General features: G+C 44.7%; 57 protein-coding genes (1 of these 57 running past the window's edge). 26 read left to right on the forward strand and 31 right to left on the reverse strand.

From position 1 onward, the window contains the following. From ACFI6J_RS07925 to ACFI6J_RS07965, 9 genes are all read right to left on the reverse strand, one after another. A protein-coding gene (locus ACFI6J_RS07925; protein ID WP_014977259.1) for a sensor histidine kinase crosses the window boundary here: on the reverse strand, window positions 1–166 show its 5' portion. It extends 1025 nt beyond the left edge of the window; the window shows 166 of its 1191 coding nt (coding positions 1–166); its start codon is at window positions 164–166; its stop codon lies off the left edge, out of view. Between the two features lie 16 nt (window positions 167–182). Continuing rightward, on the reverse strand, window positions 183–512 hold the full coding sequence (locus ACFI6J_RS07930; protein ID WP_014950526.1) for a DMT family transporter: 330 nt from the start codon (window positions 510–512) through the stop codon (window positions 183–185). 28 nt (window positions 513–540) lie between these two features. After that, window positions 541–1137: a DUF7010 family protein gene (locus ACFI6J_RS07935; RefSeq protein WP_014977258.1), complete on the reverse strand. Its 597-nt coding sequence runs from the start codon at window positions 1135–1137 to the stop codon at window positions 541–543. 125 nt (window positions 1138–1262) lie between these two features. Continuing rightward, window positions 1263–2645 (reverse strand): MFS transporter, encoded by a 1383-nt coding sequence (locus ACFI6J_RS07940; protein WP_332306399.1) that lies wholly within the window; start codon window positions 2643–2645, stop codon window positions 1263–1265. 19 nt (window positions 2646–2664) lie between these two features. Then, complete coding sequence (locus ACFI6J_RS07945) at window positions 2665–3240, reverse strand: BON domain-containing protein (RefSeq protein ID WP_014950523.1); 576 nt, start codon at window positions 3238–3240, stop codon at window positions 2665–2667. 14 nt (window positions 3241–3254) lie between these two features. Continuing rightward, complete coding sequence (locus tag ACFI6J_RS07950) at window positions 3255–3851, reverse strand: phosphoheptose isomerase (protein ID WP_014950522.1); 597 nt, start codon at window positions 3849–3851, stop codon at window positions 3255–3257. Window positions 3852–4029: 178 nt separating this feature from the next. After that, entirely contained in the window at window positions 4030–5118 is a 1089-nt protein-coding gene (locus ACFI6J_RS07955; protein ID WP_014977256.1) for a glycosyltransferase family 4 protein, read from the reverse strand. A gap of 181 nt (window positions 5119–5299) precedes the next feature. Then, window positions 5300–5641 (reverse strand): YraN family protein, encoded by a 342-nt coding sequence (locus ACFI6J_RS07960; protein ID WP_014977255.1) that lies wholly within the window; start codon window positions 5639–5641, stop codon window positions 5300–5302. Between the two features lie 4 nt (window positions 5642–5645). Then, the gene (locus ACFI6J_RS07965; RefSeq protein WP_014977254.1) at window positions 5646–7646 is read right to left on the reverse strand and encodes a penicillin-binding protein activator; all 2001 of its coding nucleotides are present in this window, start codon (window positions 7644–7646) and stop codon (window positions 5646–5648) included. Between the two features lie 141 nt (window positions 7647–7787). Here ACFI6J_RS07965 and rsmI point away from each other — a divergent pair, with 141 nt between their 5' ends. From rsmI to ACFI6J_RS07980, 3 genes are all read left to right on the forward strand, one after another. Then, on the forward strand, window positions 7788–8624 hold the full coding sequence (rsmI, locus tag ACFI6J_RS07970) for a 16S rRNA (cytidine(1402)-2'-O)-methyltransferase (protein WP_014950518.1): 837 nt from the start codon (window positions 7788–7790) through the stop codon (window positions 8622–8624). A 98-nt stretch (window positions 8625–8722) separates the two neighbouring features. After that, the gene (locus ACFI6J_RS07975; protein WP_014950517.1) at window positions 8723–8986 is read left to right on the forward strand and encodes a hypothetical protein; all 264 of its coding nucleotides are present in this window, start codon (window positions 8723–8725) and stop codon (window positions 8984–8986) included. Between the two features lie 83 nt (window positions 8987–9069). Next, the gene (locus ACFI6J_RS07980) at window positions 9070–9837 is read left to right on the forward strand and encodes a glycosyltransferase family 2 protein (protein WP_014977253.1); all 768 of its coding nucleotides are present in this window, start codon (window positions 9070–9072) and stop codon (window positions 9835–9837) included. Window positions 9838–9928: 91 nt separating this feature from the next. Here the strand turns inward: ACFI6J_RS07980 and nspC are convergent, their stop codons facing one another. The 4 genes from nspC to ACFI6J_RS08000 form a co-directional block, all read right to left on the reverse strand. Continuing rightward, window positions 9929–11059: a carboxynorspermidine decarboxylase gene (gene nspC / locus ACFI6J_RS07985; RefSeq protein WP_338852169.1), complete on the reverse strand. Its 1131-nt coding sequence runs from the start codon at window positions 11057–11059 to the stop codon at window positions 9929–9931. Between the two features lie 176 nt (window positions 11060–11235). After that, complete coding sequence (locus tag ACFI6J_RS07990; protein ID WP_338852167.1) at window positions 11236–12438, reverse strand: saccharopine dehydrogenase family protein; 1203 nt, start codon at window positions 12436–12438, stop codon at window positions 11236–11238. Between the two features lie 299 nt (window positions 12439–12737). Beyond that, on the reverse strand, window positions 12738–13148 hold the full coding sequence (locus ACFI6J_RS07995; protein WP_039226244.1) for a hypothetical protein: 411 nt from the start codon (window positions 13146–13148) through the stop codon (window positions 12738–12740). A gap of 473 nt (window positions 13149–13621) precedes the next feature. Further along, on the reverse strand, window positions 13622–14656 hold the full coding sequence (locus ACFI6J_RS08000; RefSeq protein WP_321824778.1) for an AraC family transcriptional regulator: 1035 nt from the start codon (window positions 14654–14656) through the stop codon (window positions 13622–13624). Between the two features lie 99 nt (window positions 14657–14755). Here ACFI6J_RS08000 and ACFI6J_RS08005 point away from each other — a divergent pair, with 99 nt between their 5' ends. Then, window positions 14756–15184, forward strand: coding sequence for an SRPBCC family protein (locus ACFI6J_RS08005; RefSeq protein ID WP_321824777.1), 429 nt, complete (start codon window positions 14756–14758; stop codon window positions 15182–15184). Continuing rightward, entirely contained in the window at window positions 15171–15983 is an 813-nt protein-coding gene (locus ACFI6J_RS08010; RefSeq protein ID WP_321824776.1) for a sterol desaturase family protein, read from the forward strand. Before ACFI6J_RS08005 ends, ACFI6J_RS08010 begins: the two co-directional genes overlap by 14 nt. 54 nt (window positions 15984–16037) lie before the next feature. Here ACFI6J_RS08010 and ACFI6J_RS08015 read toward each other — a convergent pair whose 3' ends face one another. Both ACFI6J_RS08015 and ACFI6J_RS08020 read right to left on the reverse strand, forming a co-directional pair. Continuing rightward, window positions 16038–16283 (reverse strand): DUF4282 domain-containing protein, encoded by a 246-nt coding sequence (locus ACFI6J_RS08015; RefSeq protein ID WP_039232003.1) that lies wholly within the window; start codon window positions 16281–16283, stop codon window positions 16038–16040. Window positions 16284–16454: 171 nt separating this feature from the next. Beyond that, window positions 16455–17384: a 1-aminocyclopropane-1-carboxylate deaminase/D-cysteine desulfhydrase gene (locus ACFI6J_RS08020; protein WP_462557323.1), complete on the reverse strand. Its 930-nt coding sequence runs from the start codon at window positions 17382–17384 to the stop codon at window positions 16455–16457. Between the two features lie 107 nt (window positions 17385–17491). Here ACFI6J_RS08020 and ACFI6J_RS08025 point away from each other — a divergent pair, with 107 nt between their 5' ends. The 3 genes from ACFI6J_RS08025 (at window position 17492) to ACFI6J_RS08035 (ending at window position 19621) form a co-directional block, all read left to right on the forward strand. Beyond that, on the forward strand, window positions 17492–18148 hold the full coding sequence (locus tag ACFI6J_RS08025) for a chalcone isomerase family protein (protein ID WP_462557321.1): 657 nt from the start codon (window positions 17492–17494) through the stop codon (window positions 18146–18148). Between the two features lie 60 nt (window positions 18149–18208). Next, complete coding sequence (locus tag ACFI6J_RS08030) at window positions 18209–18769, forward strand: DUF3833 domain-containing protein (protein ID WP_462557319.1); 561 nt, start codon at window positions 18209–18211, stop codon at window positions 18767–18769. Between the two features lie 213 nt (window positions 18770–18982). Further along, window positions 18983–19621, forward strand: a complete 639-nt coding sequence (locus ACFI6J_RS08035; RefSeq protein WP_462557317.1) for an RpiB/LacA/LacB family sugar-phosphate isomerase — start codon at window positions 18983–18985, stop codon at window positions 19619–19621. 109 nt (window positions 19622–19730) lie between these two features. Here the strand turns inward: ACFI6J_RS08035 and ACFI6J_RS08040 are convergent, their stop codons facing one another. From ACFI6J_RS08040 to aceK, 3 genes are all read right to left on the reverse strand, one after another. Continuing rightward, a complete protein-coding gene (locus ACFI6J_RS08040) occupies window positions 19731–21131 on the reverse strand; it encodes a HAMP domain-containing sensor histidine kinase (RefSeq protein ID WP_462557315.1) in 1401 nt (466 codons plus the stop codon). Then, complete coding sequence (locus tag ACFI6J_RS08045; RefSeq protein WP_462557313.1) at window positions 21128–21808, reverse strand: response regulator transcription factor; 681 nt, start codon at window positions 21806–21808, stop codon at window positions 21128–21130. Before ACFI6J_RS08045 ends, ACFI6J_RS08040 begins: the two co-directional genes overlap by 4 nt. Window positions 21809–22107: 299 nt before the next feature. Next, window positions 22108–23838 (reverse strand): bifunctional isocitrate dehydrogenase kinase/phosphatase, encoded by a 1731-nt coding sequence (gene aceK, locus ACFI6J_RS08050; protein ID WP_014950501.1) that lies wholly within the window; start codon window positions 23836–23838, stop codon window positions 22108–22110. Between the two features lie 179 nt (window positions 23839–24017). Here aceK and ACFI6J_RS08055 point away from each other — a divergent pair, with 179 nt between their 5' ends. Beyond that, on the forward strand, window positions 24018–24416 hold the full coding sequence (locus tag ACFI6J_RS08055; protein ID WP_075176866.1) for a response regulator: 399 nt from the start codon (window positions 24018–24020) through the stop codon (window positions 24414–24416). A gap of 104 nt (window positions 24417–24520) precedes the next feature. Here ACFI6J_RS08055 and arsB read toward each other — a convergent pair whose 3' ends face one another. The 6 genes from arsB to ACFI6J_RS08085 all read right to left on the reverse strand — a co-directional run bounded on the left by arsB (window position 24521) and on the right by ACFI6J_RS08085 (window position 29092). Further along, complete coding sequence (gene arsB / locus ACFI6J_RS08060) at window positions 24521–25549, reverse strand: ACR3 family arsenite efflux transporter (RefSeq protein WP_239245232.1); 1029 nt, start codon at window positions 25547–25549, stop codon at window positions 24521–24523. A 22-nt stretch (window positions 25550–25571) separates the two neighbouring features. Next, on the reverse strand, window positions 25572–26339 hold the full coding sequence (arsH, locus tag ACFI6J_RS08065; protein WP_014950498.1) for an arsenical resistance protein ArsH: 768 nt from the start codon (window positions 26337–26339) through the stop codon (window positions 25572–25574). Beyond that, window positions 26339–26806, reverse strand: a complete 468-nt coding sequence (locus ACFI6J_RS08070) for an arsenate reductase ArsC (RefSeq protein ID WP_014980113.1) — start codon at window positions 26804–26806, stop codon at window positions 26339–26341. The genes arsH and ACFI6J_RS08070 overlap by 1 nt, the downstream gene beginning before the upstream one ends. A 171-nt stretch (window positions 26807–26977) precedes the next feature. After that, window positions 26978–27322, reverse strand: coding sequence for a metalloregulator ArsR/SmtB family transcription factor (locus ACFI6J_RS08075; protein WP_041693540.1), 345 nt, complete (start codon window positions 27320–27322; stop codon window positions 26978–26980). A 142-nt stretch (window positions 27323–27464) separates the two neighbouring features. Further along, a complete protein-coding gene (locus ACFI6J_RS08080; RefSeq protein ID WP_252118973.1) occupies window positions 27465–28154 on the reverse strand; it encodes a protein-tyrosine phosphatase family protein in 690 nt (229 codons plus the stop codon). 170 nt (window positions 28155–28324) lie between these two features. Then, on the reverse strand, window positions 28325–29092 hold the full coding sequence (locus ACFI6J_RS08085) for a hypothetical protein (RefSeq protein WP_371343062.1): 768 nt from the start codon (window positions 29090–29092) through the stop codon (window positions 28325–28327). Between the two features lie 173 nt (window positions 29093–29265). On the opposite strand from ACFI6J_RS08085, the gene ACFI6J_RS08090 reads away from it, so the two are divergent. The 3 genes from ACFI6J_RS08090 (at window position 29266) to ACFI6J_RS08100 (ending at window position 31934) form a co-directional block, all read left to right on the forward strand. After that, window positions 29266–30564 carry a sensor histidine kinase gene (locus tag ACFI6J_RS08090; RefSeq protein WP_462585996.1) on the forward strand — a complete coding sequence of 433 codons (1299 nt, stop codon included), beginning with the start codon at window positions 29266–29268 and terminating at the stop codon, window positions 30562–30564. Then, a complete protein-coding gene (locus ACFI6J_RS08095; RefSeq protein WP_371343060.1) occupies window positions 30561–31205 on the forward strand; it encodes a response regulator in 645 nt (214 codons plus the stop codon). The genes ACFI6J_RS08090 and ACFI6J_RS08095 overlap by 4 nt, the downstream gene beginning before the upstream one ends. Before the next feature lie 96 nt (window positions 31206–31301). Further along, complete coding sequence (locus ACFI6J_RS08100; protein WP_039226283.1) at window positions 31302–31934, forward strand: carbohydrate binding domain-containing protein; 633 nt, start codon at window positions 31302–31304, stop codon at window positions 31932–31934. 88 nt (window positions 31935–32022) lie between these two features. On the opposite strand, the gene ACFI6J_RS08105 is transcribed toward ACFI6J_RS08100, so the two are convergent. Next, on the reverse strand, window positions 32023–33180 hold the full coding sequence (locus ACFI6J_RS08105; protein ID WP_462585999.1) for an S-(hydroxymethyl)glutathione dehydrogenase/class III alcohol dehydrogenase: 1158 nt from the start codon (window positions 33178–33180) through the stop codon (window positions 32023–32025). A gap of 189 nt (window positions 33181–33369) precedes the next feature. On the opposite strand from ACFI6J_RS08105, the gene ACFI6J_RS08110 reads away from it, so the two are divergent. The 6 genes from ACFI6J_RS08110 to ung all read left to right on the forward strand — a co-directional run bounded on the left by ACFI6J_RS08110 (window position 33370) and on the right by ung (window position 42913). Then, window positions 33370–34248 carry a LysR substrate-binding domain-containing protein gene (locus tag ACFI6J_RS08110; protein ID WP_283628585.1) on the forward strand — a complete coding sequence of 293 codons (879 nt, stop codon included), beginning with the start codon at window positions 33370–33372 and terminating at the stop codon, window positions 34246–34248. A gap of 81 nt (window positions 34249–34329) precedes the next feature. Continuing rightward, a complete protein-coding gene (locus ACFI6J_RS08115; protein WP_462586001.1) occupies window positions 34330–36879 on the forward strand; it encodes an excinuclease ABC subunit UvrA in 2550 nt (849 codons plus the stop codon). A 380-nt stretch (window positions 36880–37259) separates the two neighbouring features. Further along, window positions 37260–39725 carry a bifunctional aspartate kinase/homoserine dehydrogenase I gene (gene thrA / locus ACFI6J_RS08120; protein WP_462586002.1) on the forward strand — a complete coding sequence of 822 codons (2466 nt, stop codon included), beginning with the start codon at window positions 37260–37262 and terminating at the stop codon, window positions 39723–39725. Between the two features lie 170 nt (window positions 39726–39895). Next, the gene (thrB, locus tag ACFI6J_RS08125; RefSeq protein WP_069944805.1) at window positions 39896–40840 is read left to right on the forward strand and encodes a homoserine kinase; all 945 of its coding nucleotides are present in this window, start codon (window positions 39896–39898) and stop codon (window positions 40838–40840) included. A gap of 118 nt (window positions 40841–40958) precedes the next feature. Continuing rightward, complete coding sequence (gene thrC / locus ACFI6J_RS08130) at window positions 40959–42242, forward strand: threonine synthase (protein ID WP_039232045.1); 1284 nt, start codon at window positions 40959–40961, stop codon at window positions 42240–42242. Beyond that, window positions 42242–42913, forward strand: coding sequence for a uracil-DNA glycosylase (gene ung / locus ACFI6J_RS08135; RefSeq protein WP_239218523.1), 672 nt, complete (start codon window positions 42242–42244; stop codon window positions 42911–42913). Before thrC ends, ung begins: the two co-directional genes overlap by 1 nt. 258 nt (window positions 42914–43171) lie before the next feature. Here ung and ACFI6J_RS08140 read toward each other — a convergent pair whose 3' ends face one another. The 3 genes from ACFI6J_RS08140 to tal all read right to left on the reverse strand — a co-directional run bounded on the left by ACFI6J_RS08140 (window position 43172) and on the right by tal (window position 46334). Then, window positions 43172–43348: a DUF3545 family protein gene (locus ACFI6J_RS08140; RefSeq protein WP_012519516.1), complete on the reverse strand. Its 177-nt coding sequence runs from the start codon at window positions 43346–43348 to the stop codon at window positions 43172–43174. Window positions 43349–43710: 362 nt separating this feature from the next. After that, window positions 43711–45360 (reverse strand): glucose-6-phosphate isomerase, encoded by a 1650-nt coding sequence (gene pgi, locus ACFI6J_RS08145; protein WP_049586025.1) that lies wholly within the window; start codon window positions 45358–45360, stop codon window positions 43711–43713. A 14-nt stretch (window positions 45361–45374) separates the two neighbouring features. Further along, window positions 45375–46334: a transaldolase gene (tal, locus tag ACFI6J_RS08150; RefSeq protein ID WP_039226298.1), complete on the reverse strand. Its 960-nt coding sequence runs from the start codon at window positions 46332–46334 to the stop codon at window positions 45375–45377. Between the two features lie 375 nt (window positions 46335–46709). Here tal and yaaA point away from each other — a divergent pair, with 375 nt between their 5' ends. Together yaaA and ACFI6J_RS08160 are read left to right on the forward strand one after the other, a co-directional pair. Next, window positions 46710–47486 (forward strand): peroxide stress protein YaaA, encoded by a 777-nt coding sequence (gene yaaA / locus ACFI6J_RS08155; RefSeq protein ID WP_049586026.1) that lies wholly within the window; start codon window positions 46710–46712, stop codon window positions 47484–47486. Window positions 47487–47530: 44 nt separating this feature from the next. Continuing rightward, a complete protein-coding gene (locus ACFI6J_RS08160) occupies window positions 47531–47884 on the forward strand; it encodes an RNA recognition motif domain-containing protein (protein WP_338852134.1) in 354 nt (117 codons plus the stop codon). 60 nt (window positions 47885–47944) lie between these two features. Here the strand turns inward: ACFI6J_RS08160 and ACFI6J_RS08165 are convergent, their stop codons facing one another. Next, window positions 47945–49204 carry an MFS transporter gene (locus ACFI6J_RS08165; RefSeq protein ID WP_462557294.1) on the reverse strand — a complete coding sequence of 420 codons (1260 nt, stop codon included), beginning with the start codon at window positions 49202–49204 and terminating at the stop codon, window positions 47945–47947. 667 nt (window positions 49205–49871) lie between these two features. On the opposite strand from ACFI6J_RS08165, the gene ACFI6J_RS08170 reads away from it, so the two are divergent. From ACFI6J_RS08170 to ACFI6J_RS08180, 3 genes are read left to right on the forward strand one after another with little or no spacing between them, the layout of a single operon-like run. Continuing rightward, the gene (locus ACFI6J_RS08170; RefSeq protein ID WP_080589203.1) at window positions 49872–50363 is read left to right on the forward strand and encodes a helix-turn-helix domain-containing protein; all 492 of its coding nucleotides are present in this window, start codon (window positions 49872–49874) and stop codon (window positions 50361–50363) included. After that, a complete protein-coding gene (locus ACFI6J_RS08175; protein ID WP_239239572.1) occupies window positions 50360–51082 on the forward strand; it encodes an AzlC family ABC transporter permease in 723 nt (240 codons plus the stop codon). The genes ACFI6J_RS08170 and ACFI6J_RS08175 overlap by 4 nt, the downstream gene beginning before the upstream one ends. After that, complete coding sequence (locus ACFI6J_RS08180; RefSeq protein WP_014950476.1) at window positions 51072–51413, forward strand: AzlD domain-containing protein; 342 nt, start codon at window positions 51072–51074, stop codon at window positions 51411–51413. Before ACFI6J_RS08175 ends, ACFI6J_RS08180 begins: the two co-directional genes overlap by 11 nt. A 28-nt stretch (window positions 51414–51441) precedes the next feature. On the opposite strand, the gene msrA is transcribed toward ACFI6J_RS08180, so the two are convergent. Next, the gene (msrA, locus tag ACFI6J_RS08185) at window positions 51442–52053 is read right to left on the reverse strand and encodes a peptide-methionine (S)-S-oxide reductase (RefSeq protein ID WP_462557290.1); all 612 of its coding nucleotides are present in this window, start codon (window positions 52051–52053) and stop codon (window positions 51442–51444) included. 430 nt (window positions 52054–52483) lie between these two features. Here msrA and ACFI6J_RS08190 point away from each other — a divergent pair, with 430 nt between their 5' ends. Continuing rightward, on the forward strand, window positions 52484–52918 hold the full coding sequence (locus ACFI6J_RS08190; protein ID WP_462557288.1) for an OsmC family protein: 435 nt from the start codon (window positions 52484–52486) through the stop codon (window positions 52916–52918). A gap of 172 nt (window positions 52919–53090) precedes the next feature. On the opposite strand, the gene sodC is transcribed toward ACFI6J_RS08190, so the two are convergent. Further along, complete coding sequence (gene sodC, locus ACFI6J_RS08195; protein WP_321824759.1) at window positions 53091–53636, reverse strand: superoxide dismutase [Cu-Zn] SodC; 546 nt, start codon at window positions 53634–53636, stop codon at window positions 53091–53093. Window positions 53637–54055: 419 nt separating this feature from the next. Here sodC and ACFI6J_RS08200 point away from each other — a divergent pair, with 419 nt between their 5' ends. Further along, window positions 54056–54697 carry a glutathione S-transferase family protein gene (locus ACFI6J_RS08200; protein ID WP_321824758.1) on the forward strand — a complete coding sequence of 214 codons (642 nt, stop codon included), beginning with the start codon at window positions 54056–54058 and terminating at the stop codon, window positions 54695–54697. A gap of 235 nt (window positions 54698–54932) precedes the next feature. Then, entirely contained in the window at window positions 54933–56777 is a 1845-nt protein-coding gene (locus ACFI6J_RS08205; protein WP_131138298.1) for a DUF885 domain-containing protein, read from the forward strand. Window positions 56778–56881 lie beyond the last annotated feature (104 nt).

Raw genomic sequence — 56881 nt, forward strand, 5'->3', positions numbered from 1 at the left:
GGGAAATAATGAGTGGAACAAAAAAGAACAGTGAAAAAAACAAGCTTCCGTGAGACCAGCGCTTTTTCCGTCCACTTGCCAAAAGGGGCATGTCAGGCGCGGTGCTCTCGTTTTTGACGGCAGGCACCGCGCTGTAACTATCTTGTATGCTTTTATTGCTGAGCATTGTGAGTACTTCGTCCCTACTGAAATACAACGGCAGACTTGCTAGTAATTAGCAGCGTACCAGAGATAATCAACATAATACCCAGCACGGCATAAATGTCGAAAGTTTGTTTCCAAAATACCACCGAAGCAGCAGTGATAAGTGCGATTCCCATACCCGACCAAATGGCGTAGGCGACCCCAATTCCCATATTCTTTAAGACCATGGCAAACAGCATCCCAGATATCGCGTAGAAAAAGATAGCGCCGTACCCAAAAGCCCATTTCTCCCATCCGTTCGACATTTTAAGCAGCATGGTAGCGGTAACTTCGGTGATAACTGCAACTGCTAAAAGTAAATAAGTCATAGTGCATTCCTTCTTAATTAAAGTGAAATTAGTTAGATTTGATTGATTGAAAACGGCGTTCAAGGGTGATTAATGACACAATGTAGACAGCGACAATCACAGCCGATATTGCCTCTACCCTTGCATCGGGAAACAAGTACCAGGCGGCGACGATGCCGAAGGTTCTGGTTAGCGTGTGAAAGTAGCCTATCCAGTGTTCGATAGCCCATGATAAAGGCATCCACATCAGGCCTGCGAGAATGCCAATACTCAAAGGGACGGTGGTGTGGTCGATGGCTGCAACGGGAAGCGCAATGGCAAATACCATTAGGCTCATGATCATGCCAACGAAGAAAAGACGATCAAAACTGTTCTTTGCCGGCTTTTTGGCAAAAAATCGCTCACCGGTGAGGTAGGAGAGACCTGCACCGAGGTAGAAGATGGCACCTGTGCCGATATACAGCAACCAGGTAATGGTTAATTCAGATACAAAGGGAGCGCTGATACCAAGTAGAGCCCAAACAACAGTGCCTGCCAGCGGCATGGCAATGAATCGGTTCTTTTTAAAATCTTCCCGCTGCTGTTCCAATGGGATGGAAGCATTTTGCACGGGAGTTATTGATGAAGCGTGAGATACTTGTTCCATGAGCTTTACCTGATGTTGTAATGTCTATAGGTAAAGTATGCCGAGGTACCTCAGATTGCGTTAGTCACAAACGTCACCAATCGCGTATGACAATTGTCATCAGTTCACTTAATGAAGCCTATGAACTAAGTCTGTCGTGCTTTTTTCGCTTTTCGTTTGTTTAACACTGAATCGCCATCTTCCTTCGACAGCATTAAGCTATCGTAAATGCTGACAAGTGCTACTGCGGCCATAAACATCATAGATAGCGTAAACGTTTGTAGGTTTGGCATATTGGCACTTTGTCCAAGAATGAATGCTGCAGCAGCGATAGCAAGCGCAGAAAGGGTAATGCCAAGACCGCGGTTCATTTGCATTAAAATGGCGCCTAGCGTGTTTGCGTCTCGCATTTTATTGGGGGGGACGTCGGCAAAAGCAATGGTGTTTATTAGCGTTAAGTGCATTGAGCGAGTAATACCGTTAACAAATAAAATAACGGCAATAGTAAATGACGATGTGGAGTGATTTATCATCGCGAGCGCCACAAAACCAAGGGCTATGAGCACGCCGTTTATTACAAGCACGCGTTTGAAGCCGAAGGTATTCATGATCCACGTTGTCGCTGGCTTTATCGCTAAGTTTCCAGCAAACAGCCACAGCAACAGTGAGCCGGCTTCTACAGGTGAGTAACCTAATCCAAGCTGGAGCATGAGTGGCACAAGAAACGGTGCACTGCCAAGTGCGACACGCATAACAGAGCCTCCAAACACAGTAAGCCGGAAGGTTTTGTGTTGCATCGCATCGAAAGAAAATAGTGGATTCTTGGCCGTTTTTACGTGTTTGACTGCCAATACCATGAGTACTAAGCCAATAGCGATGATGCCAAGTGGTCGAATAAGCTTGTCGCTGGTACTTGCTAAAAACTCGATCCCCGCCATAAATAGCGCAAAGCCGATACCGGTGAGCAAAAAGCCTTTAATATCGAATTTACCTACATTGCCTTTAATGTTTTTAAGGAGATACAGTGACGCGATGATAGCGATTATGCCCAGTGGAATATTCATATAAAAAATCCACTGCCAGCTGAAATGAGTGGCGATGTAACCGCCTAGCACAGGACCTAGTAGCGGTGCGCTTAACGCAGGCCAGGTTATAATGGCCACGGTTTTTACCAGCTTTTCCTTTGGCAAGTCCCGCAGAACCACTAATCTTCCCACGGGAACCATCATTGCCCCGCCTAAACCTTGAAGAATTCGAGATAAGGTAAATTCGAATAAGCTGGTACTCAGACCACAAAGCACCGAGGCAAAAGTAAATACGGCAATCGCTGCTACAAATATAGTGCGAGCGCCAAATTTATCGGCGGCGTAACCACTTAATGGAATAAAAAGTGTTACGGCTACTAAGTATGCCGATACACCAATAGATAGGTGGGCTGCCGGCACATTGAAGTCGGCAGCAATGACAGGTAACGCCGTGGTGATAACCGTGGCGTCTAAAATTTCCATAAAGAGTGCCCCTGCAACCAAAAGGGCAGTGGCGAACTCTCTATTGAACAATTTCAAAGGCTCTAACTACGCGCGCGACACCCGTAATATTACGAGCAATATCTACAGCGGCTGTGGCTTCTAAATTGGTTAACCGACCCATCAGGAATACTTCTGAATCTTGAACCACTACCTTAACTTGTAGAGCAGGCACTCGTTCGTCTGCCACAATTTTAGTACGCACTTTTGACGCTAACCACAGGTCGTTGGCTTGTGTGCCTGCACCTATCGCCTCGCCAATTCTAATTTGGTTGTGAATTTTTTTGATATAGCTTACTTCTTGGGCGCGGCGCACAGCTTCGTCAACTAAGCCTTGGTTTGGCGCTTGCCCGGTTAGCAACGCTACACCGTTATAAACATCCACTTGCAGGTTTGCCTGCTCTTTAAGCGCATCGCTTTTCGACCATTGATACGACACCGCAGCATCGGCATTTTGGTCATCAAGCTGCGTGCCCACAGTACGTCTGTCATTAGCCACTTTTGCAGCCATAGCGCCTGCAGCTCCAACGGCCACTACACACCCTTGCAATGTAAGAATTAGGGCTAATAAAGAACCCAGTAGTCCCAAATTTTTCACTTGTGTCCTCTTTACTACTCGTCGCCGTGATCGGCAGGGAATAAGCTGTCGTCAATGCATTCACATAAATTGTGAATTACCAGTAAATGAACTTCTTGAATACGCGAAGTGCGGTTTGACGGTACGCGAATTTCTACATCATGTTCACTTAAAAAGCCCGCCATTTCACCGCCGTCTTTGCCAGTAAGCGCGACAATGGTCATATCGCGAGATAATGCCGCTTCCATCGCTGCTATGACGTTACGAGAGTTACCACTGGTTGAAATAGCCAACAGTATATCTCCGGGTTGGCCGAGAGCTCGTACTTGCTTCGCAAATATTTCTTCGAAGTTATAGTCATTCGCAATAGACGTCAGGGTTGAGGTGTCTGTGCTTAATGCGATTGCCGGTAAGCTGGGACGGTCGCGCTCGTAGCGATTGAGCATGTTGGAAGCAAAATGTTGCGCATCACCTGCAGACCCGCCATTACCACAGCTCAGTACTTTATTACCTCTAATTAAGGCTTCAACGATCATGTACGCCGCTTTCTCAATATGCTCTGGCAATATTTCCGATGCCGCTATTTTGGTTTGTATGCTCTCGGTAAAATTCGCTTTTATCTGTTCAATCATGTGTCATCTCTTTGTTTTCACCACACGGCAGACCATTTAGTGAAATTTTTTGCGCTGCATTACAGCGCCTTGATTTTTGTAATGGCCAGTATCTGAAAGTCAGAGGTTTAAACTGTGGCCTCAGCGCGAGAGAAAAACGGCCTAACGTTTATCGCTCGCGATAATCAACTCGCATTTACTATTGAAGCGTGCGAAAAAACTCAACCAGGTTTCTAGCTTCATCTTCAACCTTAAAATTTTTCACAACGTGTTCGCGTCCGGCTTTGCCCATTTCTGCAAGTTTGTCCATATCCGAAAGCAGCAAATCCATCTTTTCTGTGACAGCTTGCTGATCTTTGGTAGGTACAATATACCCATCAACGCCTGGCCTAATGATGTCTTCCCATGCGCCCGCCTGAGTAGCTAATACCGCAGCTCCAGCACTCATGGCTTCAGGTACAGTTAATCCAAACCCTTCGTTATAGCTAAGTGCACTTACTAATGACAGTGCACTGAAGATTCTAGGAATTTGCTCAAACGGCAATTCACCGGTGAAAACAATTCGGTCAGTTAACCCGGCTTTAGAAATTTTTTCTTTAAGCTCGTTTACAAATTCTTGGTTACTCGAGGATATGGCACCTACAACTACTGCGTTCACGTCAGGGTATTTGGGCAATACTTTGATGCACGCTTCAACAAATAGATGAACGCCTTTTTGCTCTCTAACTCTGCCCAGAATACCAATGCCGTACTTGCCGCCGTAGCCTAATGCTTGCCAAGCTTCTTGCTTGTTTTCTGCTGGCGTGTAGTTGTCTATTTGCACACCGTGGAGATTTATCTTGGCGGGGGGCTTATTTAGATATTTTGCAGAGCGATTACTCATTGCAATAACCGCATCCATTTTATTGCTTAACCACACCGTAGAAGCCGAACGCTTTCGTTGAGCGGCAGAGCTAAATACAAGCTTTATCTTGGCGCGAAACACGTATTTGAGGATCACACCCTGAATCATCTCGTCAACGCGACGCGCATGAAAAATTCGCCACTTACCATTACTAAGCGGGCGTCGACACATTTTTGCGACCTCCCAAAAAGTAATAGTCATTGATGGGTCTGGAACAAAATGCTTGCCCATTATCCGCAAATTAATCATATGCTTCTGTAGCGATGTTACTTGCAGCATCGTAGACGTTACGCCAGAAAAATTAGAGCTGGAGTTGCCGACTATTAGCTCTATTTCTTGGTTATCAACGCTGCTGGACGAAACCTTGTTGTTGGGATGACTCATTATTTGTGGGAACCTAAGAAACTTTCATCAAACCGATGAAGGGTTGCAAATCATAAGATAAAACAAACGGAATACGTCTGACATAAAGACATTTTCATCAATATCGGCCGCGCTCATCGTTGGCGTACGCTTCCAGTCCTCTTTGGGGAACATCAGTTTAAAAGCTGGATATTGTCAGTCTTTAGCCCACGTTCTTCAACCACTGAAGGTTGTCTCCGTCTATGGCAACAACGTCTATTCGCAGAGAAGTAGACGCTGGATTTAAGCCATTATCTAACAAATAGAAATCAAACGCAGCCTGAATTCGCTGGAGCTTTTTGGCAGTCACAAACTCTAGAGCACTGCCAAACTGATTTCGTCTTCGGTATTTAACTTCAACGCACACTATGGTGCTGCCGTCTTGCATTACAATGTCGAGCTCGCCACGCCGAGTGTGGTAATTTCGACATCGAAGAGTAAGGCCTTGTTCCATCAGATATTTACAGGCCTTGTCTTCTGCTGCACTCCCTTGCAGTGTTGACATAATTTCACTCCGAAAGCATTTGAACTTTTTCGTTACGAATAATTGCCTGAGGCTGTTTGCGTATTACTTCACCTTGTTGATTAAGGGAAAGTGTACCCGTTAACCCTTCGTGTGAAAGATATTTTAGCGTGTTCAGCATGCCTAGCTGAGGCAACAACTGATAGGCATCAAAACCGAACGCAAATAAACGTTTTTGCATAGTATTTTGATTTTGCCAAGCCTGTTCAACCTCCTGCTGAAGAGGTTGCCAACTATGTGAAGGCATTAACCAAGGCATGTCGATAAAGTGCACATTCTGCAGGTCACGCCATTGGTTTTTCCCGCTGTCGTAATCCATTGAACGAGAGGTGGCATACACGGGGACTTGTTTGCCATCGTATGGGTTTAAGCTCGCTTCGATAATGGGGTTAAGCAGTTCTGTGTCTTGAGGTGAGGCAAATGCAACAATGGCATCAATATCACGCCTACTGCGAGGCATGTTGTACACTTCATCATTTGTCATGTACTCAATTTGATTGATACGCTCGTTGCTTTGCGCCACATCTAGCGCCTGTGTAATTCCCTCTCGAAGTGAATTACTGTCGTTAAACGATACCGACGTTATGTTGGCTCGCTGCTTGTTTTCCTGATTGTTGAGTATTCGCCAGTGCTTTTTAAAGGTGTCGTCCATTCGCTGGTACAGACTGCTTTGTGCGGCAATAACGATAGGCGCACGATATCCTTTATTAAAGATAAATTCAGCAAGCTGCTTTGCTTCATCTTCTGGTGCTAGCCCGTAATAATTCAGCGAGGTAGGCAAGCCTAATGAGTGGAGTTCATTTTGTGTGTCATCACCTGCGAGACCTGTACCAGAGGCAAGAGCATCATCGGCTATCGCCGGATTTGACGATCCTGTTGCCAACCCTTTAGCAGACGCATTGTCTGGCAATTCGTCAGGCCTGTTTAATGCAAGTACGTTCACACCAAGCGGCAAACTGGGAATTAAACGTTCAACAGTGTCTTTTAAAAGAGGGCCAATGATGAACTTGGTATCGCCAATTTCGCTGAGTAAATGCTGTGTATCTACTTCGTTGGTGTCGATAAAACGAAGACGAGGTAGAAGGTGTTCATCTTGGCGCTTTTCAACATCGGTGTAATAAGCCGCCATGATGCCATTTTTAACGACTTGTCCTGTGCGAGCTAACCTGCCAGAAAGTGGTAGTAAAACCGCAATATCGTTGGCGCCAGCATCGGTAAGCTGGGTTGCTTCAATTACGTTTTCAGGCAAAGCGTTTTCTAATACATGACCGCGATAAACCTGCTTAAATTGCTGCAGGCTTTTGGCTAATTTTTCCGGTGACGACGCGTTTTCTACGGTTAGTTCGCGAAGAGTAATGAAAGGAGACAGATCGGGATAAGCACTGCCCACTGAATCAAGTGACGATGCAGGAATGGAGGTAATCCACTGCCAAACTTGTTGCACTTTTTCATCGTCAGTAAGATTGGTTTTTAATACGCTATTCGCTGCCGCAGCCAGGTTGCCTTGCTGCGTGAAGAGCTGGGTTTGAAGCTCCGCTTTTTGGAATGCGGTTTCGCCTGTACCGGTTACGCCATCCAACATAGCCAGCAATTCTTCTGCCGAGGCATCAGGCATTCCCGCATAGGCTTTGGTTACCAGAAGGGAGTAATAAGATTGATTTACACCTGAAATACCGTCTTCTTTTACCTCATATAGCACTTGCTGAGCCAAAACGGGCTGTTGATTTTGAAGGTACAGGTCAGCCGCTTGCAGCAACAGCGTATCGCGCTGTTCTTTGTTGCGGGTGCGCTCCCATACTTTTTTTGCTTCAAGGAGTTTGTGCTCAGGCGTGACGTTATCTTCAACCTGTGTGGTTTCAATTGGGGTAGGTTGTACTACCACAGGCTTTGACTGGGTTTTAGGTGTACTTCCACAGCCCGTTAGCACCAATACAGAAGCGACGGCTGATAGCGTAAAGATTTTTCCAGCTTGTCCAATATGACGCACAGTTTCATTCCTTTTACATCGTTATAGGCCAAGTTTATCTTAACCAGTGTGAAAATCTACGCTTGCCAGCATAATCTGGACTAATGGCGTGATACACTTATCGCATATTCTTTAAAAATAACGTAAGACTTAACCACTGTTATGACAGACACCGCCACCTTATATATTGTTCCAACACCTATTGGTAATTTAGACGACATAAGTGCCAGAGCAATACGCGTATTAAGTGAAGTAAGCTGGATCGCTGCCGAGGACACCCGTCACAGCGCTCGACTCTTACAGCACTTTAGCATTGGAACGAAAACTCTTTCTCTGCATGAGCATAACGAAGATAAGCGCACAGCAATGCTTTGTGAGCGTTTAAAGGGCGGCGAGTCGGTAGCATTAATAAGTGATGCTGGAACACCGTTAATCAGCGACCCGGGCTTTGTTTTGGTACGCAAGTGCCGTGAGCAAGGTATTCCGGTTAGCGCTCTGCCGGGCCCATGCGCTGCAATTACAGCATTAAGTGCTTCGGGACTGCCAACAGACAAGTTTATATTTGAAGGATTCCTACCGGTTAAAGTGCAGGCACGTGAAAGCGTGTTGTCAGCGCTAATAGATAGAACGTTCACCACCGTTTACTATGAAGCCCCACGACGAATTTTAGACACCGTTACTGATATACAGCGCGTTTTAGGCGAACGCCAGATTGTTGTAGCGAAAGAGCTATCCAAAACCTTCGAAACCTACGTGAGTGGCAGCGCGCAAGATGTAATTGATTATCTCAATGCGGATGTTGCGCACCAGAAAGGCGAATTCGTCGTCATGATTGGCCCCGCGAAGGTAAGTGACCAGGCGATACCTAGTGAGGCAATGTCGTTGCTAAGTGTTTTGTGTGAGCACATGCCGCTTAAAAAAGCCGCGGCGGTGGTCGCCACTCACTATGACTTGAAAAAGAATGCGCTTTATCAAGCTGGGCTAGACGCAAAAGCGTAAACACGTTGTTGATCTTAAGGGCCTTGGAATAAATACAAAGGAGTGTAATTCACGTCAACTGCCCAGTTCAAAAAGGACTGAGGTTTATGGAGGCTCATATGACAAAAACACTCAAAATCACCATGTCAGAAGGAAAATGGTTAGTTGATATATTTTCTCAAGCTAACGACTCAGGTGTTTACGACTTAATCCACCCTAATACCTTTGCGGAAGTTTCTCTAAATGAAGGCGAAATGTACGGCTTTCGTTATAGCCTGCATGGAAAAGCGGGAACGTCATTTAAAATTGAGTTAGATGACGAAGTGTTGGCTGAAGGTGAGATAGACAAATCTGAGGCGGCGTCGGGAAGTGGAGTTGTATAGTCTCTAGAACAGTGTTTAGCGATTATTCTGCACGCTTTTATTGTATACTCGCCTGTTTTAGAAGCTCTCTTTAGGATTGAAGTATGCGCCAAACCCTTTCTGTTATTGTTATTACCAAAAACGAAGAAGACCGCATAGCCCGTTGTTTGAAGTCTATCGAAAAAATAGCAGATGAGATTGTTGTTCTTGATAGTGGTAGCACAGATAAAACGGTAGAAATTGTTCACGAATTTACAGACAAAGTGTTTGTTACTGATTGGCAGGGTTTTGGTGTTCAAAAGCAACGTGCTCTGGATAAAGCAACGTGCGATTGGGTGTTATCTCTCGACGCAGATGAAGAAGTGGACGAGCAGCTAGCGTCCACTATCTCAAAACTACTCATGTCCGAGCCCACTCATAACGCTTACAAATTGCGTTGGCGCAATATTTTCCTTGGAAAAGTTACCAGATTTGGAAGGACTGGCAGGGCACCTACAAGGCTTTTTAAAAGAGATGCGTCACATTTCACCAAAGATATTGTCCATGAAAAAGTAGTACATCAAGGTGAGGCAATTTGTTTGAAAGGTGGCTATCTAAAACATTACTCAGTGCGCGATTTTGAACACTTGCTACATAAAAATCGCGATTACACATGCCTAATGGCGACTAAAAAATTTAAGGCAGGTAAAAAGAGCCATGGGCTTGCGATGGCACTATTAAGGTCAATGCTAACCTTTATCCAAATCTATATTTTCCGCTTAGGGATCTTGGATGGCAGCAGAGGATTCCTGTTCGCTGTTTTGTTCGCACAATATCAGTTTAATAAATATGCAGGCCTGTGGGCGTTAGAGCAATCGAACTCTAGTAAATAATTAGCATTTACTAACCTAAAGAAAAAGCCCGTGACGTCAATGTCACGGGCTTTTTTCATAGTGAATCGCTAATAAATTTCGCGTCTCAGATTTAAGACAAACGACCTTTGAAGTCTTCGTAGCTGAATTCGCGAACCAGTTCAAAGTCGCCGTTAGAGCGCAAAATACCGATAGCAGGATGTTCTACACCGTTGAAGAACGTGGTTTTTACCATGGTGTAATGCATCATGTCTTCAAACTGTAAACGATCGCCTGCTTTAAGTGGCGCATCGAATGAGTAGGTATCAATGACATCGCCAGCAAGGCACGAATTGCCACCTAGCTTCACATTATATGCTTTTTCATTAGGCATGCCCGCGCCCAAAATTGTAGGGCGATAAGGCATTTCCAGTACATCTGGCATATGTGCAGTAGCTGAAATGTCTAGAATAGCGATATCACCGTCATTTTCTACCATATCAACCACTTCGCAAATTAATGGCCCTGTCTGCCATGCGACGGCAGAGCCTGGCTCAAGAATTACGTCCAGATGTGGGTAACGGGCTTTAAAGTCTTTTAGTGTTTTGATGAGGTGCTCAACATCATACCCTTCACGGGTCATCAGGTGCCCACCACCTAGGTTTAACCACTTTAACTGACCAAGCCATTTGCCAAAGCGCTGTTCGATAGCTTCAAGGGTGCGTGCAGTAGCAAAAGAATCACACTCACAGAGGTTGTGGCAGTGGAAGCCTTCAATACCAGATAAGTCTACACCTTCTAGCTCACTAGCGCGTATGCCCAAGCGCGAACCTGGCGCAGCTGGGTCGTACAGTGGCGTATCTGCTTCTTGATGCTCAGGGTTTATACGAAGGCCTAACGACACGCCTGCTAGCACGTCTTTATGCGCGTTCCACTGGGTCAAACTATTAAAAGACAGGTGATTAACAAGACTCGCCAATTCCTTTGCGTCATTAACCTTGTACGCAGGAGAATATGCGTGCACTTCTTTACCCATCTCTGCAGCAAGTTTCGCTTCCCAAACCGAACTGGCCGTTGCTCCGTGTAAATACTGTTTGATGATGTCGAAGCAAGACCACATAGAAAAGCCTTTAAGCGCCAAGATAATACGCGCGCCAGATTCGTCTTGAACCCGTTTCATCAGCTCAAGGTTTTTAATTAATTTTGCTTCTTCCAGCACGTAGCAAGGAGAGGGAATATCAGTACGTTGAGTTAAATCGGTCAATGGGATAAAGCTCCAAAAAATAAAACGGCTTTCAACATTTATCAAACGCCTAATGTATTACATTACAGGTCGTAGCTCAAAACTACTCTGTATCCTACATTCCAGTAATCTGATCTAGATTTAAATAGTGGCGTTAATAAAAAAGGGCGCTTGAATTAAGCGCCCCGATACTTCAATTATTTAGTGAAAGGGCTACCTTCACATTCGAGTACTTGCCATGGCAGACCATGCTCGTTAAGCATATCCATGAATGGGTCTGGATCGAATTGTTCCATGTTCCATACACCTGCTTCTTTCCATGTGCCGTTAAGCATAAGCGCTGCGCCAATCATCGCAGGAACACCTGTGGTGTAAGATACTGCTTGCGCGCCTACCTCTTCGTTACATTTCGCGTGGTCACAGTTGTTATAGATAAAGATAGTTTTTTCTTTGCCATCTTTAATACCTGTGATGTAAGTGCCAATGCATGTCATACCGCTATAACCTTCAGCAAGTGAGCCTGGGTTAGGAAGCACGGCTTTCAAGAACTCTAGTGGTACAATCTTCTGGCCTTGGAATTCAACTGGCTCAATGCTAGTCATACCAATACCTTCAAGTACACGCAGGTGGTTAAGGTAAGCATCGCCAAATGTCATCCAGAAGCGTGCACGCTTAAGGGTAGGGAAGTGCTTAACGATAGACTCTAGCTCTTCGTGGAACATCAGGTAAGACGCGCGAACACCAATATTTTGATAGTCTAGGTCTTCGCGTACGCTAAGCGGATCGGTTTCTTTCCACTCGCCGTTTTCCCAATAACGACCGCGTTGGGTAATCTCACGAATGTTGATTTCAGGGTTGAAGTTAGTCGCGAAAGCCTGGCCGTGATCGCCGCCATTACAGTCTACGATATCAAGATAGTGGATTTCGTCGAAGTAATGCTTAGCTGCATATGCTGTGTAAACGTTAGTTACACCTGGATCAAAGCCACTGCCAAGAAGGGCCATAATGCCCGCGTCTTTAAACTTGTCTTGGTAAGCCCACTGCCACGAGTATTCAAACTTCGCTTCGTCTTTAGGCTCGTAATTGGCGGTGTCTAGGTAATCAGTATTAGTTGCAAGACATGCATCCATGATTGGAAGGTCTTGATATGGCAACGCAAGGTTGATTACTAGGTCTGGCTTTACTTCGTTGATAAGTGCTTCCACTTCTTTTGCGTTGTCGGCATCAACAGCGAAAACACCCTTAACGCGATCTGCACCTACTTCTTGCTGTAGCGCTTCACACTTAGATACCGTGCGGCTTGCTAAGTAAATTTCGTCGAAATGTTGCGGTAAACGTGCACATTTTTTCACAGTTACCGACGCAACACCGCCAGCACCAATAATTAAAACGCGAGACATAATAACTAATCCCTAATTTTGCTAATGAATTTTGGGCTGAATGCTAGCAGACCAATGGGATTTGGCAAGCAAAGACAGCCCATGACAGTACAAAAAATTTTAATCGTAACAACGAATGTAAAAGGTATTGCACACCTACTAGCGGCCTACCTTTCAAAGCCCTCATTATTGACCGTTTATGGTTCACGCCGAGATACGTCGTTCAATAAAAGTTTGAGCTGATACGAAAGCAGACACGTTTTAAAGTTAATAACGTGTCTGCAATTCTGCTCGGTTTAAAATATAAAGTCGCTCGAATTTCAGCGGGTAACCGTATCAATTGGTGGCGATATGACTACCTTATCATCAACTTTGTAATAAGGGTAAAGAATCAAACGCTCTTCATGATTTGGTGTAGCAGTGGCTATGGCAATGGCGTCGAGGGTTTTACTGTCTTGGGTATTAACCGCCGCAGCATAAACCAATACGCTGTAGCTGTTTGTGTCGGTGGTGGTATCGATAATTCGCCACTGAAGCTGCTCGATAAGCTGTGACTCTCGCTTTTGACCTTGTGTTTCGTCGTTGAAAATACAACCTACTCGGCCGTTTTCATAGATGGCAGCAAAGGGGTAAAACACATCGCATACGGGTAACATAAGCTCACATAAGCTTAGTGACTTCGACACGAGTACGTTTAATGGCGTTGGCAATGTAACTGGACGGTCGATCATAGCGCATCTCCTGTGAGTTAGCGTTGCTGGACACTTGCTAATACCTACGCTTACTACGTCACATTAGTTTAATATTCACCATTGCGATAGCTAAACATTACCATTTCATACTAAAAGATTAAGAGACTAAACCTAGGGCCTGTTGACCTTTGTTGTACATTTTTGCAGCGGTCTGTGTGCCATCTAGACAAGGCGAATGTTTGACGGTTTAGTGGTTCTAAATCGAGAACATTCAACGCAGTATAGATGGCACAAAGGCGCTGCCCGAAGGGGTCGTTATGGAAGCCTTTTACTCTTTGTCACAGTCCTTTGACTTAGCCCGCTAGGCTTGCAGGACTGTTTCGCGATTAAAAGGCTTCCATTTAGACCAAAATTCGTACACCAAAGGTCAACAGGCCCTAGGGCGATTGCTTTTTATCGATTGTTTTTCAACGCGACTTAATAGTTCGGCGATGAGGAAGTGGACATTAGCTTCAAGGCGCTAAAAGTTGTTTTTGGTATTTCAGTGGTGTTGTTGAGTACCACTTTTTAAAGGCGTGGGTAAATGATGATTGCTCCTGAAACCCCAATAAATCTGCGGTATCAGCGATGGAGTGATGTTTCAGCAAATCATCTAAGCGGGCTTTGCGTTCGCTATTGAGAATTTGTTGAAAACTAGTGCCACTTTGCTTCAATTTTCGCTGTAAGGTGCGCGGACTGATAAAAAGTGCATTGGCTACGCGTTGCTGATCGCAGCCTTTTAAGGTTGGATTGGCTTTTAAAAGCGCAACGACTCTATGACTTATGTCTTCATGCTGATTGGCGTAGAACTGGCTATTGGCAAATTGAACACGGTCGCCGCCTTTGCTCGCCATTAGTTCTTCTTCGGATACTTTGACAAGCGCACTAAACATCGCTTTGTTCTCGCTGGTAAATGGAATATGTAAAAGGTGCTGAGGAAAAATAATGGCGTTGGTGTTGGCGTTATCAACCACCTCACAATTGAACCACATCGCTAGCATGGCTTTTTCCGAATCGCTCAAAGGAAACGTAAAGGTGACGGCATTCAGTTTACAGGCAGAACCTAATATCTTGTAGACGGTTGCTACCCAGGCTGTGGTGTTGCGCAATACCATCTGCTTGCAATCTGCGCCTTTGGGTACCCACTCTACGCGGGTATTGTCTTGTTCGAAAAACACGCTAGTGGTGCCGATGTCAGCAACTAAAGCGTCAAAGCGGGTGAGCGCATTTATGGCTTGAGCTAAGTTTTCGCAACTTTCAACAAGGTAACCCAGCACCCCGTAATCTTTCGCCTGAATATGTTTACCTAATTCAAAACCAAATAACGAATTGTTGGTTAATGCGACCCCTTGGTTTAACAGCTCAACGTATACATCCATATCAACACGTGAAGAGCCAGACAGTGAGTCATGCTTTTGGGTAGTTAACGAAACATTGTCGGCATTAACGCCTAAGCTAACTAAATAGCTCACCGTACTTTGGATATAGGCTGAGGAAACTGATGGCATATGCTTGTCGCAAAATAACAAAAACACTGTCGCATTAACGCAAGATAAAATAGAAATGTCAATTTATGCTAGGAGCCGTCAAAAAAGGAAATAACGTAGATGGTTGACGTTTACTACCAAAAAAATATTGCTGCAACGCCCAAAGAACTGCGCGATACGCTGCTTGAACACCAGAATTTAAGCGATTTTTTCAACGCATCGTTTAAGGTATTAAAAGCAGAAAATGATAATGAGATTAGCGGCGGAAAGGGCTGCGTAAGAGAAGTCACTATTCTGGGTGTACGCTTTAAGGAAGAAATCGTTCACGCAGATACCAGCGGAATTGAATATAGAGTGGTTGATGACTTTCCTGTCAAAGCTCACAGGGGCGTTATTGCGTTCACGCAGCAGGAAAATTCAACAAACGTTTCTTATCGCATTACCTGTCGGGCGCCCTGGTATATACCAAACTGGTTACTGACGCGCCTGTTGCAAAACGATATTGAGCAATGTCTAGATAAGTTAGGAGCACGCTTTGATCCCCGTTGAACTTATTTTGCTAGGGTTAAGCCCCGTATTTCTACTGTGTGTTTTTGTTGAATTTAAGAAAGCGCGACAGTTTTACAATGTAAAAGACAGTGTGAACAATGCCTTACTTGCACTACTGCATCAGGGCTCTGATGCATTGGTCTTGCTTCTATTAATGCCTTTTTTTATTTGGTTACACCAATTTTCACTATTTAAAATAGAGCTTAGTGCACTGTCACTTTTTGCAGGTTTTATCCTTCAAGACTTTTTGTACTACTGGTTTCATCGTGCTTCACACAACATACACTGGTTTTGGCTAGCGCATGTGGTACATCACAGCTCGACAAAAATGAATTTCACAACGGCCTTCAGGCAAAGCGTTTTGTACCCTTTTGTCGGCATGTGGCTGTTCTGGGTACCAATGATTCTTATTGGTTTTTCGCCAAGTCTGGTCTTTGCCATTGTCGCTATAAATCTGGCTTATCAGTTTTTTGTACACACTCAAACGATTGGAAACCTAGGCTGGGTAGAGCGTATCTTCAACACGCCTACGCATCACCGAATCCATCACGCTACGAGTAAACCATATATCGATAAGAACTACGGTGGCGTGCTTATTATATGGGATAAGTTATTCGGCACTTTCGCTAAAGAAGACAAAACGATAACGATAAAGTACGGCATTATAGGAAAAATGCCGAAGGACAATCCTCTTAGCGCCAACTTCAGTCAAATAGGTGTGCTTCGTGAACAGCTTCAGCAGGCAAAAGGGATTAAAGCAAAGTTAAAGAGGTTGTTTGGCTATCCTGTCGCAAATTGATGAAATGGCCTTACACACGCAAGGCCCTAGAGAAGCGCTAGCCTTGGTATAGCACTATTCTTTATTGGCAATTTTCTGAAGGTTGCTGTGAATTTTGAAAAGTACGATAAGCAGTTCGCACCAAATTCTTGCGCCAATACAGCCTGACACGATAATAAATAAACCGTATACAAAACTCGCATCGTACCCTACAAACATCGTTGTTACGCCACTTACCACAGACCCTAGAAGCAATAGCCAGTACACGAAAGTGATAATCTTAGGGGTTAACATTGAGTCGAAGAAGAAAATATCTTTCATAATCATTCCTTGATGAAGTTTGCAGGTAGCAAGCGCTAATGTTATGCCGCATCCTGCGACAAACTTCTTGTTGTTATCGTTGTTTAGTGTTTAAAAGAATTGTGAGCAAGCTCACAGGGATAGTTGTAACACCGAAAGGTAGTGAGCGCAACACTCTGTTATAAAAGGGTTTTATCTTGCGCCTTGCAAACCGCCTGTGTGCAGTACAACAATGCGTGACCCGTCTTCAAACATACCTTTGGCCAGCATATCTTTAACTGCCCAAAAGGCTTTGCCGGAATAAACAGGCTCGATATCAAAATCGAAAGTATTATTAAAATCGTTGCAGAAGGTTTGAAGCTCATTTGGCGCTTTGGCGTAACCACCGAAGTGGTAGTTGTGTTCAATATGCCAATTTGATCGCCCAAGCGAGGCTGGAAGAAATTGTTCGACTAATCCTTCTAAGTAGTCTTCACCCTTCAGCACGCCAACACCGACAGCGTTGCAACCAGTGCGATGGAGAGTGTCTTTCGCATTATTTTCATTACGTTTATTTAATGCACTGACTATTCCCGCCAAAGTGGCTCCACTGGCGACAGGAGCGACAATAAAATCAAAATCTATGTTGATTTCATCAACCATGTCCTTTATCCCTTGAAGCGCTTGTGCTTGGCTTCCGCCCTCAGGAATGATCATCGCGTCAGGTTGCTGCTGCTTAAGATGAAGTAGATATGCGCTATCGTTTCGCTTTTTGTAAGTGACTCGGTCTACATAGTCGATACGGGTGCCCCAACTTTTCAAATCCTCAATCATGGGTGTAGGTGCAGCGCTGTAGTCACCGCGAATAACGGCGTTAAAAGGAATGCCCAATTTATAACAAACAAAGCCTAGTGCATGCAGGTGGTTAGAAAAACCGCCGCCGAAACTCACTATCGTTTTTGGCAACGGGCTGGTGAGCGCATGACTTAGCTTTCGCCATTTATTACCTGACATTACAGGGTGAATAGCATCATCACGTTTAACAAATAGCGATACCTTGCTGGCACCTTCCCAATTTGGCTTAAATGGGATTAGCGGTGAGGGCAGGGTTAATGACGATTTAAATGCATCAAGGGGAAGCACAACGAGAGCCTAGTGTCAGTTGATCAAATGTGTGAAGGCAAGAGTATAACCAGATAGAAATTCAATAAAAGACCTGTAATGTTTATTACGCTAATAAGAGCATAGTTATGGTTATCAAAATGTATGGCCTATTTCGCCAGTTGAGAGCTAAATCCTTACCAATGCGCCCAGAAAGTGCCAGTGGTGTGTGGGGACATTCGATGTATAGCGCTAGCATGGCTGCGAAGATATTTTCCATCATGCTTTTTGTTTCGATATCAACAAGCGGGCTAATCATGTCAAAGAATGCGGTTGCGCAAGAGCCAGATGTTAAGCACATCAGTAATTATGTTCCCAATGCAAAGCTTGTTGGAAAAGGCATGTTCTCTTACTACTTCTGGGATGTGTATACCGGTGAGCTTTATGCGCCTGAAGGTGAATACGCCAACCAGCCCCCCTTTGCACTAAAGTTAACGTACCAGCGAGACTTGGAAGGCAAGAAAATTGCCCAGCGTTCTATTGATGAAATGAAAAAGCAAGGAGACCTATCGGCTGATGATTCAGACAAGTGGCTTTCCCTGATGAATAGTATCTTTCCTGACGTCAGCGAGGGCGACGTCATTACCGGTATCGCTACGAAAGATGGCACGAGTGTGTTTTACGTGAACGGTGAAAAGGCTGATGAAATTGAAGACAAAGCATTTACACAGCGTTTTTTTGATATCTGGCTAAGCGATAAAACGTCTGAGCCAAAATTTAGAAAGAAGTTATTGGGAAACGGATAAGGGCAACGCTTTATTAGCACTACGCCATGTCTATCTCGTCAATTGATTAAGGTTACGAAAGTGATAAAGAATACGGTGAAGTTTGTTTTAGGAATCGGAATTGCCGCTTTAACGGTAGCAGGGCTATCCGGATGCTCTGTTTCAGTGGATGGTGAAGACTACAGGTCTGTATCGCCTGTTTTCGATATTGAGCAATTTTTTGATGGGAACGTTAAAGCCTGGGGCATTGTTCAGAACCGCTCGGGCGAGGTGGTGCAAAGGTTCATAGTAGACATCGATGGTTCAGTAGATGGCGATACGTTAACCCTTGATGAATCCTTTAATTACGGTGTGGGCGACGGTCCAACGTCCCGTACTTGGACCATCGTAAAGCAGAGTGATAATAGCTATGTGGGTCGCGCGAGTGACATTGATGGTCCAGCCACAGGCACAAGCTTTGGCAACGCATTTAACTTTCATTACGAGATGGATTTGCCGGTGGATGACACTACCTATTCAGTGACGTTTGACGATTGGTTTTGGGCATTTGACGACAGTACTATGATGAACCGTTCGTATATTCGTAAGTTTGGCATTGTGATGGCAGAAGTCACCATATTTATGCAAAAACAAACAGACTAATACGCCATTCAGCTCGTTTTTTGAAAAATGCTGGCCAGTAGATTTACTGGTCAGTGACTTGTTACTCGTCGACCCTCCATCTTCATATATTTCCGTTTTCGTTTCACATTTGAAACTAATCGACATTTACTTTGGCATTACCCGTGAGGTGGCATTTCGTTCCATGCTAATGTAAGCGTTTAATTCGTTATTTTTCTTTGCTTAGGAGCGTTCATGAAAGTTGCATTGATGATGGAAAACAGTCAGGCGGCTAAGAATCCGGTAATATTAAATGAGCTCACAAGCGTGGCGGACTCACTGGGACACGCTGTATTCAATGTGGGTATGAACAGCGAAGCTGATCACCATCTTACCTATGTGCACTTAGGCATAATGGGAGCTATTCTACTCAACTCGAAAGCTGTCGATTTTGTGATTTCAGGCTGTGGTACGGGTCAAGGGGCTATGATGTCGTTGAATGCTCATCCAGGCGTATTTTGCGGTTATTGTATCGACCCTTCAGATGCATTTTTGTTTAACCAAGTTAACAATGGAAATGCGTTAGCGTTACCTTTTGCAAAAGGCTTTGGATGGGGCGCTGAACTTAATGCGCGTTATATCTTTGAGAAAGCGTTAACAGGCGAGCGTGGCGCGGGCTATCCCGTTGAACGTAAAGAACCTCAAGTACGAAACGCTGGTATTCTCGCAGATTTGAAACGTGCGTTGGCTCCAGAGAGCTACGTCGATTCACTGAAAAAAATGGACGTTGAACTGGTTAAAACAGCCGTATCTGGCGAGCGTTTCCAGCAGTGTCTATTTGACCACGGTCAAGATGAAGAGATTAAAGCGTACGTGAAGTCGCTGTTAGCGTAAGCGACTGGCACAAATCACAACGTTGAAAATGTAGGATAAAAACGCTGATGCTAAGAAAAAAGCGTCAGCGTTTTTTTATTTTTTGTCGACAAAAGCGATAGTCCAAAGTTTAACGCTTAAACGTAAATACCACACCTAACCCGTGCCCTTTAACTAGCGGGTCGTGAATAAACCAAATGTGGCCGTCGTGTAACTTCACAATGGCAGACACGAGCGATAAGCCCAACCCATTCCCTTTACTGGTTCTACTGCCGTCTGCCCGATAAAAGCGGCGTTCTAGATTAACAATTTCATGTTCACCCACGCCAATTCCCGCATCGTTCACAGCAATCACGATATGACTTGCCGTGGTAGAGAGCTGTACAGTGACCACACTGTTTTCGTTAGAGTACTTTATGGCGTTGTCTAACACGTTAGCTACAGCTTGAAATAGCAGGTTAGGATCGGCAAGCATAGTAACTGCATCGAGCTCGCTCGATAGGGTAATGTCGCGTTCTTCTGCAAGGGGGTGATACAGGTCAACTACGTCTTCTACAATAGCGCGTACGTCAGTGGTACAAAAGCCTTCTTTTTTATTGGTGGTTTCAAGCCCACTTATGCGTAACAAGCTGTTAAACATATTAAGCAGGTTATCGGCTTCTTGTGTTGTATCTTCCCTTAGTTGAGTGTCTTCGATTTTTTCTAGCGTGTTGCGAAGTCGAGATAACGGAGTGCGAAGGTCATGGGCGATGCTATCGGTCACTGACTTTATATTGTTGACTGAACTCTCGATAGTATCGAGCATTTGATTAAACACAAATGACAAACTGCTCAGGTCGTCCCAATTACTGTCAATTTCTAAACGCTCTTGCAAGTTTCCCGTTTTGATAATTTTATCCGCCGTTTGCGACATGCGGTTAATTCGATTAACCACGTAAACAGCAATAGCGAAGCTCAGCACACTCAAGGTACAAAGCAACACCACAATGATCCAGCTGAACGTTTTACCAAACCACTGTGCGCTGTATAAATCGTCAATGCCACGACCAACGTAAAGCACGTGATCGCCAAGGGTTACTTCTCTCATAAGTGCTTGGCGCAGCGTTTTTCTCGTTGTGCTATTGGGGCGGGTAATAACTATTTCTGCGGTAGCAAAACTGGCGCCTTTGTGGCGCTCAAGAACAAGGGGAATTGACGACAAATTGCCAGCCACAACTTGTTCATCTTTACTCAGTGCAACAAATGAACGTAGGTGGTCGGAGGCTGAGGTGATTGTTGAGCCATTTGGCGAATGTTGGCCATTGTCTTTGGCTATCGCTAACTTAACCGCGTCAATACCGAGGTTTTCATAGAGAGTAATAAGCGCGTTTGTTTTGGCATTAACGGCAGCATTCGATTCCGAAATAAACAAGTCGCTGCTCGTTAATCGCCAAAAATAAACAATTAAAACAATGGCAATACAAGCTAGAGTGGTGAGCAATACGCCTACGCGAAAACTTGAACTACGCGTAAAGTCGCGTATTGCTATCATGCAAGCCCATCCGCTATTCGATACCCTGTGCCTCTTACGGTTTCGATAAGCGGGACATTAAACGCCTTATCCACTTTTTGACGCAAGCGGCTAATGTGAACATCTATCACATTCGTTTGCGGGTCGAAATGATAGTTCCAAACCTGCTCAAGCAGCATGCTTCGCGTCACGACTTTACCCTTGTGACGGAGCAGGCATTCAAGCAATTGAAATTCTTTAGACTGCAGGTCGATCTCTTTATCGCCACGCAATACTTTGCGGTTAACCAGGTCTAGAGTGAGGTCGCCTACTTTTATCAGCGTTTTGTCTTCACCTTCTTTGTTACGACCTGCAAGGCCCTCAACGCGAGCAAGTAACTCTTCAAAGGCAAAAGGCTTAGTTAAATAATCATTAGCGCCTGTGCGAAGGCCTTTGACCTTGTCTTCAACCTGACTTTTTGCACTCAGTAATAAAACGGGCGTTGTGTTGCCTTCTTCGCGAAGTTTTTCTAAAACAGAAAAACCGTCGAGTTCGGGCAGCATCACATCCAGAATTACGGCGTCTAATTCGTTACTCGACGCCTGTTGGTAGCCTGATGTTCCATCACCTACAGTAATACATTCATGCCCTTCACCCAATAGTCCATTTGCAATGTGCGAGGCAACCTTTGGATCATCTTCTACAAGTAGCACTTTCATTATTACGCTTCTTTTGTTTATCAACATTCACACACTTGTTTGGCGTTGCTGTCGCCATTATGTGGCGATTAATCGTCAGCAAGCAAAATCAAGCAGTCGCAAAGCAGTATCGCTTTCACATGCTTTTACGAGTGTTAAGTAACGAAACGATCACTTTTAAGCTTTTTCGCATGTAGCGACAATTTGTTCAGGTGTCTAGTGCCCTAGAGGGCGTATGCACAGTGCTTTGGCTTGCTCTACACTATTGAACTACACTGGGGCCCCGGTCAACGTGCATCTTGATCAAACACTTAACTTAGTTAGCCTCTGTCAAAACGCATGCTGGCGTTGTAAGGCGTGAAGTGTTGAACATCGCCTCGTGCACATTTTTCCTGAACTTCGTGCCAATATTCAGGGGTCATCAAATCACCGTGCAACGATTTAAGTATATCTTTGAACTTGCGTTTACCTACAATGAAATGCTCAAACTGCTCGGGGAATACGTCGTTAGGCGCTACCGAGAGCGTATCAATAGCATAAGGGTCGTCAGATTTCGGCAGGGACCTAAAATTGCGCTCATTCATTAAACAAATTTCATCATAGTCGTAGAAAATAACGCGGCCATGACGGGTAATACCGAAGTTTTTATGTAGCATGTCGCCAGGAAATATGTTGGCCATGGCAATTTGCTTAATGCACAGTCCAAGCTCATCTAGTGCACGGGTAATTTTCTCTTCATCTGTTTCTTCTTGTAGATACAGATTAAGCGGCGTCATTTTCCGTTCAATGTACATGTGTTTAATGATGAGTTCAGATTCAGTGAATTCTAAGCTCGATGCACACGTCTCTTTGAGTTCATCAATTAACTCAGGCTCAATTCTGTCTAGCGGAAACCTGAAGTTTACGTACTCGTGGGTATCTGCCATTCGACCCACACGGTCAGACATTTTCACGAGTTTATAGCACTCTTTAACGTGTTCACGCGTGATTTTTTTACTCTCTGCAAACTCGTCTTTAATAATCTTAAACACCACGCCATAAGACGGAAGATGGAAAACCATCATGACCAGGCCTCGAATGCCAGGAGCCGCCTCAAATTTGTCGTCTGACTCGTCCATGTGCTGCAAGAAGTTGCGATAAAACACTGTTTTACCGTGCTTGTAGTGTCCCATTGCCATGTACAGCTCGAAGTGCTTTTTATTGGGGAGAAGCTCTTGAAGAAAGGCGGCAACTTCCGCAGGGTTTTGAGTGTCAGCCATAAAGTAGCTGCGAGCAAAACCGAAAATAACGCTTAAGTCTTTGCGATCAGTTAGCAGCGCATCCACAAACATATGGGGTTCGTTATAGCGTCTCATGGCGATAACAAACGGCAGCGTTTCGTCGGGCATGCAAATTCGCCCAATCAGGTAAGCGGCTTTTCCTCTAAAAAACGTAGGCTTAAGGATTTCCACAGCTTGAACGCTGGCTAGCTGTTCCTTATTCAACCGAGCGCGAAGCGCGCTTTCAAGGTTCTGTAGGTCTCGCTCGAAGTTTTCAAATGGAATGTTGTATCGATATATCTTAAAAATTGACTCGTACATTTCACGCACCGTGGTGGTGGTGTCGAAGCTGTTAATCACTTTGTCTCTGTCTTGCCCGGGTAAGAAACAGCGGCTGGGCAAGACAAACATCATATCGTTATCGATTTTTCTATGTTTAAACAAGCGGCCAATTACAGAGTTGTAAAAGGTTTCGGCTAGCTCAAACTGCGGGTGGCCTTCTAGCTGTAATGCAAATACTTTCTTAAGCTCTTGCCAGAAAGCGTCGTCTTTTTGATGTACTTGAGTTAGCTGATAAATTTCGGCGACAGCGTCTGACAGGCTTTGCTCGTAAATGGTTATTCGCTCTTTAGAGGCAAGCTGAGTTTCTTTCCAATTTCCCTTTTCGAACCTTTCTTGAGCGCCACGAGTGATGCGGGTGAACCATCGATAACTCTTATCGAAATGAGACAAAATTTGATAGGCAACTTTTCTTACCAAACTCTTATCTTGGCTAGTAGCTAACTCTTGCATGGTCGTGTGTTCCTTATTTTGTTACTCGCTATATCTACCACAAAATAGATAGCTTGAAGAGTGAAGTTTGGCGCAGATAGCGATTAAGTTACCAATTATCAGACACTTTTTTGTTTTATTATACTTTCGTTTAATGTATTCTGTTGGCGGATTAATAACCAATTATAAGTTTGTATTTGATGGGTTTTAATATTCTTATTTGTGATGACTCGGCGCTGGCGCGAAAAATGGCGAGAAGCAATTTGCCAGATGGCTTTGCTGAAACTATTTACGAAGTGTCAAATGGTATGGACGCGTTGGAAGTATTGGCTCATCACACAATAGATTTGGTTTTACTGGACCTGACCATGCCTGTTCTTGGTGGTATCAGTGTGTTGAGTGAAATAAAACGCCGTCAGCTAGAAACGTTTGTTATCGTCGTGTCTGGCGATATTCAGCCAATGATGAAAGAAAAAGTGATGTCTTTAGGTGCACTGGGCTTTATAGAAAAGCCGATAAAACGGGACGTACTAACGTCAGTTTTGCAGCGCTTTGGCTTTATTCTTCCCGATACTTACAAACCAGCGATTGCGGTTTAAGATTTTAACGACTTATAAAGAGCGTTGTAAAAAGCGTTGATAAAGGTTGATGAGAAAAATTGATGAAAAGGGGCGAACTGCGGTTCGCCCTTTTTCATATGCGCTTAGTCAAACCAGTGGCGCGTTTTGTTCGCAAACCACACTAGCGAAAGCATAACTGGTACCTCAACCAGTACGCCCACCACTGTGGCAAGTGCCGCGCCGCTGTGTAAGCCAAATAGTGAAATGGCTACGGCGACCGCCAATTCAAAAAAGTTTGACGTACCAATCATACATGCCGGCGCTGCAACATTATGCGGCAGTTTCATACGTTTTGCCGCAAAGTAAGCAATGGCAAAAATACCGTAAGTTTGTATTAGTAGCGGTATTGCGATAAGCACGATGTCTTGCGGCTGCGATAAAATAGTTTCGGCCTGAAGACCAAACAAAATAACAATAGTGAGTAGCAGGCCGATAACTGAAAAGGGTTTGAACTTGCTAACCAATGCGTCAACAGCGCCATTTCCTTGCGTGTTATTGCCTTTATTTTCCAAGCGACGGCGCGTGATATAACCCGCTACCAATGGCAATACAACATACAGTGCAACAGAAAGCAGCAGGGTATCCCATGGTACGGTTATATCTGTTACGCCCAGCAGCATGGCGGTAAGCGGTGCAAAGGCAACGACCATAATCAAGTCGTTAATTGATACCTGGACTAACGTGTAGTTAGCATCCCCTTTGGTAAGGTGACTCCACACAAATACCATCGCTGTACATGGAGCGACGCCCAGTAGGATCATGCCTGCAATGTACTCAGTGGCAGTTTGCGGATCTACCCAGTCGGCAAAAATGCCCTTAAAAAATAGCCAACCCAATAGTGCCATAGTGAAGGGCTTTATCAGCCAGTTAATCACCAAGGTCAGTACAAGGCCTTTCGGCTTTTTACCAACGTCTTTAATTGAGCCAAAGTCTATTTGTACCATCATTGGGTAAATCATTAGCCAAATAAGTACTGCCACTATCAGGTTTACGTGCGCATATTCAAGCGCCGCAATAGACGCAAAGACACCCGGCATGGCATAGCCTAGGCCCACCCCTGCAACAATGCAAAGGCCAACCCACACTGATAAATAACGTTCAAAGAAACCCATTCTGATTCACCTTTGTCTTACTTTACAACGATTTTTGATTAACACGCTTACTCACTTCTTCTGCGCTTTCAACGCGCTCAGAATAGCGGTCAACGAGAAAGTCTTTGTTGTCGCGGGTCAGCAAAGTAAATTTCACCAACTCTTCAACTACGTCCACAATGCGGTTGTAGTAAGGTGACGGCTTCATGCGACCATCGTCTTCAAATTCTAGAAAGGCTTTTGCCACAGAAGACTGATTAGGGATGGTTAGCATGCGCATCCAGCGACCTAAAATGCGCATTTGGTTTACCGCATTGAACGATTGTGAACCGCCGGAAACCTGCATAATCGCCAACGTTTTACCTTGGGTTGGTCGAACGCCGCCAAGGCTAAGCGGTACCCAGTCAATCATGCTTTTCATAATGCCAGTCATGCTGCCGTGGCGCTCTGGTGAACACCAAATTTGCCCTTCAGACCACATCATAAGCTCACGCAGTTCTTTCACTTTTGGGTGTGAGTCATCTTCAGTATCTGGCTGCGGCAATCCACGAGGGTCAAAGATTTTGGCTTCAGCGCCAAAGTATTCGAGCAACCGCGCCGACTCTTCAATTACTAGGCGGCTGTACGAGCGTTCTCTGAGCGAGCCGTAAAGTAGCAAAATACGCGGCTTGTGATCTGAGAACCTTGATGCAAAGTTAGCCATAATTGGCTTGTGCATTTGCGCCATTACCGCGTTATCAGATGGGCTTTGTGCCGTTGAGCTTTCTTGGTTGCTTGATATATCTTGGCTCATTGATTTACTGTTACCCATTACTGGGCTCCTAATTTTGAGAGTGCCTCTTTAAGCGCTGCTTTATCTAAGTTTTTCTCAGCAAGTTCTGCTAATGCCGCTACACGCTTTTCAATAATATCGATGGTGTTGTTGAATGCCTCTGCTTTCTCTTGTTCGCTACCTTCTAACTTAGACGGGTCTTCTAAGCCCCAGTGCACCTTAAGAGATTTACCGAAATAAACAGGGCATGACTCGCCCGCCGCTGAATCACAAACCGTGACAACAAGATCAGCATCGTAATCTTCAAATTCATCCCACGACTGGCTTTGAAGGCCGTCTGTACTAAACCCGCGCTCTGCAAGGTACTTAAGAGAAAGAGGGTGTACTTCCCCTACAGGCTGGCTGCCAGCACTACGAGCTTCAACATTGCCGTTCGAGGCGTTAGTGATGGCCTCGCAAAGAATGCTGCGGCAACGGTTGTGCGTACAAATATATAAAATCTTCATATAAAACCTTGTTTAATGGTCGAGGCTACTGTGGGTAGCTGTAATAAATAGAATAAGACTTCGAAAAAACAGATACTTGGCGACGTATTAAGCTGCAATTAACACCAGGGCCTGTTGACCTCTGATGTGCATTTTTGCAGCGGTCTTTGTGCCATTCAGAAAGTTTGGAATCTAGCAATTCTCGCAGGACAAATTCGCTAACGCCTCGCTAATATATTCATTGTTATGAATAGCGGTGTTCTTAATGACCTCCAGTGCCCAAGCGGGTAGGTCAGGATGGAGCTGGTAATACACCCATTTACCCTTACGAGTATCGAGAACTAAACCGCACTTTCGTAAGTCAGCGAGATGGCGTGAAATTTTGGGCTGGCTTAATTGAAGCGCATCAGTAAGGTCGCACACGCATAGCTCACCTTTTACACTGAGCATAAGTAGCGTCTTTAAGCGGGTGTCTTCCGACAAGCATTTGAAAAATGTTAAAGGCTGTAGCTGCGAAGAATCAGAACAAGTCGACATAAATCACATCACATATGAAATTTCGTATGTGATGTATCGTATATGAAATTCCGTATGTGTCAATGATAAATCTGAAATTTCATATGTGTTTGGTAAGGACGAGAGGGTCTTAGACCGCCATTATTCTCGGTAAGACAGAAATTTAGTGGTTTTCAGGAGCGGCAGCCTCGAACGACATCGCTACTTCTTTACCGTTTACCTCATTGTAGTGGGCAATTACCTCGTTCATGAAGGCGAACCATGTTGGATTCGGATGCCAAATAGCCATAAGGTCTTTTTGGGCGGCTTGTTCATTTTCACCAAGTACGTTAATTCTGTATAGATACGTAAAAGCAGCGCCTCGCCAATTCAGTTTACAGTGCGTAAGTACCTTGTCTTCTTTGATATCGACGGTTTGCATAAACGCAGCGTAATTTAAAAAGTTGGCTAATGTGGGGCCTTCCCAATCCACGGGCACATTAAAGTAATCGAGTCCTAATTTTGAGGTAGTTAAGATTTCACTGGTTCTATCCCCTGGGATCAAATCTACAACGTGCGTCACTCCTTTTTCTTTCAGTAAAGAAAGGTGAGAGGCATCGGGTAAGCCCGAAGAGAACATATATGGCGCGTTTTCTTGGTAGTTGGTGAGCGTTGTAAGTGTCGGTTTGGTATTCATTTGCGCTTGGTCACTGGTTTGCGGTGTTGAATTGTCTTCATGATATGCGTTCGCATGTGCACTTAAACCTAGCCCTAAACCAATACAGGCCGCACTGACAGCGAGACTACGCTTATACGTTTGAAATGATAGTGTATCTTTCAATATTTTAAGTGCTGCTGATTGGTGCTTTTTCATAATTTAGCGCTCGATATTCACACTGGTTACTGGTGGCGTTATTGCCATTTCTTACGTTACACATTTGATGGCTTGTTGTCCAAGTGGCAATGCCACCGTTGTGTAAACAGGCCTTAACCGGGGCATTGATAACAACTGCTGAATTGAATGTTTATATATCACTTTTAAGTTTAACTTTTCACTACCTTAGGTTTTAAAGAAGGCGTATTACGACCAGATGATTTTGGTTTGTATTTACAGCTAAGCCAGATTGAAAAAGGAACGCCTATAAGGGCAGGTAGAACCCAACTGACAAGTTGCAGCGACGGCGAGCCTTCGAATAATGCGCGACCTCCAAAGGCAAAAAATGCGGTATATGCACCAATGCCAGAGCCAATGATATGCCCAATGTGCTCAGTTACCCACGAACCTGCAACGATGTCTTTTTGATAAACATAGCGCACAATACCAATGGCATTTAACAGTGCAATAGGGGCAAAGATACAAGTTAGCGTGATGCCGTACGTAATACCCTGATACAACGCAATGGAAGCGACGACAAAAAGCAGTACGGGTAGCCATAAATATTCAATTGTGCGCAGCTGCTCAAGATTTTGCTTCACTTTAAGCACCGCTACAGAATGTCTTACGTTGTTCCACACCAACAGGCTTAACATCAGCAAAAAGGTATATTGACCTCTAAGGTATGCAGTGAAATAAGCAACAGACTCAAAGTGCTCGGGCATTGTCGGGTAGATGGCTAGCGGAATAAACAACACTATTGTAGAGCTGATAACGCCACTAATAGACGTAAATAGCATCGCTTTTATGTAGTAACCACCAAATTGCTTGTGGGCTTTTCCGCCCTTTCTCGTAAAACTAGGCACCCAAAATAGTAAAAGTGACAATGCACCCGTTAAAACGTGAAGTGCTACTATAAAGCCATGAATTGTTTGCATCTTGCTTTCCTTTGGCAATGAACAAAATTGTAGGCTTATAGTGATAACTTCACGAGATTGACAACAGTGCCAGAAGTCACGAAATAAAAAGTGACTTATGGCCTATGCATTGAACCGTGTTTTTTGTCAAAGTAGCGCTATAAGAACGAAAAGATATAGGTAATCAGAAACGAATGAAAATCTCAATCCCTGCTCATTGGCGGGAGAGCATCGATATTGAGCGCGCGTCTGCATGCATTACGTGGTTGTTTGTAAGCGGCTCTGCACTTTACTTCTTGTATCATCAATACTCATTCATGCATTGGCGAACCCTCTCCGCCATTGCTATTTTTTGTATGCTAGCTGTGACTTTTGTGATTGTCAGTAGGCATGACCACAGTATGCCTTCGTTAAGGCTGCCAACGTTATGGGCGATGTTTCTATTAGCGGTACTTTGCCAGTTTTTGCTTCCCTATGCCTACCTTGCCATCTTCATTGTTATTTGGTCCGCCATTCTTCCTTACTATGTTAATTGGAAAAAGTGCGTCGTACTTTCAATACCGTTGGCTCTGCCCACAATCCTCATCCAAGGGTGGGTGTGGCAAGAGCAGCAAGCTGTCTTAACTGGCGCGCTGTTTTGGACATTCAATTTATTTGCCATGATCATGTCGAACACGGCCATTAAAGAATCGAAAGCGCGTGAAGAAGCTGATGCGCTCAATAGACAATTATTAAGTACTCAGCAACTAATGAAGCAGGCCCTTACTCAAGATGAACGCCTGCGTATAGCGCGAAACATTCACGATGTTTTAGGGCATCATTTGACGGCGCTTACCATCAACCTTCAAGTCGCGTCGAGAAAGGCGGATTTATTAGAGAGCACTGAATCGCAAGCTATAAAGCGACACGTTGAGCAGTCCCACAGTATCGCAAAGCTTTTACTCTCTGATGTTAGAGAAGCGATTTCTGATATTCGGGAAAATGCGGCTATCGATTTTTCATTAGCGGTAAACGCACTGATTAAAGACTTGCCTAGGCCGATGGTAAATCTGCACATTGACGATGATTTAATGTTAACCAACGTGCGAAGTGCCGACTGCCTGTTGCGAAGTATGCAAGAGGCGCTAACAAACGTGATTCGCCATACACAGGCGCATTATTTTTCCATATCACTGACGCAACACAACGGCGCTTATAACCTACTAATGCAAGACAGTATGGTGCCGCATGCTGCTGATAAGACACTAAGTGGCGAACAGCCAAGTAGCATACCGCTTTTCGACAAAGCACCATGTAGCTATTCAGAAGATGCTTATTCAGAAGGCGTTCAAAAGAAAGCAGGGCCAAGGGAATCTGACACTTCAAGTCGTGTGGTGGCTGGGAATGGCCTTAAAGGAATGCAGGAACGGGTTCATGAGCTAAATGGAACTATCAGATGGCAGCAAACCGAACAGGGTTTTTGCATCGCAATTCACATTCCGGAGGGCGAATGAAAACACGCCTTATTTTAGTTGAAGATCAAATGCTGGTGAGGGAAGGCATCAAATCGCTTTTAGGGCTTGATGATAGCGTTGAGGTTGTTGGCGAATACGAAAATGGTCAGCAGCTCATTGCCAGTGAAAACGCTTTAAACTGTGATGTGATATTAATGGATATTCGCATGCCCAAATTATCAGGTATCGATACTTTACTTGCGCTGAGAGATAAGGGGATTAAAACTCCGGTGCTAATGCTTACTACGTTTGACGATCACGAGCTGGTAAACGGTGCTATGCGCGCCGGTGCAAAAGGGTATCTGCTTAAAGATGTGTCGCTAGAAACCCTGGTAGACACTATTACACAAATAACAAATGGCAAAACGCTGATTCAGCCCGCGGTGACCGAAAAAGTGTTACAAGGCTTGAAAGGACTGAACGTAGAATTTGAGTCGTTTGAAAATCCTGAGCCCCTTACTGAGAAAGAAGTCGAAATTCTCCGTTTGATCGCTGCGGGTTACAGTAATAAAGAAATTGCAGATGCGATGTTCAAATCAACAGGCACCATTAAGAACCAAGTTTCTTCGGTCATGGCTAAGCTTGGTGTACGAGATAGAACGAGGGCAGTGCTCAAGGCGTTAGAGCAGGGGGTTATTTAGTTATACTTTTATACAACATGCTAAAGAATAAGATACACAGGTTGGACCACTTGGTAAAATACAATCATAGGATCACATGTGATTTCGGAGAAGTACATGAGCAAGTGGTTAGTAGTTTTATCTTTAGTTTTCGGTGTGAGCACGACAGCTCACGCCAATTTGATTTTAAACGGTAGCTTTGAGAACAACGATATTAAGAGTAATAGCTGGAAAGCCTTCACTGCTGGAACAGTTGATGGGTGGAGCGGCACAAATATGGAGCTATGGGATAACTTCCAAGGGTTAAATGCATTTGATGGTAGCCAATATGCTGAGCTTAATGCCAATGGCAATAATGGCCGATACTTTATTTTTCAAAGCTTCTCTACTGAAGCAGATGCTACCTATGATGTGTCATTTGCTTATGCAGCACGAGGTAAAGGTGAAAGTTTTCAGCTAGACATATTCAGCGATACGGACAACATTTTGTTCAGTCAAGTGTTTGACGATCACGCCATTAAAACTTGGTCTGAATTCTACGGTGATTTTGTTGCGCAAACTGCGCTGACAACCATCCGTTTTTCTACCATCAATACAGGAACCTATGGCAATTTTGTTGATGATATCGTGGTAACTGAAGCGCCTAGATTAGCGAGTGTATCCAGTGTTTCAGTTAGTGAGCCAGCGAGCTTGGCTATTTTGCTACCTCTTTCAGCTTTTGCGTTTATAAGACGCAAGAGAGCCAAATAGATTTACACATATGGTAACTACAAAAAGGCCCGCATTTATGCGGGCCTTTGTTTTTTATTCTAAAATATCTGCGCTTTGGTTCTAATGCTTATTTATCCATATGCACAACAGAGCGGATACTTTCACCTTTATGCATTAAATCAAAGGCATTGTTAATGTCACCAAGACCCATGGTGTGAGTGATAAACTCTTGAAGACCAAAGTCACCATTTAAGTATTGCTCTACAATACCTGGCAGCTCTGAACGACCTTTAACACCGCCAAATGCAGAGCCGCGCCATACACGACCTGTCACTAACTGGAATGGGCGCGTTGAAATTTCTTGTCCTGCACCAGCTACACCAATGATCACAGATTCGCCCCAACCCTTGTGACAGCACTCAAGTGCAGAACGCATCACGTTGACGTTGCCGATACATTCAAACGAGTAGTCAACACCGCCGTCAGTCATTTCAACAATCACTTCCTGAATAGGCTTATCGAAATTCTGAGGGTTTACCACGTCAGTTGCACCAAGCTGTTTTGCTAGGTCAAACTTACTTTCATTAATATCAATACCAATAATGCGGCCGGCGCCTGCCATGCGTGCACCAATAATGGCAGATAGACCGATACCACCTAACCCAAAGATAGCAACCGTGTCGCCTTCTTGTACTTTCGCCGTTTTAAGCACGGCGCCCATACCGGTTGTCACACCACAGCCAAGTAAGCATACTTCTTCTAACGGGGCCGTTTTGTTTACTTTTGCTAGCGATATTTCTGGTAAAACCGTGTACTCAGAAAACGTTGAGCAGCCCATGTAATGATAAATTGGCTCACCATTTTTAGAGAAGCGGCTTGTGCCGTCTGGCATTAAGCCTTTACCTTGTGTTTCGCGCACCGCTTGGCAAAGATTAGTTTTGCCTGATTTACAGAACTTACATTCGCCACATTCTGCGGTGTAAAGAGGAATAACGTGATCACCAACTTCTACGCTGGTTACACCTTCGCCCACCATTTCAACAATACCACCACCTTCGTGGCCTAGAATTGAAGGGAATACGCCTTCAGGATCATCACCGGACAGCGTAAATGCATCAGTGTGGCATACGCCAGTTGCAACGATGCGTACAAGTACCTCGCCTTTCTTAGGAAGCTCTACGTCAACTTCTTCCATCTTTAACGGCTCACCCGGGCCCCAAGCCACCGCAGCTTTTGACTTGATATGAGTTTGACCTTCTTGCAATGAATCTTTAAACGATGTCATGTGATGACTCCTTAATCATAAATATACGATGATGTTTTATAGGCCAAAGTATAGGAGATGGATTACTAATGATAAATACAGTTTTAGTAAATCACTATTTCATATTTGTAATAATTGATTTGGACAAATAAAATGTACTTAAATAAATCAGCGCTGTGATGAACAACGCTAAACCAACGAGTGGCGATAATGAAATATCTAGAAGGTATAGCCGAATTTTGTGCCGTAGCTGACGTTGGTAATTTTACCGGGGCTGCCAATAAGCTAGATACGTCAGTGGCGCAGATAAGCCGTAAAGTCGCATCACTTGAAAAGCAGCTAGGCGTTAAATTATTACAGCGAACAACGCGCAGCGTATCGCTCACTGAAGCAGGTACGCAGTATTTTCAGCAGGCAATGCCAGCGTTAAAAGCGCTTGAAGATGCCCAGCTAGCTGTGAGCGCACTGCAAGCATCGCCGCAAGGGCTAATTAAACTTACCGCTCCCGTAGCGTTTGGCGAAGCCTTCATCGCGCCTTTGCTCAATACCTTCATGCAAAAGTATTCCGGCATTAGCGTGCAATGCACGTTCTCAAACGAAAAGCTCGATATTGTCGAGCAAGGCCTCGACCTTGCCATACGCATTGGCAAACTGGAAGACTCGACGCTGGTTGCAAAAAAGCTGGCTACACGTCATTTGTTTGTATGCGGAAGTAGGGATTATTTTAAAGAGCAAGGTCAACCCAAAAGTATTGAAGAGTTAAAAGAGCACTCGTTGCTGGTGGGGTCACAACCCTATTGGCGTTTACTTATCGATAATAAAATTCAATCAATTCCTGTACAGGGAAGAGTACGGTATAACAGCGGGAATGCCCTATGCAGCGCCGCGGTTGCTGGTTTGGGTATTGCACAGCTACCCGGTTTTTACGTGCGTAAAGCGCTAGCCTCTGGTCAGCTAATAGAGCTGTTTCCCGAGTACAAAGACAAGCAAGAGGCTATTTGGGCCGTATTTCCTTCAAACCGAAATGTTGCACCTAAAATTAGATTGCTGGTGGATTTTTTAGCTCAACATCTCATCTCAGACAGCTGATGTGTTTGTTTAAAAATAGTGATCGAAATACAGCGCCTGTATCTAAATATTCTTTAATAAAGGTGACATGCAGGTGATGAAGTGCACAATGATGAGGGAAAAATTAACGTACGCGGCGCTCGTGTACACAACTTAAAAAATATCAGTATTGATATACCGCGAAATGAAGTGGTGGTGTTTACCGGTGTATCTGGCTCAGGAAAATCTTCTTTGGCTTTCGGTACGCTTTACGCAGAAGCTCAGCACCGCTATTTAGATTCAATATCACCTTATGCCAGACGACTAATTGAGCAGGTGGAGAAACCTGACGTAGACGTGATTGACGGCTTACCGCCTGCTGTGGGCCTGCACCAGCGCCGGGGCGCACCTTCAGTTCGTTCTTCCGTTGGTAGTATCACCACGCTTTCTAATAGTCTGCGAATGCTTTATTCCCGGGCCGGGGATTATCCCAAAGGGCAGAGCATTGTCTACGCAGACGGGTTTTCTCCTAATACGCCCGAAGGTGCATGTGAACATTGTGACGGTATTGGAAAAGTTTTTGACACACAAGCTCATCGCCTTGTACCCGACGACAGCCTCACCATACGTGAGGGCGCTGTGGCAGCTTGGCCTGGTGCATGGCAGGGCAAAAACCTAGTAAGGGTATTGTTGTCGCTAGATATCGATGTTGATATTCCATGGCGTGAACTGCCTCAAAAAACGCGTGACTGGATCTTATTTACCGACGAAATGCCTCAGTTACCTGTATACCGAAACTATAACCTAGCGCAAACCCGTAAAGCACAACAAGAGGGCGAGCCTGCCAGCTACAATGGCAAGTTTATCAGCGCGCGACGTCATGTGCTCGATACGTTTAAAACCTCTCAAAAAGAGAAAATGAAGCAGCGAATTGCTCCCTTTATATCTGTTGAAGCATGTCCGGTTTGCCGTGGAAAAAAGCTTAAGCAAAATGCGCTGGCAGTGAAAGTTGATGGCTTAGATATTATTGAGTTTTCAAGGCTGCCACTACAGCAAGTTCACGAAAAGCTTCAGGCATTAAGAAAGTCAGTCAACGGTGATACTTCAGAGCGTGGTCAGGTGATACGCAATATTACGGGCGACCTTATTGAAAGAGTGAAGCCTATAATAGCACTTGGGCTTCATTACCTTTCGTTAGATAGAAGTACAACAAGTATATCAGTAGGCGAACTACAGCGATTGCGTCTGGCGACCCAGCTTAAATCGAATTTATTTGGCGTTGTCTTTGTTATGGATGAGCCTTCATCCGGTCTTCACCCTCGTGACGTAGAAGGGCTTATTCGCGCGCTTCACAATATTACCGAAACGGGAAATTCACTGCTCGTTGTCGAGCACAACCCTTACGTCATCAAAGGCGCTAACTGGGTTGTAGATGTAGGACCTAGAGCGGGAGTGAACGGAGGTGAGCTTGTCTATAGTGGGCCGGTTAAAGAATTAGCAAGCACAAAAAACTCTTTAACGGCAGACTATGTCTTTAACAATAAAGCCCTAAACCAGCGTATCAAGTGTAAATCGTCAGGGGTATTGCGTTTAAAAGACGTGTCCAGAAATAATGTCAGCCATGTTGATATTGATATTCCACTAGGTGTGATGACCTGTGTCACTGGCGTTTCCGGCTCTGGAAAGTCGAGTTTAATTAGCCAAGCATTAGTTGAGTTAGTCAAAGGTGGTTTAAACTCTGCTGAGAAAGAAGGGATGCGAGCGAATGAAACGAGAGAAACGGAAGAAACGAAAGAACTGCTTACTGACGCCAATTCGCTTCTTACTAACGACACTTTTTCACATAAAAGTGAACCGCAACAAGGCTTTATTGAAAGCGGACTTGAAGAGTTAAGTCGTATAGTTGTGGTAGATCAGTCTCCAATCGGCAGGACACCCCGTTCAACTTTGGCAACCTATACCGGCATATTTGATCAAATCAGAAGTTTATTTGCTTCAACCGAAGAAGCAAAATCCCGTGGTTACGATGCGGGTCATTTCTCGTTTAACGTTGCAAAAGGGCGATGCTCACATTGTGAAGGCTTGGGTGTGGTATCGGTAGAACTACTGTTTATGCCGAGTGTTTATTCCCCCTGTACTGTTTGTAACGGTCAGCGTTTTAACGATAACGTACTGGAAGTTGGTTACAACGAGCATTCTATCGCTGATGTATTATCGCTTACGGTTGAAGAAGCACTATCTGTATTTAGTGGTAATCAAGTTATTACGCGGGGACTTAAAACGCTAATGAACGTAGGGCTTGGCTATCTAACCCTTGGGCAAAGTGCCACTGAATTATCAGGTGGCGAGGCGCAGCGCATTAAATTAGCGTCAGAACTTAAACGTGCTCAAAATGCTAATACCCTATACGTGCTTGATGAACCTACAACAGGTTTACATCTCTCAGACACTGCATTACTTATGCAGCATTTAAGCACGTTAGTTGAAGCGGGGAATACTGTGGTGATGGTTGAGCACAATATGCAGGTGGCTGGGGCTTGCGACTACATTATTGATATGGGGCCAGGCGCTGGTGATGAGGGAGGAGAAATAGTTGCTGAAGGCAGACCAGAGGAGGTTGCCAAAGTTCAGCAAAGTGCAACAGCCCCATTTTTGAAGGCGAGTTTGGCTTAAAGAAAGGTTTTGATTGAGTGAGTTAGGTTTGAATGATCTTAGAAATAAGGGGTTGTTCAAAGCTATTTGAGTACTAGTAAGCCAACAAAGAAACTGCTTGAACTCGTATTTGTACCTTAAAAAGAAATAATAATTAAAGAGTGTTGCATTTTTTGCAACACAGTGTAGTGAAAACTGCGGTTGACATATAGACGTCTATACGGCAAATTGCTTGTATGAAAAAGATTCTACTTACTCGCACCACCATTATGTTAATTACCACCTTAAAAAGGGCGGTCGCTGACTAGTGCAAGTAAGCAAAAGACAACGAAAGCCCGCCTAACACAGAGCGGGCTTTTTTTTACACACGTTTTAGCATGCGTAACCTTAAGGAGCAGCATATGAAAGTCTTAAAGTTTGGGGGTTCTTCTCTAGCCGATGCACCGCGATACATGCGCGTTATGGAGATTAGCACGGCGACCCACCAAACCGACGGTGCTGCGGTTGTACTCTCTGCCCCAAAGGGGGTAACGAACGCGCTTTCACTACTATGTGAACAAGCAGCCGCGGGTGAAGATTTCCAGCCGTTATTCAATAAGTTGAACGACACGGTTACCGGCATCGCCAACAACCTAAACGAAGAACTCGACGGGTTTGCACATGCAAGCGTGGTAGAATTCATTAATAGTCACCTTTCAGTACTAAAACAGCACCTTGAAGGTATAAAGCTGCTTGGTGTTGCACCTGATAATGTTGCTGCCGGTATTCTAAGTATTGGTGAGTACATCTCGGTGACGCTTTTTAGCGCTATGCTATCTGCCAAAGGTATCGCTAATCGCGTTATTGACCCGGTTAAGTATGTGCTGGCCGAAGGCGATTACCTAGACAGCATTGCCGATGTGTCGCTTAGTAAAGCGCGCTTTTCAGATGTGCCTACTGACGGCAGTGAATTTCTTGTCATGCCGGGGTTTGTAGCTGCTAACGAAGCGGGCGAGAAAGTCACGCTTGGGCGTAACGGCTCAGACTATTCAGCGGCCATTTTAGCGGCGTGTATAGACGCAAACTGCTGTGAAATTTGGACAGACGTAGACGGTGTTTATAACGCTGACCCGAATCAAGTTGAAGGGGCAGTGCTGTTAGACAAGCTTACCTATCAAGAAGCGATGGAGCTGTCTTATTTCGGTGCCAAGGTACTTCATCCGAAAACTATCGGTCCTATTGCCCAACACCACATCCCGTGTTTGATCAGAAACACACTAAACCCAGCTGCGCCAGGTACGCTAATCAGCAATGAGAAAAGCGAGGTGTGGACGTCAGTTAAAGGTATTTCACAGCTTGATAACGTCACCATGTTTAACGTTGCAGGCCCTGGCCTTAAAGGCATGGTAGGTATGGCAAGTCGTGTGTTTGAGGTGATGTCGAACGCCAATATTTCAATAAGCCTTATTACCCAGTCTTCTTCAGAATACTCAATCAGTTTCTGTATCCAAAGCAAAGACGCCAGCCGAGCGTTAACGCTTCTTGAAGATGCGTTCGCGCTAGAGCTTCAAAATCAATTGCTAGATCCTATTGAAGTGCGTCATGACCTAGCCATTGTTACTTTGGTTGGTGACGGTATGCGTCAAACCAAAGGGTTGGCTGCGCGTTTCTTTAACTCGCTTGCCCAAGCGCGCGTAAACAACGTAGCCATTGCTCAAGGCTCTTCAGAGCGCTCTATTTCAACGGTAATTGAAAGTAAGCGTGCTAAGAAAGCAGTAAAAGTCATTCACCAGAATTTTTTCTCTGACCGCCATACCATCGACGTATTCCTAGTAGGGTGTGGCAATGTGGGAACCGAACTGCTAGGTCAAATTGAAAAACAACAGCCTGCGTTGTTAAAACGCAATGTACAGCTGAGAGTTTATGGCATTGCAAATAGCAGGAAACTGCTGTTAAACAGTCAAGGGATTGATTTAAGCGGTTACTGGAAAGCGGCACTTGAATCGGCAAGTGAAGGATTAAGCGTAGAACGCCTGCATCAGTTCGCTAATGACAATAGTCTGGTAAACCCGGTGATTGTTGACTGTACTAGTCACGAAGCGATTGCAGAGCAATATGTTGATATGATGGAAAGCGGTTTTCACGTAGTAACGCCAAATAAAAAGGCGAATACGAGCGCTATGTCTTACTACCGCAAGCTTCGCAAGACCGCGCAATCGACAAATCGTCAGTATCTTTACGAAACCACTGTCGGCGCAGGGCTACCGGTTATTGATAACTTGCAAAAGCTATTCAGCGCCGGCGACACCTTACACCGCTTTGAAGGAATTCTATCGGGCAGTTTGTCTTATGTATTTGGCAAACTTGAAGAGGGCATGAGCCTGTCGCAAGCGACACAAACAGCCAAAGACAACGGCTTCACAGAGCCTGATCCGCGCGATGACTTAAGCGGCATGGACGTAGCGCGCAAGCTGCTTATCATGGCTCGTGAAGCTGATTTAGCGTTAGAACTATCTGACATTGAAATTGAGTCTGTACTGCCAAAAGGTTTTGCCGAAGATTGTTCAATTGACGAGTTTATGCAGCAGCTGCCAGAGTTAGATGCGTCGTTTGGTGAAAAGGTTGAAGCGGCTAAAGCCGAAGGTAAAGTACTTCGTTATATCGGCAGCATTGAAGACGGAAAATGCAGAGTAAGCATTCAGGCTGTACCGGCAAGTAACCCTCTTTCGCAGGTAAAAGACGGTGAAAACGCGCTGGCGATTAACAGTGACTACTATAGCCCAATCCCTTATGTAATTAGAGGATATGGAGCAGGTGGTACGGTAACAGCAGCAGGGGTGTTTGCTGACATTCTGCGTACTATGCCGTGGAAGCAAATGGCGCACTAAGGGCTAAATAACGCTTAGCTTGCTTAGCGTAGATAGGCGGCTAAAGTAAGATATTCGAAGTTGTGACTTAGGCCAGTAATGTTGTGGCATCGATTTAAAGCGCTAATTTATTGAGCTAATTTGAAGCGCTAATATAAAGAGCGCGCCACAAGCGAAGTAAGAGTAATAATATGAAAGCATTCACGGCCTTTGCGCCGGCATCAATTGGAAATGTGAGCTTAGGCTTTGACGTACTGGGCGCAGCGCTTGCGCCCGTTGATGGCACTAAGCTAGGTGATGAAGTTGAAATAAAGGCGGCTGAGTCATTTTCACTAGAAACGGTGGGGCGCTTTGCTCACAAACTCCCGGGCGATGCAGACAGTAATATTGTAACCAAGTGCTATCACTATTTCTGTGAGCAAATGGAAAAGGCTGGAAAAACAACCTCTCCTGTTGCGCTTACGCTTCATAAAAACCTTCCAATAGGCAGCGGGTTGGGTTCAAGCGCAAGCTCTATAGTGGCAGCGTTTGCAGCGCTAAATGCTTACTTCGACACCCCGTTCGATGAAGATACTCTGCTTATAATGATGGGCGAATTAGAAGGCCAAATAAGCGGTAGTATTCACTATGATAATGTTGCTCCCTGTTACTTAGGTGGTATGACGTTAATGACAGGTAGCGATGCGCCGGTCACACTGTCGTTGCCTTTAAACGACGAATGGTACTATGCCGTCTGTTATTCAGGCATTAGCGTATCAACGGCGGCTGCTCGCGATATCTTGCCTAAACAGGTGGAAATGGCGAAGGCACTAACCTTTGGTCGACAGCTAGGTGTGTTTGTACATGCCTTACATGTAGGTAACTTTGATTTGGCAGCATCGGTAATGAACGATGTTATAGCCGAACCTTACAGAAAATCGCTACTGCCTGGCTTTGATGACGCTCGTGCGTTTAGTGAGCAAGCGGGTGCGCTCGCTTTTGGTATTTCTGGCTCGGGACCTACGGTTTTTGCCGTGTGTCCAAGTAAAGCGCAGGCGGAAAAAGTCGCCGCCTATTTAACAGAGAACTATATTCAAAATGAAGATGGCTTTAGCCATGTGTGCCAAATACCAAGCCAAGGCACCATTGTTTCTTAAGGTACATAGCTTTTTAAGGTACATAGTTTGTTAAAGGCAAATGATTTCCTAAAAGCACAATAATTTTTTAAAAGATTAAAAGGGCAGAGTACTTGCCCACATAAAAAGGTAACAGCAAGTGGAATTGGTAAATTTAAAAGATTCATCGGACACAGCAAATTTTGCTGAAGCCGTTAAGCGGGGCTTAGGTAAAAACCAAGGGCTTTATTTTCCAGAGCATATTCCTACCCTAGACAATATTGACGAATTGTTGGAAAAGCCGTTTGTAGAGCGCAGTATTGAAGTACTTCGCGCCCTTATCGGCGATGAGCTGAATAATGGCGAGCTAGAAGAAATTGTTCAGACCGCATTTGCTTTTGGTGCACCAGTTGAGCAGGTCAACGATAACGTATATTGCTTAGAGCTTTTCCATGGCCCAACGCTGGCGTTTAAAGATTTTGGCGGCCGCTTTATGGCGCAAACCCTGTCGCGTATTAGCGAAGGGAAGCCAGTTACCATTCTAACAGCGACTTCAGGTGATACCGGCGCAGCGGTCGCACATGCATTTCACGGCATCGACAATATCAACGTGGTTATTTTGTTTCCAAAGGGCAAGATTAGCGCGCTGCAGGAAAAGCTATTCACTACGCTAGGCGGTAACATTCATACCGTTGCTGTTGAGTCAGACTTTGACGCATGCCAATCACTCGTAAAAACCGCGTTTGACGACCCTGACGTACGTGAAGGCCTTCACCTGAACTCAGCAAACTCAATCAACATCAGCCGTTTACTAGCGCAGGTTTGCTATTACTTTGAAGCAGTAAGTCAGTTGCCAAAAGAGAAACGAGACCAACTCGTTATTTCAGTACCTAGCGGTAACTTTGGTAACCTTACGGCTGGCATGATTGCTAAATCGTTAGGTTTACCTATAAAGCGTTTTATCGCAGCAACTAACTTAAACGACACGGTACCTCGCTACCTTAAAACCGGCGAGTGGGAACCTAAGGCGACGGTTGCGACCATGTCTAACGCAATGGATGTGAGTCAGCCTAATAACTGGCCGCGAATAGAGGCGCTTATTGAGCGCGGCTATATCGATAAAGCGTGTCTTAAAGGTGAGATGGTTGACGAAGAATATACGCAGCTTGCTATGCGTCAATTAGCGCAACAAGGCTATACCAGCGAGCCACATGCCGCGATTGCCTATCGCGCAGTAAGTCACGACTTAGAAGACGGCGAAATTGGTTTGTTCTTAGGAACAGCGCACCCGGCTAAGTTCAGAGAAACCGTTGAAAACGTGCTAGGTAATCCAATCAGCTTACCGAAAGCGTTGGCCGATGTAGCAGGCGAAGACAGCTTAGCGGTAGACTTGCCAGCGTCTTATGATGCACTTAAGCAGCATATGATGGATTTGCTTAAGTAATGACACCCTCGGCTACAACATGGCAAAGCGCGCTTAGTGATGAAAAGCAAAAAGACTATTTTGTTACGTTGCTTGAGCGCGTGAAGCACGCTCGTGAAGCGGGAAGCGTTATCTACCCGCCTCAGTCTGACGTATTCAATGCGCTTAAATACACGCCGCTAGACGAAGTTAAAGTCGTGATCTTAGGTCAAGATCCGTATCACGGTCCTAATCAAGCCCATGGACTTTGTTTTTCAGTAAAAGCTGGCGTTAAAACACCGCCATCGCTTAAAAATATGTACAAAGAGCTGTTGTCTGACATTGATGGTTTCACCGAGCCTAATCACGGCACGCTGACGTCGTGGGCGGAGCAGGGCGTATTGCTACTTAATACTGTATTGACCGTTGAGCAGGGCAAAGCACATAGCCACGCGAAATGGGGATGGGAAATCTTCACCGATAAGGTTATCGATGTAGTCAATGAGCACTGCCAAAACGTTGTGTTTCTTCTGTGGGGAAGCCATGCGCAAAAGAAAGGTAAGCACATTAACCGTGAAAAACACCACGTTTTACATGCGCCTCATCCGTCGCCACTCTCAGCACACAGAGGCTTTTTAGGTTGCAAACACTTCAGCCAAACAAACGAATACCTTATTGCTAAGGGCAAAGAACCCATTAATTGGCAGGTATAGTACTGGCACAAATAGCAGCTAGCCACACAGCAAGTGTGATTGCCCCATTCAGCGCCCTATCAATAGCTAGCTCACTAGATAAATGCCTAAATAGCTATGAGACATGTTATGCGGTCTGGCCGCAATTAGGCACAGAGCATATTCCTTAGCTAATACGCTATTACATAGAGCCAGCGAAGAGACACCATGCTTGCAAGTGAAGCATTTACAGCACGCTAGAAAGTAAAAAGGCCGCCTGTGTAACAGGCGGCCTTCGTTTTATCTTTCCAGTGTCTCTAGCTCGTACTCGAAACCACAGTCGAGTTCGGCCAGTTCTTTTTCTAATTTGTAGCGATCTTGTAGCGCTTCGATTTCTCTCCACTTACGTTTTTTGCTTTTGGTTTTTGCTGGGCTTGCTTCGATGTCTAACATGGCAAATAGATCTGATTTATCCACTGGGATCTCCTTTTTATACCACTACAACTAATACAGAGTTTTTGTTTTTAATTCCCTCTGTACAATTTTGTATCACAGCCGCCACTAAAATAAAATAGTTTAATTTACCTTTTATTAACAAATTGTGACGATATGATGACAACGGTAAGGAAATGTCCAGTGTGTTTAAAGCGTGAACAATAACTGTATGTAATTGATCCTATTTGTTTTGTTAGTAATCAATTGTACAGTGTTACGGATATCAAAAATGTCTGTCGTATTGTTGATGAAAACCGCAACAAAAAACGGCTAGCTTCCGAAAAAGCTAGCCGTTCAGTTTGTTATTTGCACCAATTGGGTGATTTTAAATCACCTCGCATTCCTTATTTTGGTGCATTCGCTGCTCTGAATTTGGCAATCAATTGTTGTGTTGAAGCGTCGAAATTATCTTTGTCTGCCTCACCTTGAATGCCTGCAAGTACTTGGTTTCCTAGTACTTTACCTAACTCAACGCCCCATTGGTCGAATGAGTTAAGGTTCCAGATAACACCCTGAACGAATACCTTATGTTCATACATTGCAACCAGCGCGCCAAGTGTTTTAGGCGTAAGGCTATCAAACAAGAAAGTATTGCTAGGCTTGTTGCCAGGCATGGTTTTATGAGCGGCCAAGCGTTTGCGTTCAGCGTCGTCTAGGCCTTTACCGTCAAGGTCTGCATAACACTCTTCAAAGGTTTTACCCTGCATTAGTGCCTGGGTTTGACCAAAACAGTTAGACGCAAGCATAGCGTGATGCGTGTCGTCCTGGTTAGGAACGTTAAGTGGCAACATGAAGTCTGCTGGGATAACGCCAGAACCTTGGTGAATAAGCTGATGGAAGCTATGCTGGCCGTTTGTACCTTCACTGCCCCAAATAATTGGGCCAGTAGGGTAATCTACGTGCTCACCTTCTTGCGTCACTTCTTTACCATTACTTTCCATATCTAACTGCTGTACGTAAGCTGGTAAGCCGCGAAGATAGTGATAGTAAGGTAATAAAACGTGTGATTGCGCGTCGAAGAAGTTTCTGTACCACACACCTAACAGTGCAAGTAGAACAGGCATGTTTTCTTCTAGCGGTGCGGTTGTGAAATGGGTGTCCATGTCAAACGCACCTTCAAGTAAGCCTTTGAAGTTTTCAAACCCAAGGGCTAGCGAGATAGGCAGGCCAATGGCAGACCACAGTGAGTAACGACCGCCAACCCAATCCCACATAGGGAAAATATTGTCGGCGCTAATACCAAACTCGGTGGCTGCTTTAACGTTTGAAGACACGGCTACAAAGTGTTTAGCAATATCTTCTTGTGTACCGCCAGACTTTAAGAACCAGTCTTTAGCTGTAAGTGTATTTTGAAGCGTCTCTTGGGTAGAGAACGACTTTGATGACATGACCACCAAAGTTTCTTCAAAATCTACGCCAGATAGCACATCGTGAATGTGGCAACCGTCAACATTGGCAACAAAGTGAACCTTCACAGCATCGACTGTATGCGGCTTAAGTGCCTCGGTCATAATCTTAGGACCAAGGAACGAACCACCAATACCAATTGCCACAATGTGCTTGATAGGCTTGCCGGTATAACCTTTGTGTTCACCGCTGTGAACCGATGCAGTAAACGCTTCAATTTTTGCAAGCGTAGCATGCACTTCAGGCATTACGTCTTCGCCATCTACCAGTACTTTACGGTCTGAGAAATTACGAAGTGCGGTGTGAAGCACAGCGCGACCTTCTGTTGAGTTAATCTGCTCACCAGAAAACATCGCGTCGCGAAGGGCTTCTAGTTTGCATGCTCGAGCAAGGTCAAAAAGCCCTTTAAGCGCCTCGTCGTTTACACGGTTTTTGGAGTAATCAAGAAAAATGCCGCATGCTTCAAGCTGCATTTTATCCGCGCGATTTGCATCTTGTGCAAACCAGTCGCGCATATGCGAATCTTTTACCGCTGAAGCAAGTTCAGACAGTTTTTTCCATTCGGGAAGAGAAGTTAAAGCACTCATGGTTTCTATGGCCCTTACGCGCTTAGCTTTTCGCGAAGCATGGTTTCAAGTTTTTCCTGATCTGCGGCGAAGTTGCGGATGCCTTCAGATAGCTTTTCGGTTGCCATTGCATCTTCGTTCATTGCCCAGCGGAATTCGCTTTCTGTTAAGCGGTCACCTGGTGTTTTTGTAGCGCCATTGTCTTTAAGTTTAACCTCTAGATCGCCAGGCTCGTTTGCCAGTTCTTCTAGCAGTGCTGGGCTAATGGTTAGACGATCACAACCTGCCAACGCTTGAATTTCACCAATGTTACGGAAGCTTGCGCCCATCACTACGGTATTGTAGCCGTGGTCTTTGTAGTAGTTATAAATTTTAGTTACAGATACTACGCCTGGATCTTCATCTGGTGCGTAAGACTCAGTACCGGTCGCTTTTTTGTACCAGTCTAAAATGCGCCCTACGAATGGAGAGATAAGATAAACACCGGCCTCTGCACAAGCTTGTGCTTGGGCGAAGCTAAATAGAAGCGTTAAGTTACACTGAATGCCTTTCTTCTCTAGCTCTTCTGCTGCCTGAATACCTTCCCAAGTAGAGGCAATTTTAATAAGAATGCGTGACTTATCGATACCCGCGTCTTCATATAGCTGAACCAAACGTTCCGCTTTTTCGATAGTAGCGGCAGTGTCGAACGATAGGCGTGCGTCTACTTCGGTTGAGATTCGGCCTGGAATCGTTGCAGAGATTTCTTTACCAATGGCTACCGCTAGTTTGTCTGCGGCATCAGTAAGCTGCTGGTCGGCGTCGTTTGACTGAAGTTTTGCCCATGCTACAGCATCATCAATTAGGCTTGCATATTGAGGAAGACCAGCCGCTTTTAAAAGTAGCGACGGGTTAGTTGTGGCATCGACTGGTTGATACTTTTTAATGGCATCGATGTCGCCCGTGTCGGCAACAACGGTAGTGATATCACGTAATGAAGCTAACTGATTGCTCATAATTCTCTCTGTTCTTTATCAAAATAAATTTGGACAACTAGCTGGAAAAGCCAGTTGAATAAAACGGTTCGCTTGCGCGTGTGTAGGGCTTCGCGCTTACGTTCTTTTTTACCAGTTCTTAGTTCTTTAATAAGTACTGGTACATGCAGCGCTTTGGTAATTGAGGTACGTTCACGGAGGGTGTATCTCAATTATTGTTTGAATAATTATTTGTAACGCTATTTATATCAAACCCGTGTGACAATTCATACATTGAATAGCGACAAAATGGCTAATCGGATTTCTCTGTTAAGCCAATTTACGTCTTTCTTATGCCATTTTGCTTTTTGGAGCGTATCAGGTGGTACAATGTTGTTGAAAACCTAAGGAGTCGAAATGTTAGTTGTAGTATCCCCAGCAAAAAATTTAGATTTTGAAAGCGAAATTCCTGTGAGCCAGTTCACTCAGCCTGCCATGCTTGAAGACACTGAACGTTTGATGGAAGTTTGCCGCACCTTATCGCCTGCTGACTTATCATCGCTGATGAAGATAAGCGACAAGTTAGCAACGTTGAACGCCAACCGTTTTGCTGAGTTTTCTACGCCATTTTCGCCCGATAATGCACGCCAAGCAATGTATGCGTTTAATGGTGATGTGTATACTGGGTTAGATGCTTACTCGCTTGATAGCGAAACGGTAGAATATGCGCAAAAACATCTTCGAATTTTGTCTGGCCTATACGGATTGCTTCGTCCTTTAGATTTAATGCAGGCCTATCGTTTAGAAATGGGCACTAAATTAGCAAATCCTGAAGGTAAAGACCTGTATGCGTTTTGGGATGATCGCATTACTTATGTGCTAAATAAGGCATTAGAAGCGCAGGGTGACAACGTGTTGATCAACCTTGCTTCAAATGAGTACTTTAAAGCAGTGAAGAAAAAGTCTTTAGATGGCATGATCATTACGCCAACGTTTAAAGACTGCAAGAACGGTCAGTATAAAATTATCAGTTTCTTTGCGAAGAAAGCCCGTGGTTTAATGGCGCGTTATATTCTTGAAAACCGTGTAGAAGACGTACAAGGTCTGAAAAACTTCGACGTAGATGGCTATGTGTTTAGCGAAGAACAAAGCTCTTCAACTGAACTTGTGTTTCTGCGTAACCAGGAAAGTTAATAACACCCGTTCATCCATAATCACCTTAAAAGTAGGACATAAATTTGAGCATATTAGTTCGCAATTTACCTAAAACATTTACTCAGGAGAATCTTGAAGACTTGTTTTTCGAGTTTGGCACCATAGCGTCGTGCGACTTGGTGATGGATGAGGCTACTGGCTTATCGAAAGGCTTTGGTTTCGTAGAAATGAGCACGCAAGAAGAAACCGATAAAGCCATTGAAAAACTTAACGCCAAAGTTATCGACGGTAAGAAAATTCGTGTTAAGTGGTCAAATCAAGAGAAGAAGCAGGCTGAAGCGATAGCTAGTGCGCCAGCGCCCAAAAGAGACATTCCCGAAGATGTATGGGGAAGTGCTTCTAGCAATAACTCTGATCGTGAAAACGACGCCGAGTAATACCGAGGGAATACAACTAACAAGCGCTGACAACAAAGGTTGTCAGCGCTAAACCTTCATTTAACCAGATACGGTTGCTGTTTGTACTTGAGTATTGCGAGCAGTCATAACAATGGCCAGCCACACCAGTACACCACCACCGGCAAGCGCTAGGCCTACCCAACCCGTTGATGTATAGCCATAACCTGCTGACAGTGTCATTCCTGCCAACCAAGGGCCAAGCGCATTAGCGGTGTTAAAAGCCGCATGGTTCATGGCGCCGGCTAAAGTCTGAGCCTCGCCAGCGACGTCCATAAGCCTTGTTTGCAGCGGCACCACCATGCCACCACCGATACCAATGAAAAACAGTGATGCTGCCATTAAGTATGGATTCCCCATCGACGCAGCGTAAGCTGCAGCTGATAGGCCCAGTAAAACCTGAAACGTAATCGCTGACGTCAGTAGCCTGCCTTCAGAATAGCGGCCTGCAATAATATTGCCCAAGGTTACGCCTATGCCATAGATAAGCAATGTGGCCGAGATTCCCCACTCAGGTGAAGAGGTTGTATTGAGGTAAGAGGCACTGAAGTAAGAGTACACGGAGAACATGCCACCAAAGCCAATAGCGCCCATGAGTAATACCAGCAGCACGTCTTTGTTTTTCAGAGCTTTAAGCTCGGTTAGCGGTTTGGCATCTGGATTAGGGCCGCGGTACGGTGCGGTTTTCCAAACCATTAATGCAGTAACTAACGCAAAGGCTGAAATAATAAAGAAGCCAGTTCGCCATCCGAACATTTGCCCAATACCGCTAATTGACGGCACACCAATAATATTGGCAATAGCCAAGCCTAAAATGACGTTACTGACCGCTTGCGCCCGTTTATTCTTACCGGCAATGTCTGCAGCAAAGAGCATGGCAATGCCGAAGTAAGCGCCATGAGGTAGGCCAGCAATAAAGCGCGCTATGTTCATTGTCCATTCTGACCACGCTAGTGCTGTTAGCAAGTTTCCGCCAGCATAAAATACCATCATTGAAATAAGCATGGTGCGTCTTGCAAGCCTGGAAAAAAAGATAGTGATAAGCGGCGCGCCCACTACAACACCAATGGCATAAGCACTAATTGCGTGACCGGCGACATTTTCAGTAATGCCAAAATCTTCTGCAAAGTAAGGCAATAAACCCATTGCCGCAAATTCACTGCAACCAATCACAAAGGTTCCGAAAGCCAGCCAAAAGGTTATAGTGGCCAGTGAGTATTCACCCAACGCTGAGTGCTGCTCTGAAGATGCCTGCTTTGAAGAGGCTTGGTCAGAAAGAATCTTGTCAGTTTGATTCGTCATAAACGTCCTTTTGTTCATTGAGTTCAATCAATCACTTACTTTGTGGCTGTTTTAGCGAGGGTCTGTTGAGCTTTGCTGTGCATTTTTACAATGTCTGTGTGTCATCAAAGATAAAAGACTCTCAGCAGACTAGCGCTTTGATGAAACGCAAAAACCGGCTCAACGGAATGTTTGCCGGTTCTCTTCGAATAGTCGCCCTTATCATCGATAATATTTAGCAACCGTCGGTAATATTTAGCAATGATCAACAGCCCACAGGTTCGTGCTTTTCGTATTCGTTTACTGCAAGAGATCGTAGCATCGCTCAGATAGCAAGTAACGGTAACTGATAAGGTTTCTTAATCAATTCAGCGATTTAAATGTAGTGCTTTTGTTAATAAATTACGTCGGACCTTTTGCGTTAGAAACTCGAATGGGCGTTTAAGAAAATCGAAGGTGACTGTTTTCTGTGCACAAATATTGGTTACCTTTTAGTTCATCACTTTGTCATCTTTTAACATTTGTCACGTATTCCAGTCGTGGCGTGAGCACAACGCCGTATCTATGCCTCCATTGAAAACAAACTTCTTGACTTTGAGGTGTTCTATATATAGAACGTTCTTTAAATGGAACAACATTAAATTGGTAAGGTGTGAATCAATCAACGCTCAACATCCTCGGAAGGCATTTGCAGAAACTCAGGCAAGACAAAGGTGTCTCGCTGTCGCAATTGGCAGCAGGGGCAGGTATCGCTAAATCTAACCTTTCAAGATTGGAGCAGGGCAACGGCAACCCGACGCTAGACACCATTTGGCGGTTAGCTAAACAACTAGACGTTCCGTTCGGTCAGCTAGTTCAGCCTCTTAGCGCAAGCGTTGGAGAAAAGGGCGTAGAAGTTCGTTTAATTGAGCAAGGACAAGGTATCCCGAACGTTGATGCTTATTGGATGTCGGTTGCACCCAATACTTTTCGAGAGGCAGAAGCTCACGCCACAGGAACAGAAGAAACGATTACCGTTGTTAGCGGCTCTCTGGAAGCTGGGAATAGTGGAAATACTCAATGGCTGCATCCGGGTCAAAGTTTAGCATTTAACGCTGATTTGCCCCACGTATACAAAACGGGAGACGAGTGGGCGACATGTCTTATCACAATCGTTTATCACAAAGAGGCAAAGGAATGAGCCAACTTTCATCAAAAAGTGGACTTAAGCAAGGGGTTATTGACGGGTTACCTTTGTTAGGTGGCTATATTCCGGTAGCCATTTCATTTGGCGTGATCGCAGTTCAAGCCGGTTTTTCTACGCTGGAAGCCACGCTAATTTCCATATTCATTTACGCAGGCGCGTCGCAGTTTCTTTTGGTAGCCATGGTGGCATCAGGTGCGCCACTTTGGCTAGCGGTTTGTATGACGTTATTAGTTAATGTACGTCATGTGGTTTATGCGCCCAACTTGGTGCCTTATTTACCGCAAAGTAAAGCTTGGCCCTATTTAATGCACGGCCTTACTGACCAGATTTTTGCGCTAGCCCATACTCGCTTGCCGCTAATGGACGATGCTAAAAAGGTAGATTGGTTTAAAGGTGTATCGATGGTGGCGTGGCTTAGTTGGATCGTAGGGACAGCGCTTGGCGGTATCGCAGGGGACTCCCTTACCCAACAATGGCCAATATTAGACAGCGTGATGCCCTTTGCCTTACCTGCACTTTTCCTTGTGCTACTCGCGCCTAAATTCTCAAGTAAATTATGGAGCGCTACCTTGTTCGTTACAATGACGGCGGCTCTCTTCTTGGCTCTCAGCGCCTTTAAAAACGCTGCAATTCCACTGGCAGCACTATGCGGTGCGATAACCTTTTATCTTCTCACCTCGCACGTTGAAAGGAAGCAATCTCATGCACGTTGATATTTGGATAGCTATTGTTGTAGCGGCCATCGGAACATATGCATTGCGCGTAGTACCGTTGCTGTGGACTCAGCGTCACTTTAATAAACACAAGGCCAATAACACTGAGGCGCGTTTACCTACGTGGCTAAGCGTGTTAGGGCCGTTAATGATTGCCGCTATGCTAGGAGCGTCACTTATTCCAAAAGCACCGTCAGCGGCGAGTTGGATTGCAACCGCAATAGGCACTGTTGTCACTGTGCTTGTTTGGCGCAAATTCAAAAGCTTAGGGCTGCCAGTGTTTTGCGGCGTGCTTTCTTTTGGTGTGGCTTTTGGTATCGCTTTGGTTTAGCGTTGGGCGTAGATGTTAAGTTGCTGGGCTAAGACTTATTCTTACCCAAGGCTTTCTCGCCCCAAATTTCTTCCAAGCGCTGGTCACGCCCACAGTTCCATCGGTAGAACTTATAGCGAACGGGACTTTTTTTATAAAAATCTTGATGGCCAATTTCGTCGCCTTTTATCGGATAAAAGGTAGAAGCATCGAGTATGGGCGTTACCACCTTTTTATTGGGAAATTGGGCTACCACGTCAGCTTTTGTTTTTTCTGCTATAGCACGTTCTTTATCGTTTGCTACAAAGATGGCGCTTAAGTAACTGGGTCCCTTATCACAAAACTGACCTCGGTCATCGAAAGGGTCAATGTTCACCCAAAAATGATCGAGAATATCATTATAAGAAAGCATTTCGCCGTCGTAGGTGATCTTTACCGCCTCAAAGTGTCCCTTGTGATTGCCATTATAAGTCGGATTTGGCGCGCTTCCGCCAGTGAACCCCGACACCACATCAGTAACCCCGTCTAGCTTTTCAAAATCAGACTCCATGCACCAAAAGCAGCCCCCAGCTAGAATGGCCTCGTCGGCACTTGTTGATGGCGTAAAAACCGAAGCGCTCAACGCTGTGCTAATAAAAACTGCAGAAAGTGTTAATTTCATCATTCACCTTTTATGTGTTGGTTTAACGTTGTAGCGACCTTCGCGTTTAATTCGTCAGACCCCAGCTTGCGAAGATATACGGTTAACAAATAAAGAACGGTTTAAGCTGAAATTAATTTCATCGCGGTGCAGCGAGTTAATTCCATTTTTGTTTTACAAGCGTACATTTTTTCTAAGCGCACATTGCGAAGCTTGAGGCTTTGCGCGAAAGCATAGGTACTGAAAAAGACTAAAAGGATGTAAGTAAAATTTTCATCTCACTCTGTAGTCTTCTTTCAAAAAGGGAACTGTCTCTGATTCCACCATTTACAAGATGAGGCTGTAAAGCCGCTATGACAAGGGATAGAGCGATTTCTTATGATCGGCAGAGCACTTGCATCTTATCCAACTACATGAAAATCAGTTTAGTTAAAATGAAAGGAAAGATGATATGTCGATAGTCAAATCAGGTAGTGCAGATTACAAACCGCTAGGTAAAAAGGGAAAGGGGAGCATTTCTACACAAACCGGTGCTTTATCGAACCAGCCTTATGGTTTTAACACGCGGTTTGAAGATGGAAAGGGAACCAACCCCGAGGAATTAATTGGTGCGGCGCATGCGAGTTGCTTCACCATGGCACTCTCTTTTGCGCTTTCAGACGCGGGATACAATGACGGCGAGTTAAATACCACTGCAAAAATCAGTTTAGAGAAAAACGATGACGGCTTTGAAATAACTCAATCGGCACTAAGCTTAGATGCTGAGGTTGAAGGGATTACCGAAGATGAGTTTGAGAAAATTGCACAGGAAGCAAAAGAAAATTGCCCTGTATCTCAACTTCTTAATGCCAACATCACATTGGAATACCGATTGAATATTGAATAAGAGATAAAGGCTATTACTACCCTTATCGAAAGATAGGACTCGCTTTGTTAGACACTCGCTTTGTTAGACAAGACCAGGCAAGTTATTTTTATCAAGTGAAGCATAAAAAAGCGGCTTTAGAAGCCGCTTTTTTGTATAAAATGTTGATTGCATAACTTGAGATGGCGTTAGTTTATTTCCCAATTACGCCACATGCTACGCGGTCACCACCGCCACCTAACTTTTTAGGTGAATCAGAGTAATTGTCGCCACCTGCGTGAATCATTAAGGCGCGGCCTTCAATATCATCTAACTCAAGCTCTGGTGCAAAGATAGGCTGGGTTGCGTTTCCATTTTCATCAACATAAAGCACGGGTAGATCGCCCTCGTGACCCTTTTCAGACCAAGGAGCACGGTGTTTACCGGTATCTTCTGGATCGAAATGGCCGCCCGCTGCGCCGCCCAACACTTTTTTTCCATCTGTCACTGCTGGTGAACAATCACCATTTTGATGAACATGAAAACCATGAATGCCCGGGGTTAACCCTGACAGATTTGGCGTAAATACTACACCGTCATCATCATAACTGCTCACCACTACTGAGCCCATGCTCATCCCTGTTTCCAGGTTATTCATTATCACTTCTTTTCCATCACTATCATGATGACCTGCGAAACTGCTCGCACTTAACATTAATGTCAGTGAACCTGCTAAGGTAGATAGTAAACGTTTCTTCATCGTGTTCTCCTTCACTCAATTATTAACGAATTTGTTAAAAGCATTGAAGTGAGATGAGCATAAAGTGAACCATTGTGGCGCATAACTCAGGGATACTACGCAAGACTAGGAATACTAGGGCGTTGAAGCGACAACCGAGTTGTGTGTTAGCGCATAGCTACTGGCATTTACAGAAATCATTATATTGGTTACGTGAAAAAGTTACCGACCATTACCTTATCTTTTTGGCTTTTCCTTATTATTTTCACTCTTTTTGAAGGTAGCCTCTTTATATAGTCTTTGGATATGGAGCCTCTCCATAAGTAGGCGGTACTGTCATACAGAAGTTACAGTGTTAAAACTCAGTAACAATATGGCAGTAGCACTTTTTTCCTATTCGACTTACAGTTAGCTCACATTACATAAGCAAGGGCATAGGTATGTATACACTTTACGGATATCCGAAAACCCGCTCGGTTCGCGTTGCATGGGCACTGGAAGAGCTAGGTTTACCTTTTGAGTACAGCTTAGTTGACTTAAAACAAGGGCAACACCTGTCAGAAGAATTTAAAGCCATCAGTCCTGCCTCTAAAATCCCAGCGCTTTCGACGCCAGAAGGTACCTTGACGGAATCGGCGGCTATCGTCACTTTTTTAGCTGAACGTCACGGCATGCATGAATTCATTCCAGAGCCTGGTAGCTTCGAGCGAGCCAAATATGAAGAAATGATGTTGTTTCTCACCAATGAGTTAGAGCAACCGATTTGGAATTTAGCAAAGCACACCTTTGCGTTGCCTAAAGAGCAAAGACTTGAACAAATGCGTGATGTAGCGGTGTGGGAGTTTAAGCGCGTGTTGCCCGTATTTTCTTCTATGCTGGGCGATAAAGAATTTGTATGCGGCACCATGTTTACCATGGCCGACATAATAGCCGGTCATATTTTGGCGTGGGCAAAGGGCAGTAAATTAGATATTACTTTGAACGGTAAAATAGACAATGTAGCCGCGTACGCTCAACGTGTGTTAGGCCGTGAAGCGTATAAAAGGGCGTGGCGAAAAGAGATGGCTCATTTGCCTGAATAAACAGTGCATCCTGAAAAACCTTAAATGAATAGATACCGTGTGAAGATGTGGCTAATTAAGTAAACGTTGAATTGCATTGTACAGCCGGTATGCCTGATATCTGGCGTCAGGTACGCATTATTAGGTTTAAATGCGCTTGTCACGCGGTATATAGAAGCAAGAAAACACATAACGACAGCGCTTTTTTTTGCGAAATATAAGCAAAAACAGCGAAGAAATAACAAGGGAACAAAAAATGAAAGCATTCAAAACACTACTTGTAAGTAGTGCAGTAACCATGGCACTGGGCCTTAGCTCAGCAGTGGCACATGAACACGGCAACGCAAATGTGCAGAGTTCATCAAAAAGTACTTCAGTGTCAAAAGAAGCGTCTGAGCACGAGAAACTTTTTGCGTTATTTGCAGCCGCTGACCAGCGTGATATTGAGCTAAACCCAATCATGGCCATTTTTCGCGGCGACATGCGTTACGCGGACAGAATGGGCGACTTCTTAACAGACTCTCACGCTTTAGCGGGAAAAACAGCGACATTGCTAAACTTGTCAGAGCTTAAACAAATTGACCGCAGTAAGTTAAGCGACACCGATAAACTCGCCTACGACGTATTTAAATACAACGAAGAGCGCTCGCTAAAAATGTCTACCGACGAGATTGAAGCGCTAACGGAAGTGCGTCCTGTTAATCACTTCAGTGGGTTCCACACCTTCTACCCGACCTTCGCGAGCGGAAAGGGCGCAGCGCCATTTAAAACAGTAGAAGATTACGAAAATAACTTATCTCGCCATAAGGATTACATTGCTATTTCTGACCGCGCTATCGGAAAGTTCCGCGAGGGCATGGAAAGCGGTGTTCTTGAAACTAAGCTGACAATCGATCGCGTGATCAAGCAGTTCGATACTCAGCTGGCTATCCCAATTAAAGAGTCACAGTTTTGGGGGCCAATTACTATGTTCCCAGAAAGTTTCTCTGACGAAGAAAAAGCCCGTTTAACCGCTGACTACGAGAAAGCGACGCAAGAGATTTACGATGCAACCACGCGTATGCGCGACTTCCTTCGCGATGAGTATTTGCCTATTGCACGTGAAAGCATTGGCCTTAGCGATATGAAAGGTGGTGCAAAGCTTTATCAATTGATGGTGGAAGGTTCAACGACACTACCAATGACGCCTGATGAACTGCATAACCTTGGTTTAAAAGAAGTTAAGCGTATCAAAAATGACATGCTTGAAATTAAGGACGAAGTGAAGTTTGAAGGGACATTAAACGAATTCTTCGACTATGTACGTACCGATCCTAAGTTCAAGCCTGAAAGCCGTGAAGCGCTAACACAGAGCTATTACGATATTGGCCGTGAAGTTGATGAGAAAATTGATCAGTACTTTTCACTATTGCCGAAGTCTGAGTTAGAAATAAAACCCTACGACCCTGCTATCGAGCAATTCAGTGCGGGTGGATCATATCAGCCGGGCACGCCAGATGGCTCTCGTCCAGGTACTTTCTACTTTAATGCCTACGATTTGCCTAGCCGTTTAACCACTGGAAACGTCACCTTGTACCTACACGAAGGCGCTCCAGGTCACCATTTCCAAGTGAGTCTAGCGCAAGAAAATGAAGCGCTACCTTCATTCATGCGCTTTAGCTTCCTACCAGCCTTTGGTGAAGGTTGGGCGCTGTATTCTGAAACGCTAGGATATGAAATGGGGTTCTTTGACGATCCATGGAATCGTTATGGCACGCTTCAAGATGAGCAGTTGCGCGCCATGCGTTTGGTGGTAGACACAGGTATTCACGCGAAAGGTTGGACCCGCGAACAAGCCATCGACTTTATGCTTGATAACTCAGGCATGACCCGCACAGAAGTTGTTGCCGAGGTAGAGCGTTATATTGCGATCCCGTCGCAAGCGCTATCTTACAAAGTGGGCGCGCTTAAAATTCAAGAATTGCGCGCGCGCGCGGAGAAGGCATTAGGTGATGATTTCGATATCCGTGAGTTCCACGCACAAGTGTTAAACACGGGCGGCATTCCACTTGCTATTCTTGAGCAGAAAATTGATCGCTGGATCGCTAGTCAAAAAAGTTAAGGAATAATATTGTTATTTAAACTTTTTACAGCGTAATCAGCGTTAGGTTAAGAACAGTAAAAAGCCGATATTTGACGTAAAGCCAGTAATATTCTGTATTACTG

This window comes from Alteromonas sp. G4i13 (assembly GCF_054960505.1).

Coding starts and splice junctions, on each gene's coding strand:
- pgi (WP_049586025.1), bottom strand. CDS start 45,360: ATGAGTGCTTTAACTTCTCTTCCCGAATGGAAAAAACTGTCTGAACTT.
- ACFI6J_RS08175 (WP_239239572.1), top strand. CDS start 50,360: ATGAGCCAACTTTCATCAAAAAGTGGACTTAAGCAAGGGGTTATTGAC.
- ACFI6J_RS08180 (WP_014950476.1), top strand. CDS start 51,072: ATGCACGTTGATATTTGGATAGCTATTGTTGTAGCGGCCATCGGAACA.
- msrA (WP_462557290.1), bottom strand. CDS start 52,053: ATGAAATTAACACTTTCTGCAGTTTTTATTAGCACAGCGTTGAGCGCT.
- ACFI6J_RS07995 (WP_039226244.1), bottom strand. CDS start 13,148: ATGATCGACCGTCCAGTTACATTGCCAACGCCATTAAACGTACTCGTG.
- ACFI6J_RS07960 (WP_014977255.1), bottom strand. CDS start 5,641: ATGTCAACACTGCAAGGGAGTGCAGCAGAAGACAAGGCCTGTAAATAT.
- ACFI6J_RS07955 (WP_014977256.1), bottom strand. CDS start 5,118: ATGAGTCATCCCAACAACAAGGTTTCGTCCAGCAGCGTTGATAACCAA.
- ACFI6J_RS08105 (WP_462585999.1), bottom strand. CDS start 33,180: ATGACATCGTTTAAAGATTCATTGCAAGAAGGTCAAACTCATATCAAG.
- rsmI (WP_014950518.1), top strand. CDS start 7,788: ATGACAGACACCGCCACCTTATATATTGTTCCAACACCTATTGGTAAT.
- tal (WP_039226298.1), bottom strand. CDS start 46,334: ATGAGCAATCAGTTAGCTTCATTACGTGATATCACTACCGTTGTTGCC.
- ACFI6J_RS08205 (WP_131138298.1), top strand. CDS start 54,933: ATGAAAGCATTCAAAACACTACTTGTAAGTAGTGCAGTAACCATGGCA.
- ACFI6J_RS08015 (WP_039232003.1), bottom strand. CDS start 16,283: ATGAAAGATATTTTCTTCTTCGACTCAATGTTAACCCCTAAGATTATC.
- arsB (WP_239245232.1), bottom strand. CDS start 25,549: ATGGGTTTCTTTGAACGTTATTTATCAGTGTGGGTTGGCCTTTGCATT.
- ACFI6J_RS08110 (WP_283628585.1), top strand. CDS start 33,370: ATGAAATATCTAGAAGGTATAGCCGAATTTTGTGCCGTAGCTGACGTT.
- ACFI6J_RS08200 (WP_321824758.1), top strand. CDS start 54,056: ATGTATACACTTTACGGATATCCGAAAACCCGCTCGGTTCGCGTTGCA.
- sodC (WP_321824759.1), bottom strand. CDS start 53,636: ATGAAGAAACGTTTACTATCTACCTTAGCAGGTTCACTGACATTAATG.
- ACFI6J_RS08095 (WP_371343060.1), top strand. CDS start 30,561: ATGAAAACACGCCTTATTTTAGTTGAAGATCAAATGCTGGTGAGGGAA.
- ACFI6J_RS07980 (WP_014977253.1), top strand. CDS start 9,070: ATGCGCCAAACCCTTTCTGTTATTGTTATTACCAAAAACGAAGAAGAC.
- ACFI6J_RS07990 (WP_338852167.1), bottom strand. CDS start 12,438: ATGTCTCGCGTTTTAATTATTGGTGCTGGCGGTGTTGCGTCGGTAACT.
- arsH (WP_014950498.1), bottom strand. CDS start 26,339: ATGGGTAACAGTAAATCAATGAGCCAAGATATATCAAGCAACCAAGAA.
- ACFI6J_RS08035 (WP_462557317.1), top strand. CDS start 18,983: ATGAAAGTTGCATTGATGATGGAAAACAGTCAGGCGGCTAAGAATCCG.
- ACFI6J_RS08090 (WP_462585996.1), top strand. CDS start 29,266: ATGAAAATCTCAATCCCTGCTCATTGGCGGGAGAGCATCGATATTGAG.
- ACFI6J_RS08070 (WP_014980113.1), bottom strand. CDS start 26,806: ATGAAGATTTTATATATTTGTACGCACAACCGTTGCCGCAGCATTCTT.
- thrA (WP_462586002.1), top strand. CDS start 37,260: ATGAAAGTCTTAAAGTTTGGGGGTTCTTCTCTAGCCGATGCACCGCGA.
- ACFI6J_RS07930 (WP_014950526.1), bottom strand. CDS start 512: ATGACTTATTTACTTTTAGCAGTTGCAGTTATCACCGAAGTTACCGCT.
- ACFI6J_RS07950 (WP_014950522.1), bottom strand. CDS start 3,851: ATGATTGAACAGATAAAAGCGAATTTTACCGAGAGCATACAAACCAAA.
- ACFI6J_RS08000 (WP_321824778.1), bottom strand. CDS start 14,656: ATGCCATCAGTTTCCTCAGCCTATATCCAAAGTACGGTGAGCTATTTA.
- ACFI6J_RS08045 (WP_462557313.1), bottom strand. CDS start 21,808: ATGAAAGTGCTACTTGTAGAAGATGATCCAAAGGTTGCCTCGCACATT.
- ACFI6J_RS08040 (WP_462557315.1), bottom strand. CDS start 21,131: ATGATAGCAATACGCGACTTTACGCGTAGTTCAAGTTTTCGCGTAGGC.
- thrB (WP_069944805.1), top strand. CDS start 39,896: ATGAAAGCATTCACGGCCTTTGCGCCGGCATCAATTGGAAATGTGAGC.
- aceK (WP_014950501.1), bottom strand. CDS start 23,838: ATGCAAGAGTTAGCTACTAGCCAAGATAAGAGTTTGGTAAGAAAAGTT.
- yaaA (WP_049586026.1), top strand. CDS start 46,710: ATGTTAGTTGTAGTATCCCCAGCAAAAAATTTAGATTTTGAAAGCGAA.
- ACFI6J_RS08055 (WP_075176866.1), top strand. CDS start 24,018: ATGGGTTTTAATATTCTTATTTGTGATGACTCGGCGCTGGCGCGAAAA.
- ACFI6J_RS08100 (WP_039226283.1), top strand. CDS start 31,302: ATGAGCAAGTGGTTAGTAGTTTTATCTTTAGTTTTCGGTGTGAGCACG.
- ACFI6J_RS07935 (WP_014977258.1), bottom strand. CDS start 1,137: ATGGAACAAGTATCTCACGCTTCATCAATAACTCCCGTGCAAAATGCT.
- ACFI6J_RS08025 (WP_462557321.1), top strand. CDS start 17,492: ATGGTTATCAAAATGTATGGCCTATTTCGCCAGTTGAGAGCTAAATCC.
- ACFI6J_RS08085 (WP_371343062.1), bottom strand. CDS start 29,092: ATGCAAACAATTCATGGCTTTATAGTAGCACTTCACGTTTTAACGGGT.
- ACFI6J_RS08075 (WP_041693540.1), bottom strand. CDS start 27,322: ATGTCGACTTGTTCTGATTCTTCGCAGCTACAGCCTTTAACATTTTTC.
- ACFI6J_RS07975 (WP_014950517.1), top strand. CDS start 8,723: ATGACAAAAACACTCAAAATCACCATGTCAGAAGGAAAATGGTTAGTT.
- ung (WP_239218523.1), top strand. CDS start 42,242: ATGACACCCTCGGCTACAACATGGCAAAGCGCGCTTAGTGATGAAAAG.
- ACFI6J_RS08005 (WP_321824777.1), top strand. CDS start 14,756: ATGGTTGACGTTTACTACCAAAAAAATATTGCTGCAACGCCCAAAGAA.
- ACFI6J_RS08080 (WP_252118973.1), bottom strand. CDS start 28,154: ATGAAAAAGCACCAATCAGCAGCACTTAAAATATTGAAAGATACACTA.
- ACFI6J_RS08190 (WP_462557288.1), top strand. CDS start 52,484: ATGTCGATAGTCAAATCAGGTAGTGCAGATTACAAACCGCTAGGTAAA.
- ACFI6J_RS08165 (WP_462557294.1), bottom strand. CDS start 49,204: ATGACGAATCAAACTGACAAGATTCTTTCTGACCAAGCCTCTTCAAAG.